The 53,911-nt window shown below is 71.0% G+C and carries 67 protein-coding genes and 1 tRNA gene (1 of these 68 cut by a window edge); 46 read left to right on the forward strand and 22 right to left on the reverse strand.

Translation table 11 applies throughout. From position 1 onward, the window contains the following. The 7 genes from L0P92_RS02120 to L0P92_RS02150 form a co-directional block, all read left to right on the forward strand. On the forward strand, positions 1–2,084 hold a 2,084-nt coding region (locus L0P92_RS02120; RefSeq protein ID WP_234760675.1), incomplete at its 5' end, for a hypothetical protein. Between the two features lie 18 nt (positions 2,085–2,102). Next, entirely contained in the window at positions 2,103–3,428 is a 1,326-nt protein-coding gene (locus L0P92_RS02125; RefSeq protein WP_234760677.1) for a glycoside hydrolase family 6 protein, read from the forward strand. A 221-nt stretch (positions 3,429–3,649) separates the two neighbouring features. Continuing rightward, positions 3,650–4,468: a hypothetical protein gene (locus L0P92_RS02130; RefSeq protein WP_234760679.1), complete on the forward strand. Its 819-nt coding sequence runs from the start codon at positions 3,650–3,652 to the stop codon at positions 4,466–4,468. A 9-nt stretch (positions 4,469–4,477) separates the two neighbouring features. After that, the gene (locus L0P92_RS02135; protein ID WP_234760681.1) at positions 4,478–5,680 is read left to right on the forward strand and encodes a peptidoglycan-binding domain-containing protein; all 1,203 of its coding nucleotides are present in this window, start codon (positions 4,478–4,480) and stop codon (positions 5,678–5,680) included. Between the two features lie 20 nt (positions 5,681–5,700). Beyond that, complete coding sequence (locus L0P92_RS02140) at positions 5,701–5,955, forward strand: holin (protein WP_176188149.1); 255 nt, start codon at positions 5,701–5,703, stop codon at positions 5,953–5,955. A gap of 14 nt (positions 5,956–5,969) precedes the next feature. Further along, on the forward strand, positions 5,970–6,206 hold the full coding sequence (locus L0P92_RS02145) for a hypothetical protein (RefSeq protein ID WP_176188147.1): 237 nt from the start codon (positions 5,970–5,972) through the stop codon (positions 6,204–6,206). Between the two features lie 28 nt (positions 6,207–6,234). Continuing rightward, positions 6,235–6,861: a poly-gamma-glutamate hydrolase family protein gene (locus L0P92_RS02150; RefSeq protein WP_234760683.1), complete on the forward strand. Its 627-nt coding sequence runs from the start codon at positions 6,235–6,237 to the stop codon at positions 6,859–6,861. A gap of 73 nt (positions 6,862–6,934) precedes the next feature. On the opposite strand, the gene L0P92_RS02155 is transcribed toward L0P92_RS02150, so the two are convergent. The 3 genes from L0P92_RS02155 to L0P92_RS02165 all read right to left on the reverse strand — a co-directional run bounded on the left by L0P92_RS02155 (position 6,935) and on the right by L0P92_RS02165 (position 9,634). Then, positions 6,935–7,111 carry a hypothetical protein gene (locus tag L0P92_RS02155; protein ID WP_234760684.1) on the reverse strand — a complete coding sequence of 59 codons (177 nt, stop codon included), beginning with the start codon at positions 7,109–7,111 and terminating at the stop codon, positions 6,935–6,937. Positions 7,112–7,330: 219 nt separating this feature from the next. Continuing rightward, entirely contained in the window at positions 7,331–8,011 is a 681-nt protein-coding gene (locus L0P92_RS02160) for a GntR family transcriptional regulator (protein WP_234760685.1), read from the reverse strand. A gap of 207 nt (positions 8,012–8,218) precedes the next feature. After that, entirely contained in the window at positions 8,219–9,634 is a 1,416-nt protein-coding gene (locus L0P92_RS02165; RefSeq protein WP_234760686.1) for an NsdA family TPR-like regulatory protein, read from the reverse strand. Between the two features lie 452 nt (positions 9,635–10,086). Here L0P92_RS02165 and L0P92_RS02170 point away from each other — a divergent pair, with 452 nt between their 5' ends. From L0P92_RS02170 to L0P92_RS02190, 5 genes are all read left to right on the forward strand, one after another. Further along, positions 10,087–11,310, forward strand: coding sequence for an aminotransferase class III-fold pyridoxal phosphate-dependent enzyme (locus tag L0P92_RS02170; RefSeq protein ID WP_234760687.1), 1,224 nt, complete (start codon positions 10,087–10,089; stop codon positions 11,308–11,310). 62 nt (positions 11,311–11,372) lie between these two features. Next, entirely contained in the window at positions 11,373–12,623 is a 1,251-nt protein-coding gene (locus L0P92_RS02175) for a hypothetical protein (RefSeq protein ID WP_234760688.1), read from the forward strand. A gap of 86 nt (positions 12,624–12,709) precedes the next feature. Beyond that, positions 12,710–14,032, forward strand: coding sequence for a UDP-glucose dehydrogenase family protein (locus L0P92_RS02180; RefSeq protein WP_234760689.1), 1,323 nt, complete (start codon positions 12,710–12,712; stop codon positions 14,030–14,032). Between the two features lie 63 nt (positions 14,033–14,095). Beyond that, the gene (locus tag L0P92_RS02185) at positions 14,096–14,557 is read left to right on the forward strand and encodes a GNAT family N-acetyltransferase (RefSeq protein WP_234760690.1); all 462 of its coding nucleotides are present in this window, start codon (positions 14,096–14,098) and stop codon (positions 14,555–14,557) included. A gap of 158 nt (positions 14,558–14,715) precedes the next feature. Then, positions 14,716–15,567: an SDR family oxidoreductase gene (locus tag L0P92_RS02190; RefSeq protein ID WP_234760691.1), complete on the forward strand. Its 852-nt coding sequence runs from the start codon at positions 14,716–14,718 to the stop codon at positions 15,565–15,567. 492 nt (positions 15,568–16,059) lie between these two features. On the opposite strand, the gene L0P92_RS02195 is transcribed toward L0P92_RS02190, so the two are convergent. Continuing rightward, on the reverse strand, positions 16,060–16,269 hold the full coding sequence (locus L0P92_RS02195; RefSeq protein WP_234760692.1) for a hypothetical protein: 210 nt from the start codon (positions 16,267–16,269) through the stop codon (positions 16,060–16,062). A gap of 374 nt (positions 16,270–16,643) precedes the next feature. Here L0P92_RS02195 and L0P92_RS02200 point away from each other — a divergent pair, with 374 nt between their 5' ends. Together L0P92_RS02200 and L0P92_RS02205 are read left to right on the forward strand one after the other, a co-directional pair. Further along, positions 16,644–17,378, forward strand: coding sequence for a hypothetical protein (locus L0P92_RS02200; protein ID WP_234760693.1), 735 nt, complete (start codon positions 16,644–16,646; stop codon positions 17,376–17,378). Continuing rightward, positions 17,375–18,556 (forward strand): site-specific integrase, encoded by a 1,182-nt coding sequence (locus L0P92_RS02205; RefSeq protein ID WP_234760695.1) that lies wholly within the window; start codon positions 17,375–17,377, stop codon positions 18,554–18,556. The genes L0P92_RS02200 and L0P92_RS02205 overlap by 4 nt, the downstream gene beginning before the upstream one ends. Before the next feature lie 18 nt (positions 18,557–18,574). On the opposite strand, the gene L0P92_RS02210 is transcribed toward L0P92_RS02205, so the two are convergent. Continuing rightward, complete coding sequence (locus L0P92_RS02210) at positions 18,575–19,042, reverse strand: hypothetical protein (RefSeq protein ID WP_234760696.1); 468 nt, start codon at positions 19,040–19,042, stop codon at positions 18,575–18,577. A 423-nt stretch (positions 19,043–19,465) separates the two neighbouring features. On the opposite strand from L0P92_RS02210, the gene L0P92_RS02215 reads away from it, so the two are divergent. Beyond that, positions 19,466–19,858, forward strand: coding sequence for an SPDY domain-containing protein (locus L0P92_RS02215; RefSeq protein WP_234760697.1), 393 nt, complete (start codon positions 19,466–19,468; stop codon positions 19,856–19,858). 77 nt (positions 19,859–19,935) lie between these two features. On the opposite strand, the gene L0P92_RS02220 is transcribed toward L0P92_RS02215, so the two are convergent. Next, a complete protein-coding gene (locus L0P92_RS02220) occupies positions 19,936–20,535 on the reverse strand; it encodes a hypothetical protein (protein WP_234760698.1) in 600 nt (199 codons plus the stop codon). A gap of 69 nt (positions 20,536–20,604) precedes the next feature. Between L0P92_RS02220 and L0P92_RS02225 the strand changes: the two genes are divergently transcribed. From L0P92_RS02225 to L0P92_RS02275, 11 genes are all read left to right on the forward strand, one after another. Next, a complete protein-coding gene (locus tag L0P92_RS02225; RefSeq protein WP_234760699.1) occupies positions 20,605–20,823 on the forward strand; it encodes a hypothetical protein in 219 nt (72 codons plus the stop codon). Positions 20,824–20,999: 176 nt separating this feature from the next. Then, a complete protein-coding gene (locus tag L0P92_RS02230) occupies positions 21,000–21,248 on the forward strand; it encodes a hypothetical protein (protein WP_234760700.1) in 249 nt (82 codons plus the stop codon). A 209-nt stretch (positions 21,249–21,457) separates the two neighbouring features. Next, positions 21,458–21,598, forward strand: coding sequence for a hypothetical protein (locus L0P92_RS02235; RefSeq protein WP_234760701.1), 141 nt, complete (start codon positions 21,458–21,460; stop codon positions 21,596–21,598). A 68-nt stretch (positions 21,599–21,666) separates the two neighbouring features. Continuing rightward, complete coding sequence (locus L0P92_RS02240) at positions 21,667–22,029, forward strand: hypothetical protein (protein ID WP_234760702.1); 363 nt, start codon at positions 21,667–21,669, stop codon at positions 22,027–22,029. Beyond that, positions 22,026–22,268 carry a hypothetical protein gene (locus L0P92_RS02245; protein ID WP_234760703.1) on the forward strand — a complete coding sequence of 81 codons (243 nt, stop codon included), beginning with the start codon at positions 22,026–22,028 and terminating at the stop codon, positions 22,266–22,268. The genes L0P92_RS02240 and L0P92_RS02245 overlap by 4 nt, the downstream gene beginning before the upstream one ends. Beyond that, positions 22,265–22,612 carry a hypothetical protein gene (locus L0P92_RS02250; RefSeq protein ID WP_234760704.1) on the forward strand — a complete coding sequence of 116 codons (348 nt, stop codon included), beginning with the start codon at positions 22,265–22,267 and terminating at the stop codon, positions 22,610–22,612. Before L0P92_RS02245 ends, L0P92_RS02250 begins: the two co-directional genes overlap by 4 nt. Continuing rightward, positions 22,609–23,097, forward strand: coding sequence for a hypothetical protein (locus L0P92_RS02255; RefSeq protein ID WP_234760705.1), 489 nt, complete (start codon positions 22,609–22,611; stop codon positions 23,095–23,097). Before L0P92_RS02250 ends, L0P92_RS02255 begins: the two co-directional genes overlap by 4 nt. 65 nt (positions 23,098–23,162) lie before the next feature. After that, positions 23,163–23,690, forward strand: coding sequence for a hypothetical protein (locus tag L0P92_RS02260; RefSeq protein WP_234760707.1), 528 nt, complete (start codon positions 23,163–23,165; stop codon positions 23,688–23,690). Between the two features lie 165 nt (positions 23,691–23,855). Further along, entirely contained in the window at positions 23,856–25,043 is a 1,188-nt protein-coding gene (locus L0P92_RS02265) for a site-specific integrase (protein WP_234760708.1), read from the forward strand. Then, a complete protein-coding gene (locus tag L0P92_RS02270; RefSeq protein ID WP_234760709.1) occupies positions 25,040–25,297 on the forward strand; it encodes a hypothetical protein in 258 nt (85 codons plus the stop codon). The genes L0P92_RS02265 and L0P92_RS02270 overlap by 4 nt, the downstream gene beginning before the upstream one ends. 202 nt (positions 25,298–25,499) lie before the next feature. Further along, positions 25,500–25,769 (forward strand): hypothetical protein, encoded by a 270-nt coding sequence (locus tag L0P92_RS02275; RefSeq protein WP_234760710.1) that lies wholly within the window; start codon positions 25,500–25,502, stop codon positions 25,767–25,769. Between the two features lie 59 nt (positions 25,770–25,828). Here the strand turns inward: L0P92_RS02275 and L0P92_RS02280 are convergent. The 5 genes from L0P92_RS02280 to L0P92_RS02300 all read right to left on the reverse strand — a co-directional run bounded on the left by L0P92_RS02280 (position 25,829) and on the right by L0P92_RS02300 (position 29,563). Next, positions 25,829–25,902, reverse strand: a tRNA-Met gene (locus L0P92_RS02280). Positions 25,903–26,165: 263 nt separating this feature from the next. After that, positions 26,166–26,531, reverse strand: a complete 366-nt coding sequence (locus L0P92_RS02285) for a hypothetical protein (RefSeq protein ID WP_234760711.1) — start codon at positions 26,529–26,531, stop codon at positions 26,166–26,168. Continuing rightward, positions 26,528–27,196 (reverse strand): hypothetical protein, encoded by a 669-nt coding sequence (locus L0P92_RS02290; RefSeq protein ID WP_234760712.1) that lies wholly within the window; start codon positions 27,194–27,196, stop codon positions 26,528–26,530. The genes L0P92_RS02285 and L0P92_RS02290 overlap by 4 nt, the downstream gene beginning before the upstream one ends. Beyond that, positions 27,193–28,542: a hypothetical protein gene (locus tag L0P92_RS02295; RefSeq protein WP_234760713.1), complete on the reverse strand. Its 1,350-nt coding sequence runs from the start codon at positions 28,540–28,542 to the stop codon at positions 27,193–27,195. Before L0P92_RS02295 ends, L0P92_RS02290 begins: the two co-directional genes overlap by 4 nt. Positions 28,543–28,552: 10 nt before the next feature. Further along, complete coding sequence (locus tag L0P92_RS02300; RefSeq protein ID WP_234760714.1) at positions 28,553–29,563, reverse strand: hypothetical protein; 1,011 nt, start codon at positions 29,561–29,563, stop codon at positions 28,553–28,555. A gap of 433 nt (positions 29,564–29,996) precedes the next feature. Here L0P92_RS02300 and L0P92_RS02305 point away from each other — a divergent pair, with 433 nt between their 5' ends. Continuing rightward, a complete protein-coding gene (locus tag L0P92_RS02305; RefSeq protein ID WP_234760715.1) occupies positions 29,997–31,340 on the forward strand; it encodes a hypothetical protein in 1,344 nt (447 codons plus the stop codon). A gap of 49 nt (positions 31,341–31,389) precedes the next feature. On the opposite strand, the gene L0P92_RS02310 is transcribed toward L0P92_RS02305, so the two are convergent. After that, the gene (locus L0P92_RS02310) at positions 31,390–32,160 is read right to left on the reverse strand and encodes a hypothetical protein (protein WP_234760716.1); all 771 of its coding nucleotides are present in this window, start codon (positions 32,158–32,160) and stop codon (positions 31,390–31,392) included. Positions 32,161–32,484: 324 nt separating this feature from the next. Here L0P92_RS02310 and L0P92_RS02315 point away from each other — a divergent pair, with 324 nt between their 5' ends. Beyond that, positions 32,485–33,861 (forward strand): hypothetical protein, encoded by a 1,377-nt coding sequence (locus L0P92_RS02315; RefSeq protein ID WP_234760717.1) that lies wholly within the window; start codon positions 32,485–32,487, stop codon positions 33,859–33,861. A 51-nt stretch (positions 33,862–33,912) separates the two neighbouring features. Here the strand turns inward: L0P92_RS02315 and L0P92_RS02320 are convergent, their stop codons facing one another. From L0P92_RS02320 to L0P92_RS02365, 10 genes are all read right to left on the reverse strand, one after another. Further along, positions 33,913–34,119 carry a DUF6011 domain-containing protein gene (locus tag L0P92_RS02320; RefSeq protein ID WP_234760719.1) on the reverse strand — a complete coding sequence of 69 codons (207 nt, stop codon included), beginning with the start codon at positions 34,117–34,119 and terminating at the stop codon, positions 33,913–33,915. After that, positions 34,116–34,637 (reverse strand): AAA family ATPase, encoded by a 522-nt coding sequence (locus tag L0P92_RS02325; protein WP_234760720.1) that lies wholly within the window; start codon positions 34,635–34,637, stop codon positions 34,116–34,118. Before L0P92_RS02325 ends, L0P92_RS02320 begins: the two co-directional genes overlap by 4 nt. Continuing rightward, positions 34,634–35,368 (reverse strand): hypothetical protein, encoded by a 735-nt coding sequence (locus L0P92_RS02330; protein WP_234760721.1) that lies wholly within the window; start codon positions 35,366–35,368, stop codon positions 34,634–34,636. The genes L0P92_RS02325 and L0P92_RS02330 overlap by 4 nt, the downstream gene beginning before the upstream one ends. Positions 35,369–35,370: 2 nt before the next feature. Continuing rightward, on the reverse strand, positions 35,371–36,186 hold the full coding sequence (locus L0P92_RS02335) for a hypothetical protein (RefSeq protein ID WP_234760722.1): 816 nt from the start codon (positions 36,184–36,186) through the stop codon (positions 35,371–35,373). Positions 36,187–36,188: 2 nt separating this feature from the next. After that, positions 36,189–36,809, reverse strand: a complete 621-nt coding sequence (locus L0P92_RS02340) for a hypothetical protein (protein ID WP_176188065.1) — start codon at positions 36,807–36,809, stop codon at positions 36,189–36,191. Between the two features lie 71 nt (positions 36,810–36,880). Further along, positions 36,881–37,672, reverse strand: coding sequence for a hypothetical protein (locus L0P92_RS02345; protein ID WP_176188063.1), 792 nt, complete (start codon positions 37,670–37,672; stop codon positions 36,881–36,883). After that, entirely contained in the window at positions 37,669–38,061 is a 393-nt protein-coding gene (locus L0P92_RS02350; RefSeq protein WP_234760723.1) for a hypothetical protein, read from the reverse strand. Before L0P92_RS02350 ends, L0P92_RS02345 begins: the two co-directional genes overlap by 4 nt. Beyond that, positions 38,058–38,525, reverse strand: coding sequence for a DUF4326 domain-containing protein (locus L0P92_RS02355; protein WP_176188058.1), 468 nt, complete (start codon positions 38,523–38,525; stop codon positions 38,058–38,060). The genes L0P92_RS02350 and L0P92_RS02355 overlap by 4 nt, the downstream gene beginning before the upstream one ends. Positions 38,526–38,647: 122 nt before the next feature. Further along, on the reverse strand, positions 38,648–38,896 hold the full coding sequence (locus L0P92_RS02360; protein WP_234760724.1) for a hypothetical protein: 249 nt from the start codon (positions 38,894–38,896) through the stop codon (positions 38,648–38,650). Further along, the gene (locus L0P92_RS02365; RefSeq protein WP_234760725.1) at positions 38,893–39,273 is read right to left on the reverse strand and encodes a DUF8336 domain-containing protein; all 381 of its coding nucleotides are present in this window, start codon (positions 39,271–39,273) and stop codon (positions 38,893–38,895) included. The genes L0P92_RS02360 and L0P92_RS02365 overlap by 4 nt, the downstream gene beginning before the upstream one ends. 243 nt (positions 39,274–39,516) lie before the next feature. On the opposite strand from L0P92_RS02365, the gene L0P92_RS02370 reads away from it, so the two are divergent. The 18 genes from L0P92_RS02370 to L0P92_RS02455 form a co-directional block, all read left to right on the forward strand. Next, positions 39,517–40,059 carry a hypothetical protein gene (locus L0P92_RS02370; protein WP_234760726.1) on the forward strand — a complete coding sequence of 181 codons (543 nt, stop codon included), beginning with the start codon at positions 39,517–39,519 and terminating at the stop codon, positions 40,057–40,059. 86 nt (positions 40,060–40,145) lie between these two features. After that, entirely contained in the window at positions 40,146–41,093 is a 948-nt protein-coding gene (locus L0P92_RS02375) for a DEAD/DEAH box helicase family protein (RefSeq protein ID WP_234760727.1), read from the forward strand. Further along, complete coding sequence (locus L0P92_RS02380; protein ID WP_234760728.1) at positions 41,093–41,926, forward strand: hypothetical protein; 834 nt, start codon at positions 41,093–41,095, stop codon at positions 41,924–41,926. The genes L0P92_RS02375 and L0P92_RS02380 overlap by 1 nt, the downstream gene beginning before the upstream one ends. Then, a complete protein-coding gene (locus L0P92_RS02385) occupies positions 41,926–43,191 on the forward strand; it encodes a DNA cytosine methyltransferase (protein WP_234760730.1) in 1,266 nt (421 codons plus the stop codon). Before L0P92_RS02380 ends, L0P92_RS02385 begins: the two co-directional genes overlap by 1 nt. A 57-nt stretch (positions 43,192–43,248) precedes the next feature. Further along, the gene (locus L0P92_RS02390; RefSeq protein ID WP_176188044.1) at positions 43,249–43,461 is read left to right on the forward strand and encodes a hypothetical protein; all 213 of its coding nucleotides are present in this window, start codon (positions 43,249–43,251) and stop codon (positions 43,459–43,461) included. An 8-nt stretch (positions 43,462–43,469) separates the two neighbouring features. After that, positions 43,470–44,060 (forward strand): WhiB family transcriptional regulator, encoded by a 591-nt coding sequence (locus tag L0P92_RS02395; RefSeq protein ID WP_234760731.1) that lies wholly within the window; start codon positions 43,470–43,472, stop codon positions 44,058–44,060. Then, a complete protein-coding gene (locus L0P92_RS02400; protein WP_176188040.1) occupies positions 44,057–44,506 on the forward strand; it encodes a hypothetical protein in 450 nt (149 codons plus the stop codon). Before L0P92_RS02395 ends, L0P92_RS02400 begins: the two co-directional genes overlap by 4 nt. An 824-nt stretch (positions 44,507–45,330) precedes the next feature. Then, positions 45,331–46,641: a hypothetical protein gene (locus L0P92_RS02405; protein ID WP_234760733.1), complete on the forward strand. Its 1,311-nt coding sequence runs from the start codon at positions 45,331–45,333 to the stop codon at positions 46,639–46,641. A gap of 23 nt (positions 46,642–46,664) precedes the next feature. Next, positions 46,665–46,991, forward strand: a complete 327-nt coding sequence (locus L0P92_RS02410; protein WP_234760734.1) for a hypothetical protein — start codon at positions 46,665–46,667, stop codon at positions 46,989–46,991. Continuing rightward, positions 46,988–47,776, forward strand: coding sequence for a DciA family protein (locus L0P92_RS02415; protein ID WP_234760735.1), 789 nt, complete (start codon positions 46,988–46,990; stop codon positions 47,774–47,776). Before L0P92_RS02410 ends, L0P92_RS02415 begins: the two co-directional genes overlap by 4 nt. A 431-nt stretch (positions 47,777–48,207) precedes the next feature. After that, positions 48,208–49,470: a ParB/RepB/Spo0J family partition protein gene (locus L0P92_RS02420; protein WP_234760736.1), complete on the forward strand. Its 1,263-nt coding sequence runs from the start codon at positions 48,208–48,210 to the stop codon at positions 49,468–49,470. Between the two features lie 338 nt (positions 49,471–49,808). Then, on the forward strand, positions 49,809–50,660 hold the full coding sequence (locus L0P92_RS02425) for a ParA family protein (RefSeq protein WP_176188032.1): 852 nt from the start codon (positions 49,809–49,811) through the stop codon (positions 50,658–50,660). Positions 50,661–51,281: 621 nt separating this feature from the next. Beyond that, positions 51,282–51,596, forward strand: coding sequence for a hypothetical protein (locus tag L0P92_RS02430; protein WP_176188030.1), 315 nt, complete (start codon positions 51,282–51,284; stop codon positions 51,594–51,596). A 188-nt stretch (positions 51,597–51,784) separates the two neighbouring features. Next, entirely contained in the window at positions 51,785–52,357 is a 573-nt protein-coding gene (locus L0P92_RS02435) for a hypothetical protein (protein ID WP_176188028.1), read from the forward strand. A gap of 69 nt (positions 52,358–52,426) precedes the next feature. Next, positions 52,427–52,660 carry a hypothetical protein gene (locus tag L0P92_RS02440; protein ID WP_234760737.1) on the forward strand — a complete coding sequence of 78 codons (234 nt, stop codon included), beginning with the start codon at positions 52,427–52,429 and terminating at the stop codon, positions 52,658–52,660. Between the two features lie 190 nt (positions 52,661–52,850). Further along, complete coding sequence (locus L0P92_RS02445; RefSeq protein WP_234760738.1) at positions 52,851–53,234, forward strand: hypothetical protein; 384 nt, start codon at positions 52,851–52,853, stop codon at positions 53,232–53,234. 169 nt (positions 53,235–53,403) lie between these two features. Then, positions 53,404–53,820: a DUF6197 family protein gene (locus tag L0P92_RS02450; protein WP_234760739.1), complete on the forward strand. Its 417-nt coding sequence runs from the start codon at positions 53,404–53,406 to the stop codon at positions 53,818–53,820. Positions 53,821–53,885: 65 nt separating this feature from the next. Beyond that, on the forward strand, positions 53,886–53,911 hold the 5' portion of the coding sequence (locus tag L0P92_RS02455) for a hypothetical protein (RefSeq protein ID WP_176188020.1). The gene runs 241 nt beyond the window's last position; the window shows 26 of its 267 coding nt (coding positions 1–26); its start codon is at positions 53,886–53,888; its stop codon lies off the right edge, out of view.

Genomic DNA, 53,911 nt, shown 5'->3' on the forward strand with positions numbered 1-53,911 from the left:
CGCCCGTCCCGTCCGCCCCGCAGACCGAACCCGCCCTCAACGGCGTCCGCATCACCTGGGACGGCGCGTTCGCCGACGCGGATGCCGCCCCGCTGGACCTCTCCCGCGTCCAGGTCCACCTGATGACCTCGGCGGACGCCGAGCCGGACGTGATGTGGCCGGCGGCCACGATCGAGGCCGCGTCCGGCGCGTCGGTGACCATCGCCACCAACTACTACGACCCGATCTGGGTGCGCCTGGTCGCGGTCAACACCTCCGGTACCCCCAGCCTGCCCTCCGCGGCCGTCCAGACCGCCGCGCGCCGCGCCGCCTCCACGGACGTCGGCACCGGCGTCATCCAGCAGGGCCACATCGCGGTCGGCGCCATCATCACCCCGCACCTGGCGGTCGGTTCGGTCACCCCCGACCAGATCGCCGTCGGACAGGGCACCAACCTGATGCCCGACCCCGGCTTCGAGGGCGCGGCCACCGCGGCCGCGATCGCCGCGGCCGGCGCCCCGTGGTCGCTGGCCCCCGGCAACCGCACCGGCATCGGCGTCCGCGCAGACTGCCTGGCCGACACCCCCACCTACTTCACCCTGCCGCTGGCCCGGGTGCCCATCCTCGCCGGCGTCCAGCTGTACATGGCCGTCGACATCCTCACCTCCGACGACCTCAACGCGAGCGGCGTGAAGATCCTCGCCCGGTGGGAGAACGCCGTCGGCACGGTCCTCGGCTACGGCGTGGTGGAGAAGACCACCCCCATCCCCGGCATGTGGCAGCGCATCACCGGCCAGGTCGCCGCCCCGCAGGGCACCACCCAGGCCGTGCTGTGCCTGGAGTCCTCCGCCGCCACGGCCGGCTGGGTCGTGTTCGACAACTCCGAAGTCCACACGATTTTCGGGCGGGTCACCGGCGGCGCCCGCGCGGAGATCGGCCCCCAGGGGGTGCGCCTGTTCGACGAGACCGGCGAGGAGGCGGTGTCCCTGGTCACCGGGGCCCCGCAGTACCTGACCCTGCGCAACAACGGCGAGCCGGTGGCGACGATCGACACCGACGGATCCGCGGGCTTCAACGACGTCAACGTCGCCGGGGAGCTGACCGTGGGTGGGGAGCCCGTCAGCGACCTGTTCGGGGCCGGGCCCAAGGGAATCATCGCGCGCGCCGCCCCGGGCACCACCGTCACCACAACGGGCAGCGAGATGGGCTATCTGGAGCTGCCCTTCACCGCCGAGGCAGGCCGCCTGTACCGGATCGTCTTCCGGGCCACCGCGGACCTCGACAACGCCACCGATGGCGAGATCCACCTCTACCTGCGTGACGGGGGCACCGCGAAGCCCACGCTCACCTCGACCCTGCGGGAAACCGAGATCCTCACGCCGTCGCACACCGGCCGCTTCCAGCGAGTCGACCTGGAACACGTCACGAGTGCCACCACCCTGGGTCCCGGCCTGCACCGCCTGCTGCTCTCGTTCCAGAACTCCGGCGGCACCAGTGGGCAGACCCTCGAACTCGGCCTGGGCACCACCGGCCGCACCAACGTCTTCTACGTCGAGGACATCGGTCCGGAGATCCCGCTGACCGGCGTGTACAACACCGGCGGCGGCACCGGCGCCGAACCGGTGCAGACGTACACCAAGACCTACGCGGCCTCCTGGTCCGGGTCGTACGCGAGCCGCTCGGGCTACAACGCCTACTACGGCAACTCCTGCCTGCAGGGCTACTACTCCGCCAACAACGGCGTGCAGGCCAGTTTGATCGGCTTCCCCGCGGCCCTGGCCACCGACCTGTCCGGCGCGAAGATCAACAAAGCCGAGATCTATTTGTACTTCGACCACTGGTACTACGCGGACGGCGGCAAGGCCGTCATCCGCGCCCACAAGCACGCCTCCCGGCCGGCGAAGTTCTCCTGCGACACCGAGGCGCAGACCATCGCCTGGAAACGCAACCAGGGCAAGTGGGTCGACATCACCGCAGTGTTCGACTCCACCACGTGGCGGGGCATCGCCCTGGACCCCAACACCACCGACAAGACCTTCTACGGGAGGGCCCGCGGGTACGGGCAGACGTACCCGCCGAAGCTGCGCGTCACCTACACCAAGTAGAAAAGGAGGGGCTTCCCTGTGCCCGCGTACGGAGACCTCGTCACCAACGGGTCGTTCACCAACGGCACGACCGGCTGGTGGTCGGGCAACGCCGCCATGGTCACCATCACCGCCGGAACGGCCGGCCTCGAGGCGACCGCGAGCACGGACGCCGTAAACCTGTGGGACGCCGTGTTCGGCCAGGACGGCATCACGCTGCGGGCGGGCTGCCGCTACACCCTCTCCTTCACGGCCCGGGCCTCGCAGGGCGGCACCGCCATGGCCGCCAAGGTCGGCATGGGAGTCGACCCCTGGACGCCGGTCGTGGAGAAGCAGCTCAGCCTGCCGACCGCGGACACCCACTTCGTGTTCAGCTTCACCTCCACGATGACGACCGCCGGCCAGCTCTCCTTCCAGCTCGGACAGTCCAGCGCCGTCACCGTCTACCTCACCGAGGTCCGGCTGACCTGCTCGACCGTGAAGGAGGGCTTCTACGTCGACCCCGACTCCAACGCCGCCAAGTGGCTGACGCTGAACCCGGACGACCCACGCGCCAAGAAGATCGAGCGGTCCATCGCCCGCCGCCCGGGCGCCCGCTGGTTCGGCGACTGGAACAAGGACATCCAGGCCGACCTCAACGCATACGTCGCCGCAGCCGCCGCCCACGGACAGATGCCCATCGTCGCCCTGTACAACATGTTCAACCGCGACAACGGCGGGCAGAGCTCCGGCGGTTCGCCCTCCCCGGACGCCTACCGGACGTGGATCGACGCCGCCGCGGCCGGCATCGGCGACCGCCCGGCCCTGGTGATCCTCGAGCCCGACTCCCTGGCCCAGCTCGGCAACCTCCCCTCGGACGCGGCCCGCGCCGAACGCACCGCCCTGGTCGCCTACGCCGCGCAGGCCCTCGCCGCGCGTCCCGCCACCATCGTCTACCTTGACGGCGGCAACGCCACCTGGATCCGCCCGCCGGAGATGGCCGCCCGCCTGAAGGACGCCGGCGTCGCCCTGGTCCGCGGCTTCGCGGTCAACGTCGCCAACTTCGACGCCGTCGACGTGTGCTGCACCTACGCCTCCCAGATCACCGCCGAACTCGCCCACCTCGGGGTGCCCAACAAGGGCTTCGTCGTGGACACCGCCCGCAACGGCAACGGCGCCATGAACGAGGTCGGGCAGCACGTCGACTGGTGCAACCCCGCCGGACGACGCCTGGGCGTGCCCAGTTCGATCGGCGTCGCGGGCGCCGACTACCTGCTGTGGGTGAAGTACCCCGGCGACTCGGACGGCTCCTGCGGAATCGGCCAGGGCATCACGGCGGGCACCTGGTCGCCGTACCTGGCCGAGCGCCTGATCGACGGAACCTGAACGGCGGCTCCCGCCCCGCGGGCAGCCCGGACGGCACGGGCACGCGGGCCGGGCCCGCGCGGGACCGCACCTATCATTGATCACGGCACCTGCGGGCGACCCTCCGCCCACACGCCACCGCATCGCGGTCCGCACCACACCCCGAGGGAGCCACCCGAATCCGCCGTGCGCGGGCCGGGGGCCAAGCCCATCTGGGGCGCGGGGGAGAAGCGGACCAGTCGGTGCCCACCACACACGGCGTTCTCGTACGCCACTACACCCCACACCCGGCGCTCGGCCGCCACCAAGTCCTCGACGCCCGCTCGCTGGCCCACGTCCGGCGCCACCGCGGCGAGGCCCTGCGGCCCGTCCACTGGCAGCCCGCCATCCCGGTGCTGAACCAGCAGGACCTCTACAGCCAGAGCATCCGCACCTCCACCGTCGTGACCGGCGCCCCGGACGTCGACGCGCTCGGCTCGTGCACCGCGAACGCCGCAGCCGCGGCCCTGTCCGTGCTGCTCGCCCACGACGCCCTCGCACACGCCGGGCTGCCCACCAACGACGCGGCGCAGGCCGAACGGTGGGCGATCGGCCTGTACGCCGAGGCGACCGCGCTCGACGAGTTCGTGCCCTACCAGTGGCCGCCCGCCGACAGCGGCAGCTCCGGCCTCGGTATCGCCCGCGCTCTCAAGGCCCGCAGGCTGATCGGCTCCTACACCCACGCCCTGGACGCCGACGCCCTCGCCGCCGCCCTGCAGGACGGACCGGTCCTGCTCGGCCTGCCCTGGTTCAGCGCCTGGTTCACCCCGGGCCGCGACGGCTTCGTCGACGCCGTCCCGTACTGGCGCACCTCCGGGCTCGCCGGCGGCCACGAGGTGTGCGCCATCGGCCTCGAGGACGTCGCCCAGTACCCGGACGGACGGGTCATCCCCGAACGCACCGTGCTGCGGCTGCGCAACTCCTGGAGCGGCAGCTGGGGCCACGACGGCGACTTCTTCCTGCGCCTGTCCACCTACGTCGCGCTGCGCGAGCAGATCGACGCGATCCAACTCCACGCCTGACGAGGAGCCATGACCATCTTCCACGCTGCCGTCGTCCACCCCGACCAATCCGTCACCTACTGCGGCGAGGTCGACCAGGCGCACGTCGACACCGCCCGCGCCCTCGCCGAAATCGAGACCGTTCCGCGCTTCACCCGCGAGCACCCCAGCCGCCCCGGCTCCGTGTTCGTACTGCGCGACGACGGCGACCTGGACTGGTACGCGCCGGTCGACGCCGAGCCGTTCCTCCTCCGGGACCCGGACACCGAGCCGCCCGCCGACGTGCTCGGCGACGCCCTGCCCGGCGCAGACGACCTGCCGCGCGGCGCCACCGGCACCGTGTGGATCTCCGGCGCGATCCGCCTCGGCGACGGCTCCATCGGCGGCGCCATGGACACCCCCGGCAACCCCCCGCGGGTCGTGCACCACTCCACCGAGTCCCCGGCCGGCAGCAAGTACCTCGAGTCGGTCGGCTCGTACCTGATCCGGGTCGCCTCCGAACCGCAGCTCATCTACTGCCCCGTGACCGACCGGGTCGGGCAGTTCGGCCCGCTCAACCAGAGCGGCCGGGCGCTGCGCAACGACGGCACCCGCCGCACCAATCGCGAGGGACGCGTCTGCATCCAGATCGAGGTCCTCGGCTACGCCAAGAGCCCGTGGACCAACGGCTGGGACCCGGCGAAGAAGCCGGGCTGGCAGAAGATCCTGTCCGCGGCCCGCTCCTGGGGCGTGCCGGACGTCTTCCCGGCCGGGCCCCCGGCGAAATACCCGGGGGCGGGCAAGGCGCGCTCGCGCAGCGTCTGGCAGTCCAAGGGCGGCCACTTCTCGCACGGCGACGTTCCGGGCAACGACCACCAGGACCCGGGCGCGATCAGCACGGTCAAGGTCCTGTACAAGGCGACCGCCCCGGCCGACCCGGCGCCCACCCCGGCCCAGCCGAAGGTCAGCGTGGCCCACCTGGTCGCCGCGGCGAAGAAGGACGTCCCGGCCGCCGAGGGACACACCACCTATCCGACCGAGGTCCGCATCGTCGAGGACGCCCTGGTCGCCGAGGGCCTCCTGAAGCGCGAGTTCGCCGACGGCTCCTTCGGCTCCAAGACCGTCACTGCGTACGCCGCCTGGCAGCGCAGCAAGGCCGGCGGCTCCTACACCGGCTCCGCCGCCGACGGCGTCCCCGGCCTCGCCTCGCTCAAGCGGCTGGCCGCCCGGCACGCCTTCACCGCAACCACCTGACATCCCAAGGGAGTTCACCCATGCCCCAGTCCGCCCGCAAGGCCCTCGCCGACGTCGCCGAGCGCACCGTCCTGACCTACGTCGAGGCGTTCCTCGGCCTCCTGCTCGCCGGAGCGGTCACCGACATCGTCGACCTGTCCGTGCTGCAGACCGCCTCTGTCGCGGCGCTCCCCGCCGCGCTGACCGTCGTCAAGGGCGCCATCGGCACCCGCCTCGGCCAGATCGGCACCGCCTCGTGGCTGCCGGCCAAGTCCGACCCCACCGCCCGCCTCTGACCTAGGAGTACGCCGTGCCCGACGGAGACGTCGCCCTGGAGCTGGCCGAACTCCGGCGCGCCCTCGAAGTCGGGCTCGCGCGCATCGACGGCCAGCTGGCCCTGCTCGTGCAGCGCTCGGACCAGACCGACAAGGCGGTCGAGGAACTCGAAGAGCGGGTCGCCGCGCTCGAGCGCACCCGCTGGCCGCTGCCCGCCCTCAGCGTGCTCATCGCCCTGGGCGCCCTCGTCTGGGCCGTCCTGGGCCACTGACCACCCACCCGAAGGAGCCCCGCGACTCATGCCGTACACCTCGTACACGGACCTGGCCCGCGAGCACCTCGAGGGGCTCGACTACCAGCGCAACTGGCGCAGGTCGCCCGTTTCCACGCTGCTCCATCTGGCCATCCACGGCGGCGGCATTGAGCAGGGAACGGGCGAACTCGCCGAGGCCGCGGCCGGCGGGATCCACGACCTGTACGTCTTCGACGGCATGAAGGCGTCGGGCAACGCCGAGCTGCACATCACCAGCACCGCTTTCGACGAGCCCAACGCGCTGGCGCTCGCCCGGGCGGCCACGCACACCGTGTCCTGGCACGGCTGCGCCGGGACCGCGCCGCTGACGAACCTCGGTGGCCTGGACTACCCGCTGCGCGACCGCGTGGGGCTGGCGCTGTCCCAGGCGGGGTTCGTGGTGCAGCTCGCCTCCCCGGAGCTCGACGGCGGCGCCCCGGAGAACATCTGCAACCAGAACACCCGCAACGCGGGCGTGCAATTGGAGATCAGCACCGCTCAGCGGGCGGCGTTCTTCGTCGGCGGCGACCTGTCCCGTGGGAACCGCGGCAACCGCACGGCCGCCTTCCAGGCGTACGTCGGTGCCGTCCAGACCGCCCTGGCCGAGGCGCTCGTCGCGGTCGGGCGCGGCTGACCCTCGGGGCGGGCCGGAAAGCAGAAACACACCGCCTCGGCGGTGTGTTGGGGGGCGCGTCGACCGGTAGGGCCTACCAGTCGTCGCAGACCGGGCACCAGGGCCCGTTGCAGGCGTAGCAGTGGCGCTCGTAGGGGACCTCGCAGTCCCAGCAGATTCCGTAGCCCTTGTCCTGGGTCTCGGCTATCGCCGCGACCCGGGCCGCCTTCTCGGCGTTCGCCTGCGCGGCCTTCGCGTCTATCGCAGCCATCGTGGTCCTCCTTCGGTCGGGTTCTCCCTACTCCCTAACCATATAACGATGCGTTGTAAGGTTGGAAGGGGTTCGGGATCTTTCACAACGAAAGAGTCCGCCCGCCCGTTCGACGGGAACCTGCTGGATGACGGCCCTCACCGGAGCTACGATCACGGCGTAGTCCGGCCCTCGGGCAGGTCTGCTTTCACGAACCCCGGCCCCGTGGCCGGGGTTTCGTCATGCCGGGCCGGACGCGGGCCGGTAGACCAGGGTGTACCGCTCGGCGAGGACGACCGTCTCCAGCACGCGCGCCCGGCCCGCCGCCGGGCGCTCGATCCGTGTCGCCACCGTGACCGGCTGGCCCACCACGCCCTCGAGGACGCGGGCCTCTGTGTCCAGTGCCGGCCGGGAGGTGACCTGTTCCTCCACGCCGGACGCGTCGGTCTTCCCGCTCGCCAGCGTGTACACGGTGAGTAGCTGCACCGGCATCTCGTCATGCCGGAACAGGCGCACCCGGCGCTTGACCTTCCTCGACGTCTTGACGTCCAGCCACCGCGCCACGGCGGCCGGCGCGGGAACGGTGGTCTCCGCCTCCACCTCGACGATGTCGGGGAACAGCCCCGACTCGGCCGCCTCCAGCCGGAACAGCGGCTCTTCCAGATCGTCCGGGGCGTGGTGCACCAGGCGCTGCGGCTCCGGCCGCTCGCGGACGTACGTGCCGTCGCCGGTGCGGGCGATCAGCAGGCCCTCGGCGACCAGGACCTTGCGGGCCTCCAGGATCACGGTGTCCGAGACCCCGAATGCCTCCTGCAGTTCCGTCAGCGACGGGATGCGGTCGTTCGGCTTGAGCGTGCCGTCGCCGATCTGGTCGCGCAGCTCCTGGGCGACGCGTCGGTAGGCCGTCGTGCGCCTGGCCACAATGTCCCCTCACTCGTTCAGTCCCAGGGAATCGCGCAGGCTCTGGGGGTGGGCGCAGTCCGCTGCGGAGTTGCGCCCACCCCCAGAGCCTGCGCGATCTACGCATCGTCATGGGCGGGGTGCCCGACTGACGGTGTGTCCGGCCGTCATGTCGTCTTAATCATGGCACGGCACCCGGCCCGTTCCGGGGGACATCATCCGTCCTGCTCAGGCTGTGGCCGCGCCTCCGTGGGCGTCGACCGGCGGCGGCAGCAGCCGCAGCCTTTCCTGCAGGTCGGCCACGGGGCCCGCGGTCCTCGCCGCCAGCTGGCCGTCGAGGCGCGAGAGCCGAGCGCGGGCGGTCGAGCGCAGCCGGGCAGGGGGAACGCGGTCGAGGACATCCAGGGCGCGGCTGGCCGCATCCTCGGGGCGTCCTGCGGCCTCGGCCTGGGCGAGGACCAAGGTGGCGGCTGCCCAGCCAGGCGTGGCGAGGATGCAGCCGCCGGCGGAGGCTTCGGCCCGGGCCGCGGCCTGCTCGGCGCGGCCCAGCGCAAGGTGGGCTTCGGCCTGGTGCAGCGCAAGTTCCGGTTCGTCAAAGCCGAACCGGCCGGGCGCGGATCCGGTGCCGTCGGTCTCCAGTTCGTGCATGGCGGTCGCGAGCGCGGCGTCCGCGTCCGGACTGCGCCCGAGTGCCGCCAGGGAGGGCAGCAGAGCCCAGGCGTGCAGTTGCGCGCGTACGAGCCCGGCGGGGGCCTGAGCAGCGCCACGTTGGGCGTGGGACAAGGCCAGCTCGTACCGCTTGGTGGACCGGGCCACCATGCTCAGCGCGCCCCACGCCCAGGCCACCAGGCGCGCATCACCCACTCGCTCACCGTAGGTGGCCGCGGTACCCAGATGGGTCCGCGCGCCGGTCGTGTCGTCCAGGTGGAAGGCAAGGTTGCCCAGCAGTGCGGAAAGCCGGGCCACCTGCCGCTGCAGTTCGACGGTGTGGGGGGTGCTGCCGGCGGCCTGCATAACGGGCATGAGCAGGGCCCTGGTGTCGCGGATCTCCTTGAACAAGGTCTGCGGCGGGTGCTTGGAGTAGTTGAGGTCGTAGTGCTCGACAGCGGCCTCCGCCAAGTGGGCCGCGAGCGGACTGCCCTGCGGATCGGCGAGGAGGGCGAGCTGCAGAGATTCTCGTACGGCCGGAAGGCCGGCGTCAGTGGTCATCGGCTCCCTCTCTTCCCGCGGGCCGGACACCCGCGCGACGGGCTCCGGGAGACGGTACCGAAGGCCAGCGCCTTCACCGGCCCAACGGCCCAGGCCCAGGTGTTCGAGCCGTGCTCCGTAGGCCCGGCACAGCATCACGGCGTATTCCGCTCCCGGCCGTTCCTGATCATGTTCCCAGCGGCACAGCATCGACTCCGAAAGGCCCGGGGGCTGTAACCCGTCGGCCCGGTAGAGCGCGGCGACTTGGGTGACGGTGTCCGCCCGTGACCAGCCCAGCGCCAGCCGCCACGCCTCGAGCGCAGAGACCTCGGGCAGACTCATGCGGATCGCCGCCACGGTGCGCTCGGTCGTATGCCCCGAGCGCTGGCACCGCATCCGGATCTGTACGGCCTCCCGCTGGATCGCCGCGCGGCGCGAGCGGGTCACTGTCGCCATGGCACACCCCCGTGGATGCGTGGCCCGGGCCGCTCACGGTAGCGGAGCACCCAACGCCCGGGTCAGTGGACTCGTAGCCATTGACGGCGTCCCGCAATGTTCCGCGCGCCAAGGAGCAATGACGTCGCGTCCGGCAGGGCGCCATGCTCGAGATGTACCCCCACCGTGCTTCGCAGGGCCGCACAACGGCATTCAAACCCTATACGTAAGAAAGGGTTTGAGGGTACGGTGAGGAACAGCTGACAGACAGCTCTCCGGGCGTGAGTGATCGCGCTCGTCATCACCGGAAGCGCTCGACGCACACCCGGACACCCACCGCACATGAACCGACCCGCCGCGATCCCGTGCGCCCCAATGCGCACACCCAAGAAGGGACTTCTTTCGTGGATCGGTACTTATCCAGTCGCGAACGGCTCCTGACCTCATCCCGGCCACTACCCGACCTCGACGTCGTGACGGCGAGCGGGCCCTGGCTCCACCTCGCTGACGGCCGCCGCATCTTCGACGGATCGAGCGGCCTCCTCTGCGTGAACGTGGGCCACGGCAGCCCCAAGGTCTTCTCCCGCATCGAGCAGCAGTTCCCCCGTTCCTCGTTCGGCGGCGCCGCCGTCGTACGGCCCCACACCCAACTGGAGCTGATGAACCGTCTGTGCCGCGCCGTGGGCCGTCCAGAGGATTCCATCGCACTGGCCACGTGCGGGACGCTCGGCGTGGAGGTCGCCGTCGCGCTGGCCCGCAACATCGCGCGCGTCCGCGGAGGCAAGCGGCGCGGCGACATCCTGACCTCCACCCTGAGCTATCACGGGATGAGCGCGCTCACCCTCGGGCTCGCCGGCAACCACGCCCGGCGCCCGCGCCCGGAGGACGCGCTCGGCCTCGGCCCGGCCTTCCCGGCGCCCTACCCGCCGACCCACCACCACGCAGAGGGCTCGTGCGACGCCTCGTGCGCCGACGAGGTGGCGAAGGCGATCGACAGCAGGGGAGTGGAGAACGTCGCCGCCGTCCTCCTGGAACCCGTCAACGGCACCACCGGCGGCGCCTACGTGCCGCCCGACGGATACCTCCGGCGCGTCAAGGAGATCTGCCGGGAACGGGACGTCCTCGTCATCCACGACGAAGTCCTGACCGGGCTGTGGCGCACCGGCACCGCCTTGGCCAGCAACCACTGGGACGGCGCCGATCCCGACCTGTGCATCCTGTCCAAGGGCCTCGGCGCTGGCTACACCAGTGTGGGTGCGGTGCTGGTGTCGCCCGAACTCGCACCGCTGCTCCGCCGCGAAGGCGCGGACCCGCTGCCCGCGATGGGCACCATGGCCACCCACCCCCTGCAGGCGGCAGCCTGCCTCGGCGTCCTGGACGAGCTGGAATCCATGGACTTCGACGACTTCCACGCGCGCGGAGAACGCCTCGGGGTGCGCCTGCGGACCCTGACCGGCCTGTCGGTCGTGCGGGACGTACGGGGCCTCGGCCACCTGTACGGGGTGGAGGTCACGCCTGGCCTGCTCTGGCCCCTGATGGAGGAGTGCGAGCGGCAAGGCGTCTTCTTCTACCCGTTCACCGGAGCCGGTGACCCGCGCAGCGAGGGCCTGGTCGTCGCGCCCCCGCTGAATTCCAGCAGCGAGGACATCGACTTCCTGACCGCCGCGCTCACCGCCGCGGTGGCCGCCCTCAGCTAGCCCCCTGCCGCTCCCACCTGACTGGGGGCGGACCGTTTCGGATCAGAGATCGAGGACACGACATGCAGTTGCAGTTTCCCGTCACGGTCATCGACCAGCTCGATGAGGAGCAGCTCAGCAAGTGGCACGACTTCTACGGGGTGAACGCGGACCGGCCCCGCTTCGTGGAGGAGGGCATCTGGCGCCGCACCCAGCAGAAGGAAACCGCCTCCAACTCCGGCTGGACGGGCGAGGGTGACGCGCGCCGCCGCATCGTCCACTACTGGCACCAGTACGGGCTGGTGGACACCACCGCGGCGCCGGCGCTGGCCATGCAGCAGATGTACGTGTACCACTCGGTGGCGGCGCCGCAGGCCGAGATCGACGAGGCGTGGGAGCAGAACCACGCCATGCTGACCGAGGGCGGCTGGAAGCAGACCGGGCCGGGCCGCTTCGAACTGGGGGACCTGCGCGTCCACATGATCCGCGTCGAGGAGCACCCGGAGGACCTGCGGGCGGGCCGCCGGCTTCCGCAGGACTACGAGGTCATCGACACCACATTCACCTCCGTCAACACGTACCCGCCGAGGGCGATCCGGCGCCGGCCGTGGGAGGTCCTGAGCCACGGTGTCCGGGTCAAGGACACTCCCGGACAGCCGGTCTACGCCGACAACCTGGCGCAGCTCACGGACTTCCTGCCGTTCCAGGTCGAGGTCGGCTGTGGCGTCTCCTACGAGGCCGGGATTCCGCCGCTGCACCGGCTCCACGAGATCTACCACGTCAACGAGATCGAGGACGAGCAGCTCCGCAAGGGCTTCACGTTCGTCCTGGCCCCTGGCCGGGACCCGCTGCTCGCGGAGATGTTCCTCGACACCGAGAACAAGGTCGGCGAGCTGTCGGACATGTACCGGGCCTGCTTCGAAGCCGAGGTCACCCCGGCCCTGCACGCGCTCAAGCGCATGGAGGAGGCCGGGCACATGGTCGGCCCGTTCATCACGAACAACTTCGACGCGCTCGGCGCCCGCGCCGGGTTCGAGGAGCAGTTCATGCGCCGCTACGACCAGCGGATCCCGCCGGTCACCTTCCACCCCGACGCCAAGGCCCTGGTCGTGATCGGGCTGCACGCCGACCGGCGGCAGGTGGCCAAGCGGGCCCGCGAGGCCGGACTCCAGGTGTTCATCGTCGACCCGGAGGGATTCCCCCGTCCGGACGGTTCCTGGTTCGAGTACCCGCTGGAGGCACCGCAGACCGGTGACGTGGTCGTACGGCAGACGGCCGCCGACGCCATCAGCGAGCTGGAGCAGCTGCTGAACCTCCGCGCCGACAAAGCCTGAACTGCGGGGCCGGGGAACGGCGCTAGCCTCTGAGGCTTGTTCCCCGGCCCCGCACGCGGGCCCCCACCCAGAGTGAGAGTCAAGGAATGAGAATTTCAGTAATCGGCTGTGGTCACCTTGGCATCCCGCACGCGGCGGCGATGGCCGAACTCGGCCACGAGGTCATCGGCGTGGACGTCGACCAAGCCAAGGTCGACCAGCTCAACGCCGGCCACTGTCCCATCTTCGAGATCGGCCTTCCCGAGCTGCTCGCCCAACACACCGCGAGCGGGCGCCTGCGGTTCACCACCAGCATCCGGGAGGCCGCCGACTTCGCCGAGCTGCACTTCATCGGGGTCGGCACCCCCATCGACGCGGACGGCCGCTCCTACAACACCGGGCAGGTGTTCGGCGCCATCCGTCAGCTCGCTCCCCACCTCGACCGGCCGTGCACCATCGTCGGGAAAAGCACGGTCACCGTCGGCACGACCCGCCAGGTCACCGAGCTCGCCCAGCGCCTGGCCCCCGCCGGCGAACGCGTCGACGTCGTATGGAACCCGGAGTTCCTGCGCGAGGGACTCGCCGTCGAGGACACCCTGCGTCCGGATCGCCTCATCGCCGGTGTCACCACCCCCGAGGGGGAGAAGGCAATCCGCGCCGTCTACGCCCCCATCCTGGACGCCGGCATCCCTCTGTTCGTCACCGACCCGCAGACCGCGGAACTCGCCAAGGGCGCGGCCAACACCTTCCTCGGCCTCAAGATCTCGTACATCAACGCCGTCGCCGACATGTGCCAGGCCGCCGGCGGCGACATCGCCGAGATCGTGGAGATCCTCGGCATCGACCCGCGCATCGGCAGCGGCGGCATGCGGCCGGGCATCGGGTACGGCGGTGGCTGCCTCCCCAAGGACATCCGCGCCTTCACCGCCTCGGCCCGCCAGCTCGGCGCCGACCGGGCAGCCACCCTCCTGCGCGCCGCCGAGGAGATCAACGAGAGCCGCACCGACGTCGCCCTGGCCCTCATCACCCGCGTCCTGGGCGACTATCCCCTCGAGGGCGCCCGGGTCACCGTGTGGGGCGCCGCCTTCAAGCCCGGCACCAATGACGTCCGCGAATCCCCGGCCCTCGGGCTCGCCCAGGCCCTTCAGCAGGCCGGCGCCACCGTCACCATCCACGACCCGCAGGCCGTGGCCACGGCGCTGATTCGCAACCCCGAGTTCGACTACACCGACGACCTGCCCGCTTCCCTCGACGGCGCCGATCTCGTCGTCCTGGCCACCGAGTGGCCCGAGTACGGGGAGGCCAACCCCCAGGCCCTCGTGGACCGCCCCGCCAACGCCCTGCTAGTCGACTGCCGCACCACCCTCGACCCCACGCGCTGGCGCGCGGTGGGCTGGACCGTCCACCAGCTCGGACGACCCGGCAAGTAGAACCGGGCAGGTGGGGACGTGGCGAACGCCAACAACCGCCGAACGTGAGGGAGTTCTCGCGCCGTGAACAGTGACAACGTCGTACTCCGTCGTGCGGGCAGCGCCGACGCACTCCCCGCGGCCGATGTGTGGCTGCGTTCCTACGCCGTCGCAGTGCCGTCCGTGCGCTGTGCGCACGACGATGCCGACGTACGGGACTGGTTCACCCGCGTGCTCGTGCCGCGGTATGAGACCTGGGTCGCGGTCGCCGGGGACAGCGTGGTGGGGCTCCTGGTGCTCAGCGGCGCGGAGCTGAAGCAGCTCTACCTCGATCCCGCATGGCGCGGGCGGGGACTGGGCGATCGGTTCATATCCCTGGCCAAGCAGCAGCAGCCGGACGGGCTGACGCTGTGGACGTTCCAGGTCAACATGCCGGCGCGACGGTTCTACGAGCGGCACGGCTTCGTGGAGGCCGAGCGAACGAACGGGCTGCGCAACGACGAGCGTGAGCCGGACGTCCGTTACGTCTGGCGGCCTGAGCAGTAGCACCGACTGAGCGAACGGCGAAGGCGGGCGCCCCTGGTCGGGTGTCCGCCTTCGCGGTCGAGCCATGACTCGCGGCGGGACCATCCATCTCCTGCAGGCACCGGGAAGCGTAGCGGGCCTCCACCGGTGCCCACCGGGTCCGGTCTACCGTGTCGCCCATGAAAGCTCTGATCATCGGCGGCAGCGGCTTCCTGGGAGCCGAGCTCATCCGGCAGACGCGAGCGGCCGGGCACACCACGGCCGCAACGTACGCGACCAAGGCCGGCGACGGCTCCCAAGCCGAGTGGTACCCCCTCGACCTGCGGGAAGGTGGACGTCTGGACGCCGTCATGGCGGAGGTGCGCCCGGACCTCGTCATCAACACAGCGAGCCGCAAAGCCGACTGGGCGGCGACGGCGGAGGGCCCCATCCGGGTCGCGCTGGCCGCGGCAACGTACGGCAGCCGCCTGGTGCACGTGTCCAGCGACGCGGTGTTCTCCGGCACCCGAGTCCACTACGACGAGACCTTCCTCCCCGACCCCGTCACCCCGTACGGCGCAGCGAAAGCGGCGGCGGAGACCGGGGTCCTCGCCGTGTACCCGAAGGCCGCTGTCGCCCGCACCTCGCTGATCATCGGCCACGGGCGCTCGGTCCATGAGCGCGTCGTCCACGAAATCGCCGCCGGCACCCGCGACGGCGCCTTGTTCACCGACGACATCCGCTGCCCCGTGCACGTCACCGACCTGGCTGCCGCCCTTGTCGAACTGGCGTCGTGCGAGGCGGCCGGCATCCACCATCTCGCAGGGTCCGACGCTGTGAGCCGTCACGAGCTCGGCATCCTCATCGCCCGGCGCGACGGTCTCGACGCCTCCCGGCTGCCCGAGGGCCTGCGCGCCCACAGCACCCTTCCCGGCGCCCTCGACGTACGCCTCGACAGCCGGGCGACCCAGCAGAATCTGCGCACCACCCTGCGCGGGGCTCGGCAGTTCCTGCAGCGCACCGGCGCCACGGCCCAGTTCGTAGGCGCGTGAGCGTAGGGGGCTTCTTGCCCGCCGCAGAGCGATCCTGGAGGCGTGGGCCGTATCCGCTTCTGCGATTCCTGCGGGGCCCGGCTGCCACGGAGCGCCTCCGCCCGCCGCAGGTACTGCGACGACGTTTGCCGGGCCCAGGCGTACCGGGAGCGTAAGCGCGCCGACCGCGCCTGGGGGCTCGGGCTGATGCTCGGCGAGGCGGAGTGGGTCGGCGACGAGGGCATGATCCGGCTGCTGACGTGCCCGGAGTGCGGCCACATCCTCTTCGCGGGGGCCACGCGGCGCAGCGACCTGATCTACTGTTCCGGGCGGTGCCGATCAAGGGTGTGGCGCCGTCGTGCAGCCCGTCGCGCTAGGGAGCGAGCGTGACGTCCAGCCGTCACGAAATGGGGCCGTACCCGCGAGTATGACGGCTCTACGTCACGCTTCTCGGCGGCCTAGGCTCCGGATGGGCGCGTTGGAAGGGCCGAAGCCCGGGTCGGAGATTGCCCGCTACGCCGAGCCTGCCCCTGCGGGATCCGGGCCGGCACCGGCCTCCAGGGCGCGGACGTCCTCCAGGGTCAGGAGCGGCGGGCGGGTCTGGGGCCGTTCCATGGTCGCGCGCAGGCGTCGGCGAAAGTGCGCGTCCTCCACGGCGTGGCTCTGCTTGGGCTCGATCGCGGTGGGGCGGTTGTCGACGTTTTCGACGGGTCGCTCGGTCACGGGCCCGAGCGTAGTGACCGGAGCCTGCCTGCGGGCGGTACTTCCTCGACGTGCCCGGATGCCGAGTACAGCGGGGCGCCCTGTGTCCGACTCTCGTGTATCTAAATAACAGCAAACAGCCAAACCCGCAGATGACCGGGTCGGCGTAGGTGGGGGAGCGCGTGCCGGGAGGCCGGAGGGCCGCATTGTCCGTACCGGACCGGCACGTACGACTCGGTTCGACACGAACCGAAACGATGGGCTAGCTGGAGGACCGGGCCCCGTGATCGCTAGCTACTTGCTGTTATTTAGTGACACGACAGTCGGACACACCTCATACTTCTAGGCGGAGAGGCCGCGGGCACCACGCGGAGAACAGCCCATAGGAGAAGACGTTGTCGAAGCTGACCCTCGTCGAGCTCAGCGACCTGCCCCGCAAGCCCCACGGCTGCCCCACGGAGGTCGAGCGCAGCGGGGCCCGCCTGGTGGCCACCCACAAATCCGTGGCCGGGCTGTTCACCACCCTCAACGAGCTGCGCGCCGCCCAGGAGGACATGCGCGGCGCCATCTCCGAGACCCACCGCGACCAGGCCCGCGCCGCCATCGTCTTCACCGCGGCCGGCATCGACGCCTGCCTGCGCACCCTGCTGCGGGACTCGCTGTACACCCTCCTGCAGGAGCCGGGCGACCCGCACGGCGCCTTCGTCAGTGCCCTGATGTCCAACCGGCTCAGCGGGGAACTGACCAAGGCCACCAAGCAGGCCGTCGTCGACATCGACCCGCGCTCCGCCCTGATCGACCTCTACGTCCAGGACCTGACCGGCTCCAGCATCCAGGGCGCCGCCGACCTCATCCGCTGCCGCAACGCCCTCGGCCTCAAGCAAGAGCCCGCCCTCGACGACGCGATACTCAAGGGCCACCAGCCGTTCTTCAACGCCCGCCACGAGGTCGTCCACGAACTGGACCTGATCGACCCCTCCGGGCGCGGCACCCGCGGACGCCGGCACCGCGACATCGCCGCCGTCGGCGCGCAGTGCGACGGCGCGCTGCAGCTGATGCACGCCTTCATCGCGCCCGCCGCCCGGGCCGTCAAGGCCGCCCGCCGCTCCATGGGCTGGAGCGCCACATGAAGACCGCTCCCCGCCGCGCCAGCGTCGCCGTCACCACGTTCGTGGACTCCCTGCGCGCCGAGGCCACCCGGCGCCAGCGCCGCGCGTTCCTCGACGAGTACGTGGCCTGGGTCGCCGACCAGGGCGACGGCGCCGTCAGCGAGGTGACCACCGAGGACCTCCTGGACGAGGAGAACGCGCTCGCCTGGCTCGCCGCCGCCCAGCGCGGCCTCACCCGGCGCCGGCCGGGCCTCGAGGGCCCCACCGCCCGGGCATCGGTCAACTCCATGGCCGCGCGTACCAGCTCGATCAACACCTTCTCCCGGTACTGGGGCCGCCCGCTCGAGCTGCAGCCGCCGGCGCCGGAGTTCGCCGCCCGGCTCACCCCCACCGAGGCCCACCGCACGCTGCGGCTGCTGTCCGGGCACCACCCGGCCGGGATGCTCGAGGCGACCTGGGAGCGCTCCGTCGCTCTGATCGCGCTCGCCGTGTGCACCGGACAGGGGATCAGCGCCCTGCACCCGATGCGGCTGGCCGACCTCGAGCTGGACCGCTCGCTGCCCCGTGCCCGGGTCGGCGAGGAGTGGTACCCCCTCGACGCCGTCTCCCGGGGCGCCATCGCCCGCTGGAAGGCAACGCACAAGGCACTGACCGCCGGGCACCTGAAGGTCCTCAAGGGCGGCAACGTCGAGGAGCTGTGGGTCACCACCGCGCCCGGACGCCCCCGCGGCGGGCAGCCAGCGCCTCCGGCCGGGCTGCCGGCGGCCATACGGACCCTGGAGGCCGCCCACCGCAAGCTCACCGCGACCGCGCTCGGCTCTCCGCTGCTGTTCGAGCAGTTCTGCGGCGTCGAGGACGAGCAGGAGAAGGCGCACGGCTCAACCCCGCCCGCCCCTAGGCTGACCGTCATGGATGCCCGCGTTATCTCCACCACTGTCTCCGACGACGTCGACTTCCTCGGCGGCCCCTACGGCGGAACGACCCAGACGCTCGCCGCGCGCCCCGGCGCGCCCGACGAACTGCCTGCCTTCCTGTTCTGGTGGGAGCGCGACGAGATCCCCGAGCGGGAGGCCGCCGGGCGTACGGCAGAGGAGGTCGCGGAGACCCGCTCGCACTATCAGCTCTCCGGGACCAGCCCCGAGACCGGGCGCCCTCGGTACGTATGGTGCGCGCCGCTCAGCCCGGCCTCCCACGACTGACCACGAACGCCGGGGGCGTTACGGGCTGGGCGGGGCGTGCAGCTGGGCGAGGATCGTGATGGAGGTGCGGACCATCCCCACGGCCAACGGGGGCGTCAGCGCGGCGTGGGTGAGGTCGCCGTGCGCGTACTTGTTCCGGATCGGCCGGCCACAGGTGTCGAGGAGGTCGTACTGCTCCTCGGTGATCAGGCCGTCGGCGTGGGCCTTCTTGAGGTGGTCGGCGAGGGTTCCCCTGCCGTAGCGGTCGGAGAGCGCGGTCTCGATCGCGATGATGGAGGTCGCGGCGCCGATCATCATGAACTCGTAGCGGTAGTAGCTCATGCGGATCAGCTCGCGCGCCGTGGTCAGCACGCTCTCGGCGGCCTGGGGCAGGCCGGGCGGGATGACGAGGTCGCGGACCAGGTCGTGCATGTCGGCGAACTGGCCGGCCCAGTGGCGAAAGCGTGCGTCGGGTACGGGCCACGGCAGTTCAGCGGGGTTACTCATGCCTCGGATTCTGGCAGCCACTTCACCGTGCGGCAGCCGCTTTTCTCCCTCGCGCTGGCTCCGCCTCTCTTCTCAGAAATGCGCCTGCTAAAGCCGAGGAGCAGACGCTGAGTACGGGGCCTGCGGGGCGGCCACGGGTGGAAAATTCCAGCGGCCCACGGGTGGAAACGGTTGCCGACGAACCTGGGACAGGATGAACCTGGGGAAGCTGTCGGGGGTGACGGCCGTAGGCCATCCACCTGTGGTGACGGGCGCAGCGCGAGCGGCGAAGCCGCGTCGGAAAAGGCACTCGCTATCCCCGCCGGATGCCGAATTCACTTCTTTTCAGAGGCCGTTGATGTCGTTCCCGGCGTCGAGCTACGTTCCTGGCCACCCGAAAACGCGGCGGGCAATTCCGCCGCCTCGAAGGAACGGATTTACGGCATGACGACGACGAACGTCCCGGCGCTCCTGGCGGACGAGGGCGACCCGGCGGTCGCCTTCAAGGTCCTGACTGCGGCCGGCTGGACCCCGCACACCGACCCGTCCTCCAACACCCAGGTGGTGGCGCCCGGCGGGCAGGCCCGGCTGGTGTTCCAGCCCGAGGCGGCGGAGTACGCCAGCACCGACGTCCTGTGGAAGGTCCAGGCGGTCGGCTTCCTGCCCGGCGAGCCGGGGCACGCGGTGGTAGCCAAGCCGCGCTTCTGGACGGCGACCTTCACCGGCGAGGTACCCGTCGAGCTGATCGGCGCCTTCCTCGAGCGCCTGGTAGCCCCCACCGGGATCGACCGCGGGCCGATCACAGCCCCGGGCGAGGGCGCGTCCGCGGCGGCCTGACGCCCGGCACAACGGCCCGGGTCCGGCCCCGCAGCTATCGGGGCCGGACCCGGGCCGCCATCGTAGGGGCCGGACCGCTACGAGGCGTCGACGGCGGGAAGCTGGGCCAGGGCGGCGGCGAGTTGGGACACGGACACCGAGCCGGTCTCGGGTAGGCCGGCGTCGAGCCAGGCCCGGCGCGCGGCGTCCTTGTCGCCCTCGGCGGCGGCCAGCACGTTGTCCTTCGCGCTGTGCTCGTGGATCGGGTCGGTGTCCGGGCCGTGGTCGGTGAGGTGCACGACCGTACGGACCTGCAGCTTGGCGTTGGACGCCATCTGCTCGTTGAGGCGGTACACCCGCAGCCGGTGCCCCACCAGAGCCCGGGCCCGCTCGATCATCGCCCGGCCGGCGTCGCTGTCGCCGCGGTCGGTGCGCAGGCTCTCGAGTTCACCGGAGGTGTTGCGTACGACGAGGACGCCGCGGGTGCTGGTGGCCTCGAGGCGCACGGTGAGCAGGGTGGCCGTGAACTGCTTTGCTTCGTCGAGGCGTTGGAGGTCTTGGCCGACGGTGTCGGCGAGGGTGTAGAGGTGGACGGCCCGGGCGCGGACCTGCTCGGTCCAGGCGGCCTCCTCGCCGGGCGGGCAGGGGCCGACCGCTCGGGCGGCGGCGAGGGTGAGTTCGAGGTCGCGGGGGTTCACTCGACCATCATCGCGGTCGCCGGCAGCGGCTGCGTACGATGCCGGGAGTGTGTGCGAGAAGGGATCTCCGTGACCAGTGACCCGCGTCCGTCGATCGTGTGTCCGGAGTGCGGCAGCGAGTCGTGGCACCCCAAGGACGTGGAGGAGGGGTACTGCGGGCGGTGCAGCTGGTGGACGGGTGATCCGCTGCTGTACGCCGCGTGGAAGGCGGAGCGGGAGCCCGCCGGGCTGCTCGAAGATCATTACGGGGAGGTCGGGCAAAAATCAGCCTCCACAACGGCACCGTAGGCGGCCGAACTCAGAGTCGCCGGTATGACGCGGCGTCGGAGAGTCTTCCAGGCCGCCAGAGAGGCGTACGCGGCTTTTCGATCTTCGTGAGCGCCGGAGCGGCACCCGATCGGGTGACTTCAACGGGCCCGTCCGGCAAGGTCCACAGCGAGCCGTCGCGCGGGTAGGTTCATCCCATGACGCCTTCCGCGCTGCTGATGCTCTGGCTCGCCAACTGGCTGGTGATGTCGGCCGTCACCGTGTTCTTCGTGAAGAACCGCCCGGCCGGGTCGGCGAGTTCGAGCCCGGACCTGTGGGGGCTCGAGGACAACGTGCCCGGCCTGGTGGCCCTGCTGCTGGTGGCGTGGCCGGTGGCGCTGTTCCGGATCGCGCCGGCCGTGTTCCCGCTGCCGCCGCGGCGCAGCGACGCGAGTTCCCGGCGGTGACCTTCGTGCCCGGTGGGTTCGACCCTGGGCGGGGCCTGGCGTTGCCAGGCTACTGAAGCCCGGTGGCCCCGGCAGCCCGCGACGCGCGACCCGATCGGGTGAATCCCGGTGTCGCGGCGCTGCGCGACAGGTGTGGCGCGCACATCGCTACAACTCGCTACAGCCGCACGTCTTCCAGCGCGACAGCACCGCGCCCTACGTTCGGCGGCATGGAGATCACACCTTTTGCCTCGGCCGTCATGCCCTTCACCGTCGCGCTGGTCCTGGTGGTGGCGGTGTCGCATCCGGACCCGGCGGTGCGCGAGCGGGCCTTACACGTGTTGGAGGTCCTGTTCGGCACGCAGCGGTAATCAGCCTCGTATAAATTCCCTTATACGAGGCTGCTTGTCTGAGCGGCCCTGAGAGAGGAAGCCGGCCCGTGCCCCTGAACGTCACCGTCGAGCACATCGCTCGCATCCGCACCTTTCTCGACGCCCGCATCAAGCCGCTCCTCGACACCTCCACGGGCAGCCGGCACGGCTACGCCGACGATGACGTCTCCCGCGGACTGCGCGCCCTGACCACGGTGGTCATGAACCAAGCCGCCGTCGCCACCCTGATCCCGGGGTACAGCGAGGAGAGGCCCACGACGCAGCGGTACATCGAGCAGGCGACGGACACGGCCTGGCGGTCGCTGTGCGACATCGCCCGCGAGTGGAGGGACCACGCCGACTACCTACCGGAATTCACCCTCGAGCCCCACGAGTTGGGCGAGGCCCGCGTGAAGGAGCCCCAGCCGTGAGCCCGAGCCCACGCGTCGACGGGCCCGGTGCCGAGCGCGCGGGCAGTGTCGGCGTGGTCTCGTGCGCCGAAGACCTCGACCGGCTCATCCTGCACGGCGAGCAGCTGCGCGACGAACTCGGCGCGCGCGAGCAGGACCCGGCCGGGCACCGGCTGGCGTACGACGAGGGCCTGCACGCCGCCGCCCACCGCCTACTGACCACCATCGACCTCCTCACCCGCAATCGAGAGACCCCATGAGCACTCCTGCCAAGCTCCCCACCAAGGACTACGAGGCGCTCCACCAGTTCCTCGCCGACCGGATCGCCGAGCTGGGACCGCGCGCCATGAACGACCCGTTCGTCGCCGGCGTCAACGCCCAGCTCGTCATCCACGGCGACCTGTTGAAGTACCGCGACCACGGAGCCATCGACGTACGCGACGCCGGGTTCATCGACGCGCTGGGCCTGGCCCTGCGCCACGTCGCCAACCGCTGGGACAACCACCCCGACTTCCAGGCCCATTGGGCACCGCCCCTCGTCGAGGTCGAGCAGCTGCTCGAGTACGGGGACCGCTACCGCGCCACGGCGTACCGGGAATCGTGAGCACCGCGAGCGCCGAGCGGCGCGCCGCCGAACACGCCGGCCTGTGGAAGGCCGACCGCGGGAAGCCCCCGCACTACAGCCGGGCCCTGTTCGGCGCCGGTTGGACGTGTTTCGCCTGCCCGCTGGACGACTGCGACTGGCACCACGACGAGCCCGTCTCGCAGCCGAGCGACCCGGCCGAGCTGGAGACCAGGGTGCGCGAGCACCTCGAGAGCCACGACCTGGTCGACTTCCTGCGCTCGCTGCAGACCGCGCGCGAGACGACCGAGGCCGTACGGGAGTCCAGCGACCGCGCTTGGGACGTCGTCAGCCTCCACCGGCTGCGCGCCGTCCACCGGGGCGAGCACCCGACCACGGACCCGGTCGCGCAGATGCTGTCCGCCGCACTGGTGGGGACCGCCGAGCACGAGGACGTGCGCCGCGAACTCACCGCACTGAGCGAGGGCGTGGCCGGCGCCCAGAACATCGCCTCGGGCTCCCGATGACGACCGCCGTACGCGGTACTCACCGGTGCGGCGCTGCCTGCCGCTGCCCCGTCCACCGCACCCCGTTGCACTACTGGCCCGCGGGCAACCTGCACGCCTGCCAGGACCCCAACTGCCGCCACGCCCACGGCATTTCCGCCGCAGCGCTGGCGGCGGCCGACCAAGGACTGCCCATGCCCCACGACCCCGACGTCTTCAGCCGCTTCCTCGCCGCGCGCCGCGCCGACCCGGACCGCATCCCGCCCCGGGCGGTCCCCCTCGCCGAGACGCTGCGCGGTGCCCTGCTCGACAACCGGCCGGCAACCACCGTCCCGGACGCCGAGCTGCAGCGGCTTCTCGACGGGCTCCCCGACGATCCCACCCCGGCCGCGTACGACGAGGACCAGGCCCTGGGCCGCCTCGCGATGACGTCCGAGGCCCTGCGCATGGCCCTCGACAGCCGGGAGACCGGGTCGGCGCATGGCGCCGCCGGCCACGATGGCGAACTGCACCACCTCGCCCGGCGGGTGCTCGAGTCCGTCGCGGTCGTCCTCACCCAGCGCGAACCGTCCATCGCCCGCCCGGCCGACACGGCGCCGCCGGAGGGGAGTTGAGCACCGGCGCAACACACTGACAGCGCGGTGTGCCGCCCAACACACCGCTTACCAGTACAAACAGTGATCGACTAGTAAGGAAGCGCCTGCTCCCGGCGCGCCCGCTCCCGAAAGGCTGCCCGCCCATGCCCGTCGCTCCTGCCCTGGCCACGGCTCGGTGACGCCATGACCACGGCTCACGACACCGAAGACGCCGACCTCGAGGTCGTTGAGGTCGTCGACGCGGAGCTCGTCGACGACGACCGGCTGCCCGCCGTCGTCGCGCCGGCGACACCCGCCAAGCCGCTGGTGGACCAGCACACGATCCTCTACCCGGGCCAGGCCCTGCCGACCGAGGACTCCGGTCCGCGCTACACCCGGCGCGACTACGAGGTGTCCGAGGAGACGGCGCGCCGTCTGGAGGAGGAGTCCGCCCCCGACAACACCGACCGGAACTACCGGAACCAGCGACGGCTGTTCGCCGAGTGGTGCGCGTCGATGGGCCGGGTCGCCCGGCCGTGCACCACGGCGACGTACGTGGAGTACTGCGCGCACCTGATCGCGCGGGAGATGGCCCCGAACACGATCAGCACCTACCTGTCGGCGGTGCGGACGTGGATGCCCGACGACAAGAAGCCGGGCACCAGCCAGGCCCGCGGCCTGCTGCGCGAGTACCGCAAGAACTGGAGCAAGCGCAACCGGGTCAAGAAGGCGCCGCCCATCACGGCCGCCATGGCCCGCAAGATGGTCGACACCTGCGACCTGCGCCACCCGATCGGGCTGCGGGACCGATTCGTCATCCTCGTGGGCCGCAAGGCCCTCAACCGGCGCAGCGAGCTGGCCCACCTGACCTTCGACGACCTGACCGTGGAAGATGGCGGCGTGGCCGAGTGGGTCGCCTTCTCCAAGACCGACCAGGACGCCGAGGGTGAGGACACCTGGGTACCCGCCGACGCCGAGGATCCCCGCTACGACCCGGTGGAGGCCACCCGGGACTGGCTCAACTGCCTGCACCGGCTCGGCGTGGACTCCGGCCCGGTGCTGCGCGCGCTCACCGTCGCCGGCACGCTGCAGAACCGGGACACGGCGACCGTGCGGGGCGACTTCGTCACCGGCGACGCCGTCAACGACTGGATCCGCGGCCGCGCGTACAAGGCGCGCTTGAAGGACTGGCACAAGATCACCGCGCACGGGCTGCGGCGCGGCGGTGCGCAGGAGATCGCGGACGCAGGCGGGGACCCGACCAAGCAGGGCCGCTGGAAGGAGGGGTCCGCGACGGTGAAGAAGGAGTACCTGGACCGCGCCCAGACGAGGGCGGAGAACCCGTGGCACAAGGTGGCGGAGAAGCGGCGCACCGAGGCGGCCCAGCAGTGAACGGTCCGGCCCCCGGACAGTCGGTCGCGGCCGAGGAGTTCCATGTCACGGTGACCTTCCGGAAGGACGGCCCGGCCGTGACAGGCACGTGGGCGGACAGCGCCGTGGCGCTGGAGAAGTTCCTCGGCTTCGTGGGCTCGCACGGCAGCGTGCCCGGGGTGACGATCACCTTGTGGGCGGAGGCCGGCGGGGTGCGGGAGCCGCTGCGGACCTGGACGAAGGACGGCGGCCTGGTCATCCACCGGGAAGCGTGAACCGGTCGCGCACTACAGCCGCCGGACACGGCATTTCTAAGACGCCGCCCGAAGGGACGCTAACGAATGGGTCATAGAGGGCCGGTCTCCTCCTGTTGTTCGTAGGCGGCCCGGGGTGCAGCGGCGGAACCGGCGTCGGTTGAACTGGCGGTGCGCGGTGGCAGGATCGCCTGTGGATCCGCTCACGGACAGGGGAGCGGCAGTGGCGTGTACGTACGAGTGGCCCCGGGGGGCAAGCCGCGAGGACTCCGCGGCCCTGGAGGCATGGCTCGCTCAGCACGGCTGGGAGGTCGACCCAACGGTGTTCATGGCCGGCGCGCGGGGGCCGGCGGTCCAGGTGCGCCGGGTTGGTTCGGCCTGGGAGGACGGCGAGCCGGGGCTGTTGATCCTGCCGGGTGAGGTCGTGGAGTACGACGGCAGCGGGATGCGGATCGCGACCCCGGCATCGGAGACGGCCACGGTCGGCGCGTAGTGCCCGGCGCCTCACACAGCTCCGGCCCCCCAACGTGATGTTGGGGGGCCGGGCCTTTGTAGCGCGGGCCGGATTTGAACCAGCGACCTCTGGGTTATGAGCCCAGCGAGCTACCGAGCTGCTCCACCGCGCGTCGGTGTGTGGCCTAGCGTACGCCACGCGGGTGGGCTGGGCAGGGATTTACCCGGCGGGTGCCGGAAAGAGGTGCGCGCGAGGCCCCAGCAGGGGATTCGAACCCCTCGGTGACACCGGAGACCGCTGCAGTGGCGGCTGCCTCGGCAGACCCGCCCGGTCTCGCTCCAGTGGTGCGCAGAGCCTCGCGCACGACCACGTTCCCGTGCATCGCCCGGCCGCTGCAACGGAGTTGTGGTGTCGATTCGGGAACACCCGACAGACCTACTCCCAGCAGTGGCAGCCGACGCACAGGGTGCAGCAGCCGCACCCGTAGTCGCACATCGACGACTGGAGGTGCCCGCAGGCCGCGTTGATCGGGCTCTCGCCGGGGATCGGGCAGTAGCACTCGCCCTCGGGGCAGTTGCGGCGGCACCCGTCGTCCTCGCTGTCCGGTGGGAGCCCGCACGGCCCGGAGTGCGCGATCCCCTGGGGGCAGGCCCGGCCGACACCGTCGACCCACCGCCCGCAGACCGTCACGAAGAGCGCGCCCTCGGGGATCCGCCACTTCTCGTCCTCGGCCCGCTGCCGCGCGGCCCAGCCCGCCGCGACTTCGGCGTACCAGTCGGTGCCCGCCTCAGCCGCCGTCACCGGCCGACCGCCTGCCGGGTGGGAAGGGCAGCGAGCGGGGACCGGTGGCCCCTAGGGGTTGCGCGGACGGCCGGCCAGTCGATCCGACGGCTTCGCAAGACCCGGTCCAGGTCGGCCTGGCGGTAGAGGCGGACCTGGGTGTGGTGCCATCCCTCCACGACCTCCGAGTGGCTGAGCATCCCGGCCCGTACGAGGTGGTCGAAGTCGCTCTCCCTCACGCCGAGGACCTTGGCCGCCGCGTCGCGCATGTAGAGGCGGCCCGCGGCCGAGGCGCGTTCGACCTTGCGTCGGTCAGCGGCACGGAAGGTCTCAAGGGTCAGTCCGCAGTAGAGCGGGCGGTCGTGGTACTCCCCGCGGATGGGCAGGTGGCCCCGGCGAGCCAGCTCGGCTGCGGTCCCGGAGTGCACGGTCATGCTGTAACGCCCGGCGAGGTACTCCTCGGCACGGGCGGCTCCGACGTCCGGGAGCGTGCCGGTGGCCTGCTTGATGGCGTCGATGTTGGCGACGGTGTCGTCGAAGACGGCGGCCGACCAGCGTCCGCCGTCGACGTCCGGGCCGGGGATCAGGCCCAGACGCTGCCCGCGTTCGAACTGCCACAGGTGCAGGCCGGAGCGGGTGGGGAACTGCACGGGGCCGTACGACTTGAGCGGCGCGGTGGTGGTCACGTCGGGTCTCCGTTCGGGTCGGTGCAGCTGGTGTCCGAGGTTTGGGGGGCGAGGGCTTCGGCGTGGAGGGTGCGCTGCAGGTCGCCGTCCTTCACGTGGGAGACCAGGAAGCCGGCGTACGTCACCAGCTCGCTGCAGGGGGCCGGCGGCGGCGTGATCTCTTCCTTCTGCTGGTAGTACCGGCTCCGGGGGCGGCGTCGTGGACGCGGGGGAGGCCCCTTGCGGGGCAGCGGCTTGCCGATCGCCGCGGCGTGGTGCTTCACCGCTGCCGTGTCAATGCCACGCAATCCCGTGGGCTTCGGGTTCGGCAGGACTTCTGCGGTGTCGTCGACGGAGGCGTCAACGGCCGCCTGGGGGTCGGTCCCGTCGACGGCCGCGGTGAACGCGGCCACGGCCATGCGCACGTACGTCCAGGCGGCCGTGTGGACGGCCCCCTCCAGGCGTTCCTTGTGCTGCTCGGCGAGTTCGGCCTCCCGGGTGGCCGCCGCGATGGCCAGGTCGTATCGCTCGGCACGCAGGTCGGCGATCTCGGGTTCCTCGCCTTCGCGGGCCTCCGGCGACTCGGCCGCGGCGCGTCGCCCGGCCTCCTCCCCGGTCTTCCACGCGTCCCGCCAGGCGCCTGCAAGCGCGTCGCACCGGCGGCCGGCGCGGACCAGGGCGGCGTCGACCTCCTTGGGCCAGACGACGATGCCGTCGGGGTGCGGGGCGTTGATCTCGGGGTAGACCTGGGCGTACTCCGTCCAGTGCTGCCGGTAGTAGCGGCGCCCCTCTTCAGTGATCTGGTAGCCGACCCCGCGGGTGGCCTCCTCGGCCAGGCCGTATTTGTCGATCAGGACCTTCTCGATGGTGGTGCTGTACGTCCAGCTGAGGGGCTTTCCGCGCTGGTGGGCGCTCCAGAGGTAGCCGAGGACCTGCCAGGACCGGTCGGACAGTTCAACGGTCGAGCGGCTGCCGCGCCCCATGTCGTGGGCGGCCCGGTACACGGCCCGGCCCTCGCGGGTCAGGAGCACGGTGTGCATGATGCCGAACCGTGTGGCGCGGATGTGCTGCTCGATGAGGTCCTTCTCGATGAGCACGGTCATCGTCGCCCCGTTGCCCTGGTTGTGGTAGCCCTCCCATTCGAGTCGGCTCTGCAGCGTGGTGATGCCGAACAGGTCCCGGTTGTAGGGCTCGTGGGTGAAGTCGATCTGACGCCACTCGGAGGCCGGCCTCTTGTCGTACTTTCCCTGGGCGGCTGCGTACGCGCGGTTGGCCTCGTTCTCCTGGTCGAGGTCATAGATGATGCGCACGAACGCCTGCTGCCGCTCGTTCAGCGCCTCCCAGACAGCCAGTCGACGCTCCCGCACGGTGGGCTTCTTAGCGGGCACGGACGGCCCCCGTGGGGCGCACATGCCCATCCTTGGGCGCGTCGATCGGGCACCAGCCACCGCGGACGAGTCCGTCCTCGAGGAGTTCGAGGACGTCGTCCTGGTCCTCGTCGTCGAGGCGGAGTTGGGTGTGCGGTCCGACCGGGCCGGCGAGGATCAGCACCTTGCCGCGCTGGCGAGCGGTGGTCACCCATTCGTCGGTGAGGTCGACGGCGGCGAGGAAGAAGTGCCCGTGCCCTGTTTCCTCGTCCGGGGCGGAGGTGGCCGCGCGTACGGCGATCCAACTTGGCGGGACAGTGCCCGTGTTGTGCTCCACGCGCAGCGACCAGCCGCGCTCGCCCATGTCGCTGGTGCCCTCGTAGGCGAAGCCGTCCTCGAGCAGGTGGAAGTCCAGGAGGTGGAAGAGCGACGGGTGTGGCTCGTAGTCCTCCGCCTCCGCGGTGATGAGCAGCACCGGCAGCGGCGGACCGTCGGGCTCGTCGGCGGGCGCCAGGTGCGCGGCGGCGGTGAGCCCGAAGTGGATGATGCGTTCCTCGGGGTCGTCCGGGACTTCGACGCTGACCCTGTGCGGCTGTTGCGGGATCTCGACGGGGACGGCCCAGCGGATCACGGAGGGCTTGCAGGCGGCGTGGGCGAAGTTCGTCATCATCACGTGCGTGGCCGGGTTGAGGTCCGGGTCGTAGACGCTCACGGTGAAGATGACCGAGGTCGGGTCGGTGGCGGTGCTGCCGGGCTCGTAGCACTCGTAACACTCGTACTTCTTGGCCGACCGCTCCTGCAGGAACTCCCGCAGGTCGTATTCAACTCCGATGTGGCCCTCCCCGTCGACGAAGCGTTCGACTTCGGGGGTGAGGACGAAGCCGCCCTGCGCCTCGTCCGTGCGCTCTGCCCGCGGCCTGCGCAGGGCCTCCAGGGCGGCGGTGTACGACATGCCGGTCTTCTCGGCCAGGTCGTGTGCGCGGCCGGAGAGGCTGTTGCTGGTCTTCTTGTTCTTCGTCACGACAGCGAACTCCACGGCAGGACACCCACGCTGCCCGCCACCAGTTCGTCGGTCGGTCGAAGAAGGGCAGGGTTGAACCTCACGGGCCCTTGCCCGGCGGGATGCCGGGTGCCGATCTCCTGGCCGGCGAGCCTTCGACCGTTCGTGCCGTCGCTGCGTGGGAGCGGACGGCGGGTCTGCGCGGTGCGTGTCCAGCGCTGCCACCAAGCGTAGTGGCTGCCACTGACAATGGGGCCACACACAACCGACCGCCAGAGCGGCTATCCTCGGCAGCGGCGGGCACGACCGCCACTCGCTGAAGGGGACCGCAGCCCACGCTCGGGTTCCCGGTTGTAGGCCAAGACCGTCTTTCGACTCATCGTGCGCGCTGGCCTCGTCCGCTCTCTGCGTGGCGTGCGCGTGGGGCATGCCGTGCGCCAGGAGAGTGCGACCGATGTCGAAGAAGCCCCGCCGTGACCGGCAGGTACGCGATCGCGAGATCAAGCGGCTGAAGCGTGAGCGCGGGATCAGCCACACCGAGGCGATGAGGATCGTGGACGCCGGGCGGGTCCCCGCCGACGCCGCCGGTCTGTCCCCGTACGTGCCCCCGAAGGGCCTGCACCTGCCGGACGGGTGGAGCAAGGACGGCACGCCGTTCACGCCGCCGCCCGGGGTGCCGCCGAAGTCCGATCCCTACGGCCACGCCCACGATGTGGGTGCCGGCGCCTATCTGCTGACCTTCACCGTGCCGGACCGGGAGGACTGGTACGGGACCGAGGTCGACAAGGCCGTGAAGGCGATCGTCTACGCCCACCGCTTCCTGGTCCGACCCGGCGTCGGCTGGTACCGGGCCCATGCGTCGGTGTACGGGCCCATTCCGATCACGGTGCCGTACAGCTCCGACGCCGAGACCCCCGACGGTTTCGTCACGGTGACGGTGATGGTCACCCCGTACGCGCGGATCGGTGCGGGTCTGCAGGAGCTGATCGCGTTCATGGAGGACTCGGTGCGCGTGTCCTCGGAGACGGTCCTGGGCCTGTATCCGGTGGCGGCCGGCCTGGAGCCGGAGCGGTTGCCGGTCGAACTGGACATGGCAGACGGGATCCGGGAGCGGCTGGAGCCGCGCGACTTGTCGTGGATGCATCGGCATCCGACGCTGGCGGACCACGGCCCGGCGTACGAGACGTATCCGGACCGGGTGGTCGACATCCGGGCCCGCGGCTGGCGGTACACCGGCGAGGGCCGCTACACCGTCGACTACGAGGCGCTGCGGGACCTGCCGGAGCGCACGTACGACGAACTCGCGGCGATCGACGGGCCCTTGAGCGTCGTGGAGGAGCCCAACCCGTACAACGCCGAAGACTTCGTGAAAGCCCTGGAGTCCGCCGGCACCGCCGCAGCCGCCTCACTCCTGGTGGCGCTCTACCAGCTGGACGCCCAATACAAGGAGTGGTCGCAGGAGTCTGGCGAGCCCAGCTGCTCGCTGACCGCGGGCCGGGAGGGCTCCTGGGAGAGCGAGACCATGATGGCGATGGTCCAGGACCTCGGTCCGGCGCTGGCCGGGCAGCCGGACCGGTTCCATGCCGAGACCACGGAGGCCCTGAAGGAGGAGCTGGAGGGCTGGACGGGCATGTCGCAGCACTACACCGAAGTCGCCGAGAACGTTGCGGTGCTGTTCTCCCGCGCCGCGGACAACCAGGGCGGCTGGAGGGCGCTCGCCGATCAGGAGCTCCAGGCCGTGGAACCGCTGCGTACCTGGCTGATGTCGAAGTCGCCGACCCGGCTCGCGCAGGCGTAGGGCGCGCAGGGCCGGCCGGAGGTGAGGCTCTGGCCCAGGGGCCGCTGTGTCATGCCGCCGAGGAAGAAGCGATCTTCTCCGTGAAGTCGTGACAGTCCTGGTCGGTCAGGGTGAACCCCACACTCGGCCCCCGCTCGGAGAGTTGCGGCATGGCCGGGACTCCCAGTTCCATCAGCCGCCGCCCGTCGGCCGGACTGCACCACAAGGTGACCATTCCCTGGGGATGCCCGGCCCACGTGGCGGTCACCCCGCCCCGAAGACCCGCACGGCGCCGCAGCGCCAGCATGAGCCGGTCGCCCGCCGCGCACTGGTCGTCGGCGCGTACGGTACGCCCGTCGATGATGGCGTTCTCGCGGGCGGCGATGGCTTCCCAGTCCGGTGCGACCTGCCCGGGCTTCGGCGGGACCCAGTGGCAGCGGATGCCGCGCGTCCAGCGAAGGCGGCTGTCGCAGTCGGCGATGGCGAGCGAGAGGCGGGCCTCCGCGCTCAGGGCCTCGGCGAAGCGCGCGCCCGTGGAGGCATGGAGCAGATCGTGAATGCCCCGGCTGGCGACGTACAGGGAGAGGACGCTCCCGGTCGGGTGCGCGTCCAGGCCGTCCAGGTGAAGGTTCAGCAGGAGCCGGTGCATCGCAGGATCGGACTTCCTGCGGGCGGCGGCCCGCTCCTTGAGCGTGGCCCACGCGGAGGAAACCGTCGCCGCGATCACCTGGCAGGTGACCTCAACGGCATCCGGATCGCCGTACTCGTCGTCGGGAAGGTGCCACCGCACGGCGTCGCTGGTAAACGGCACGAGCCGTTCGAGTGTGTCGGTGTCGAGCATGTTCGGGCCCTCCCTGGCCGTCGGCAGACCGCGCTCATCGTACGGAGGAAGCCGGGTTGTTGGGGGCGAGGGGCCCGGTCGTCGCGCAGCGCGACACCGAAGTCGCCGACCAGTTCGCGCCGGCGTAGGGCCACACGTCGGGCTGGGCCGGTAGAGTCAGGCGGTGGCGGTTGCGCGACCGCCTGATTCCGTGAGGGACGACCGGCCCACGCCCGGTGCTCCCGCAGCCGGACAAGACGTCTTCGACTCCTCGTGCAGCAGCATCGCCCACCACTCTTGATGTGCGGCGTGCGCGTGGGGCATGCCGTGTGACAGGAGTGTTCGATGCCGCAGGACTCCCGCGCCCGCACCCGCGCCATCCGCGAGGTCATGGCCGCGACCGGGCTGAGCTACAACAAGGCCGCCCTTCAACTCGACGCCGAGAACGCCCCCGCGACTGCTGACGCGGCCGGGGACGTGCAGCTGCACGTCCTGCCGTTCGTGTTCTCCGCCACCGTGCCGGCCGATGTCGACCGCCGGGAACTCGCCCAGGCCCTCGCCGACGAACTGCACACCCTGCGCCGCGTCGGGGAGGAGTACCCGGGCCGCGCCGACGTCGTCGTACCCGCCCCTGTCTGGGAGCCCGAGCCCCACCTGGCCGGGTACGTCCACGCGACGCTGATCGTGCACGCGTGGGCGGTACGCCCCTGGCAGCGTGAGGGCGAGGCGGAGGCGGTGATGCGGGACTTCAACGCCGTGGCGAAGGCGTGGCTCCTCGCCCGCTACCCGGTCCCGGTCGAAGGGCACCCCGTCGCCATGATGCTCGGCTCGGCCCGGGCGCAGGCCCTCGCCGCCGAGTTCACCGCGCACACCGGCGGGGACCACGAGGACCTGCCCGACGGGTGGGCCGAGCTCATCGCTGCCCGGCGGGCCAAGGTGGCCGCCACCACGGTCGAGCCGCCGGAGCCGATGGTGCTGCCCGAGATGGTCCCGAACGCGCCGGGCGGCGCGGACAAGACCAGCGCGGTGGTCTCGCTCCCGCTACCGGCGCACCGCCCCGTCGACGTCGACTCGGCACCGCCGCGGCCGTACCGGGTGGTCGACCGGGAGTGCCAGGGCTGGTACCGGCGCAGCGGTGACGGCCGGTACGACGCCGACCGGGGCTACAACCGTGACCTGGAGACCACGGCGTACGAGGACCTCGAGGCGGCCAGGGGGCCGCTGCGCCCAGTGGAGCCGCCGACCGACGAGGAGTGCGCGGCGGTGAAGACGGCCTTGGTCAACGCGGGCCGGAAGGCGGCGGCGTCGCTCCTCGTGGCGCTGTACCGGCTGGTGTACGTGGACTCGCAGCTCGAACGGACCGGTGGCCCGCGGTACCGGGTGATGGCCGGCCGGGAGGGCTCGTGGGAGACCGACCTCATGGTGCGCCTGGCATGGGACATCGGCGCGGACCTGGCCGAGAGGCCGAAGCGGTACGACGAGGCCGCCGTCGCCGAGCTGGTGCGCGTCGTGGACATCTGGATCGCCGGGCCCGGCCGGTACACCGAGGTGGCCGCCAACCTGGCGTGGCTGTTCAGTTCGGTCGCGGACGAGGCAGGGGGTTGGGCGGCGGTCGCCGACCGGTACCTGCAGCCCGGCGACCGGTTCGGGCACCCCGAGCACGTCGTCGAATCGGTGCAGCGCCTCCTCATGTCGCAGTCTGCGCACCACGAGTTCATGTGATCGGCCCGGGCGGCGGGGTGGTGGATGTGCCGCCCCTTAGTACGTGCCGCATCACGCCTCTGGGAGTTCGTCCTGCTCGACGTTGAAGCGGCCCGGGCTGGGGGCCGAGGTCAGGTCGTGCCGGCACTTCTCGCCCCGGCCCCAGAGGCGGGACTTGCGGTTGGTCAGCGGGGTCTTGCAGTCGAGGCACGTCACGACGGGCCGGTAACGCGTGACGGGGATGGGCAGGCTCGTCTGGTCCTCGGGCCGGGTGGTCATCGCGCCAGCCGCCGCGGGGCGTGGAGGGCGGCCCGGCACGCGTCCGTGAGCTCAGCATCCTCCAGCCGGATCACGGCCGCGTGGCCCTCGGCGTCGAGGGCGGGCAGGGCGGCGGTGATGGCCGTGTGCTGGCGGGTCACGTCGGCGGCCGGGACCTTCCGGGCTCGCGACTGCTGCCGGGCCAGACACTCCGTCAGCGGCACCATCAGCACGAGGAGGATCGTGGCGCGGCCGTGCACGGTCGCGATCGCGTGGACGCGGGCGCGGCGCTCCGGCTGCGAGTGGGTTCCGTCCACGACCACCGGCGTCCCGGCTGCGCAGTGGGTCGCCAGTTCCGCCCACGCCGCCGTCAGCGCGTCCTCGGTCACCGCTTCGACGCCGGTGTCCCCGGGCATCCGCCGCTGATGGGCGTCGTAGCTGACGACGGCCGCGCCCAGCTCGCGCGCCAACTGCTCGGCGAGCGTGGACTTCCCCGCGCCGCTGGGAGCCATGAGCAGCACGCACGGGCCGGGCGTCACGGGCTGTCCTCGGGGAGTTGGGGCTGCAGCTCGTCGTGGCCCTTCTCCTCCCACTGGCGCCGGTAGGCGGACACGTACTCGTCGCAGGTGCTGCGGGCATGGAAGACGGCGGAGTCGGAGCCGAGGTCGGGGCGCCAGAGGTTGGGCCCGGGGAACCGTACGGCCTTCATCCGGGCCGTGATGGCGTCCCCGCAGCCGAGGCAGTGGCCGGCCGGGATCGCCATGAGCCGTTCGGTGTTGGCCATCTCGAGGCCGACCATGGCCTCGGTGGTGACGTGGGTGCACGGCGGGATCTCGTTGCACAGGCGGCAGACGCTGTAGTGCTCATCCAGGACGAAGAACGGGCGGCTGGCGCGTACGGCGTAGTGCTTCGGCTTCGCGGTGGGCTGTTCGGCGGGGCGTATGACGAGGACCAGGGGGCGGTGCTCCCAGGTGGCGCGCTCGGGCTGATCGCCCATCTCCCGGCCGGACACGACCTGCTCCGCCCACCACTGGGTGAACCGTGCCCACTCCTGCTGGAAGTGCTCCGGCCACAGATCCACCGGCCGCTCGTTCACCTCGACGACTTCGTACGCCTTCCGCTCCCTGAACACGATGATGGTGCCCGGCCGGATGCGGGTGGAGTGGTTGGTCTCCTTCAGGTACGGCATGACCCCGTCGCCGGGCAGGTATCCCCGCCTGTGCGGCTGTTGGGGGCGCCACTGGTGCAGGAAGCTCACGGGTATGCGCATGGTCAGGCGTCCTCCGGTTCGTCGCTGCTGATGACCAGCCGCAGTCGCGCCCGCGGGGGCACGGGTTCCTTCCCGGGGACGGGCCAGTCGTCGGCGCGGACGCCGTACACGGGCGGCTCCCAGCCCTCCCAGGTGTAGTGCCGGTACAGACGGACCCAGTCGGCCTCGTAGTAACAGGGCAGCAGGCCGCCGGCGTTCGGGATCGGCTCGGGCGCTCGCTCGTTCTGCTCCTGGACCTGGGCGCGGACGCGGGCGGCGTGGTCGCGGTGCCGCTGGCAGAACCAGTGCCACCGGTACCAGCCGGTCCCGGGCAGCTTCTCCAGGACGCGGTCCTTACCGGGTGCGCCGCAGACGTTCTCGGTGTTGCGGAAGTCCTCGGCGTCCCGCTTCTCCTGCTCGATCCTGGCGGGCAGGCTCATCTGCTCCGCCCTGAAGGGGCGTTCCTTGTACGGGCGGACGCGGGGGCCGACGCAGGTCCGCTTGGACGCCTCGTAGCCGCCGGGGCGCTCGTCCGGGGGAACGTAGCGCGGTCGGTCGTGTTCGATGAGCGCGCGCAGCGGGTCGGTGTAGCGGTGCCGTTCGTCGCGGCCGAGGGCCTCGCGGATGTTCGCGAACTGCTCCTTCCCGTTGGCCGGCTTGGGCAGCATGGTGATGACGTACGCGAACGCGAGGAGGAGCCGGCGCGAGTCTGCGTCGGCCCGTTCGTCCTGGTAGATCTGGTGGGCGAGTTCAGCGAAGCCGCCGCCGTCCCGGCCGCCGGTCTTCGTCGACGGGTCCTTCTTCGGCGGCTCGTAGGGGATCAGGTTCAGCGCTCCCACGCTCAGCCCTCCTTGGATTCGAGCACCTGCACCATGGTCTCCCCGGTACCGGTGGTGAGGCGGTCAGCAAGGAGGGCTTCGCCGGCCTCGGTGAGGCGTACGAAGGTGGCGCCGGTGGCGTCGGACTCGCGGGTGGTGGTGGCCAGGTGGGAGAGGAACAGCGTCTGGAAGAGGTCCGGGTCGGCGAGGCCGGTGACGCTGGAGGCGCCCGGGCGGTGGGTGACCTGGCGGTCGGCGATGAGGCGCAGGGCCTGCCACTCCTCCTCGGTGGGCTCGTCCAGGCGCCGGACGTGGACGCCGACGGCGCCGGGGTTCGGGTTGTCGAGGATCTCGGCGGTGTAGCCCGCGTCCAGCAGGAGGGCCTGGATCTCGCGGTCCCGGTCGGCCTCGATGCGCTCGCTGGTCTCGGTGCCGTCGCCCTCGTCGTGGACGTAGTGCACCTGGACCAGGGCGCCGTGCTGCTGGGAGGCGAGGAAGCCGGAGCAGCGCGGGGATCGGGTGCCGGTGCGGCCGATCCCCACCTTCTTCCGGCGCTGGAGTCGGCCGCCGCTGGACTTGATCAGGAGGTTCCCGATCGTCTGGGCGCGAATGGACCGGTGGATCCGGGCCAGGGGTCGGGGCATGGTGCTCCTTGGTGCAGGCGGGGCCGCCGCCCTCGAGGGCGGCGGCCTTGGTGGGAGGTCCGACGGGTTGATCAGGCAGCGACGGGGGTGGGGGTGTCGAGTTGGGTGCCGAGCAGCAGCGCGCGGATCGACTTCTCGTACTCGCCCGAGCAGATCCGGTCGTGGAGGAGCTGACCGGCGACCAGGCACCGGGCGCGCAGGCTGATCGCGGCGACGACGTCCGTGTCGGCGCCGGCGTCGGTCGCGGCCTTCTCCGCGGCGGCCGAGGCGAGCGTGTAGGCCGTCTTGAGGCCGGCCGCGCGTCGGGAGTACCGCGCCTTCCAGTGCGCCCAGTCGGTCACGGCCCGGGTGTCGTCCAGGCGCTCGTCCCAGGCGGCGTACTGGCGGCGGGCGCCGTCGGGGTCGGCGGCCCACGCTTCGGCCCACTGCCGGGCGAGGTCGGGCACCTGCGCGATGGTGTTGAGGACCTTTTCGCCGCGGTGCCCGAAGGCACGCCAGGCGTCGGTCTCCGCTACGACGTGGACCTGGTGGGACATCAGCCAGTACGGGTAGTGGCCCTCGCCCCAGTTGCCGGTCTCTCCGCGCGGCTGTACGACGAACAGCCGGATCGGCCAGCCCTCCTCGATGCGCTCCAGGATCTCGCCGGGCTTGGTGTACATGTGGAAGTACGAGAACGGGGCGTCGGTGTACCACTTCTTGCCGGGGCTGGGGTGGTCGATGGTCTGGCCGACGTGGTCGGCGAGGTTGACGGTCGTGACGGGCTCGCCGTGCTCGCGGGCGTACCGGGCGAGGTACTCGCAGCTGGGGTGGACCGTCCCGTCGGGGCGGGTGGCCATGTAGTGGGTGACCGGTCGTTTGCTCATAACTCCTCCGTGAACAGATTGAGTTGCTCGGTGTGGGTGGGAGCGGAGCTGGGCTCGGGCGGGGGCTGGTGGCAGCGGCAGTTGCACCGGACGCGGCAGCGCCGGTCGGCGAGGTAGACGGTGGCGGTACTGCCGAGAGGGAAGCTCCCGCGGCAGGGGAAGGGGCCGAAGCCCTGGCCGATGACGGTCTCGTGCTCGTAGCCGCCCCAGGCGATCCACTGTTCGTGGCCGCACTCGCCGTGCCGGTCGTACCGGCAGGCGTTGGAGGTGATCTGGCAGGGGCATTCGGTTTCCGCGGGCGGGATCTCCAGCGGGGCAAGGACGTGGTCGCGGATCCAGGCCGCGTCGGCCTCGGGCATGTTCGGCACGACCGCCGCGACGGCGGTCACGCAGCGTCCCGCAGGTGCTGCAGCGGGGTCTCGCCGCGCCGGGCCCTCGAGCGGTCGACGCGGCGCCGGGCGAGGGTGACGTACCGCGCGGTCTCGGCCGGGTCGGCGTTGGCCCACTGCATGAGCACGTCGGCGTGGCAGGCCAGGCCCAGTTCGCAGGGGCAGATGAGGTCCTTGCCGCGCAGCTCTTCCAGGCGGTCGAGGACGCGGTCGCGCTGCAGGTCGTACTCGGCGTCGTTGAAGTAGGTGCGGTCGCCGGCCAGCCACTTGCGGTACAGGTCGACGACGGCCTCGTGCGCTTTGGCGCGGTCGCCGCGCTCGGCCAGTTTCAGCGTGTAGGCCCAGTCGAGCGTGAAGGGGTTGCCGAAGTCCCGGGTCGTGCGGTCGACGATGACACCGTCGCCCTTGCGCCAGCCCTCGGTGCGCTCGCGTTTCCTCCTCACGGGCAGGGCGGGGGTGCTCAACTGGGTCTCCGTTTCTGCTGGGGCGGGTGGGGTGATTGCGCGGCAATCACGCCCGTGGGGATTTTGGGGCTGTGCTGTGAAATGAAGATCGGTTACGCTGGCCGCGCCGTACGCGGTGTGAACTACTGGGCCGCCGCCTCGTCTTGGGGCTGGCGGTCTTCGTCTTTGGACTGGCAGGGCGGGGTCTTGTCGCCCTGGAGTGTGTTCCAGGACTTCTCGCCCAGCGTCCACTCGGTCCACCACTGGCGGCGGTAGGGGTGCGGGCGGCGGTCGGCGAGCATGCCGCAGTCCCCGCACCGCTTGCGGTAGTCGTTGATCTTGTCCCACCGGTGCCGCTTCGGTTTGGCCGTCTCCTGCTCGGTCTGGCTCATGCGGCCTGCCGGACGGTGATGCCGTAGCGCTCGGCTCGCTCGATACAGGTCGGGCAGGAGGGGGCGCGGCGGTCGGCCGGCCGGGTGGGCTCCAGCCCCCAGAACTTCGCCTGCGGCTTGCACAGGGCGTCGCCCCTCTTGCGTACCAGGCGCCCGGCGTTGAGATCCTGGTCCAGGCGCAGGTGGTAGTTGGCCTGGGAGCGGGCGCCCTCGTGCGGGTTGAAGGCGTAGGCGACGTGGGCGCTGGGCACGTCAGGATCAACGGGGACCAGTTCGACCGTCACGGCCGGCGGCGGCACTGGCTCCGGAGCGGGCGGATCGGTGGCGTGTTCCGCGATGAGGTTCGCGAAGAACTCGCTGAATGGCATGGTGGGCATTGGCGGATTCGGGCGGAGCGGCCCTGTCCTCCTTTCGTAGTCGACGTGCCGGACGACCACACCATACCCAAAACCCATTGCTTACGTATAGGGTTTTAGTTATCGTGGGGCCGCCGGGACGGTTGGTGCAGCACGCACCACCGGGACCTCCGGCACGGTTCTGCGAAAGTGAGGTCGTACATGTCGTACGCCGACGCGCCGGTCAGGGTCCGGCGCGGCCCGCCGTCGAGAGGATCAACCGCCGTGGCTGACGAGCAGCCCTCCGTCCCCGTGTTCCGCCTGACCGACAAGACGTCCTACGAGGTGATCGCCGAGGGCGGCGTCGCCAAGTTGAAGACCGACTTCGGGGTGCTCGAGGGCAGCGCCGATGCGTTCGGCGCGCTCGCCCGGGCCGCCGGCCGCGCGGTGTGGGCGGTGCGCGACGACTCGGGAGACCTGCCGTCCCGGCCGCTGTACATCCCGCAGGACGTGAAGGACGCGGCGGAGAAGAAGGCCAAGCGCGAACACCGCAGCCTCGCCGACGTGCTGCGCGGCGGGTTCACGAAGTACCTCGAGGGCGGCATCACGCCGGTCAAACCGGTGCGGGCACCGCGCCGGGCGGCGGGCGAGAAGCCGGTCAAGTCGCTGCCGAGCGCCAGCCTGCGCATGAGCGACGACGACTGGGCGCCGATCGAGGCCCGCTGCAAGGCCGACAAGGAGCGCCTGAAGTTCCTCGTCAATCCGTCCCGGGTGATCACCCAGTACCTGCGTGAGGACTACCTGGCCGGCGAGCTGGACCAGGAGTAAGACGCCGCGCGGGGGCGCCCTGCGGGCTGGAAGCCGACACCGGCCCGGCCCTCCGCGACAGAACAACCGCATAGGAGACCCACCTCATGGCGACCGCCGCCGAGGCCCCCGTATCCGCGGGCGGCCTGGTTCCGCACACCCAATTTCAGTTCGCGCAGGCCGCGAAGGAAGCCCGTCCCGTACGTGCGCTCCTCGACGGCCCGCCTGGTTCCAACCGGTTGATCTCCGCTCTGCGGATGGCCTCCGCCCTGGGCGACACCATCGCGGTCATCGACACCGAGCGTGGCAGGTCCCGGCAGTACGCCGACGAGGTCACGTTCGACGTCACGGAGATGACCTCGTTCGACCCGAAGGACCTCTGCCTGGCGCTGTACGCCGCAGCCTCATACGACGTGGTCGTGCTCGCCAGCTGGTCCGCGTTCTGGAGCGGCCCCGAGGGCGTCCGCGACCAGGTCGCCCAGCGCGGCGGCAAGGGCGGCAGGGATGCGGCCTGGGACGAAGTCCGGCCCGTGGAACGGCAGATGATCGAGGCGGTGCAGTGCTTCCCCGGCCACGTCATCGGCGTCCTGCGTAACCGCCTGGAAGCCGTTCTGGCCACCGACGCCGCCGGGCGCACGGTGCCCACCCGGGTGAGTATGCGCGCCGAGGCCCGCGACGGCCTCGAGTACGACGTCGACTTCGCGGCGTCCCTGCTGCCGACCCACGAGATGGTGGTCACCAAGTCCGCCGCGCCCGCCCTCGCCGACGAGGTCCTCACGGACGCCGTCGCCGTCGGGGCCGCGCTGAGGAAGTGGGCCGACGAAGGAGTCGACCGGGCTCCGCGCACCGACATGCTGCACCGCGCGTACGACGGCGAGGCCACGTACGAGTCGCTGTCCGAGCTGGCCCGCGAGATCCAGGAGTGCCGGGCGGCGGGCATGGCCGCCATCGACCACCAGGGGAAGCTGACGACCCTCGGCGACCTCGTCTCCTTCCGGCTCTCCCGGGCGTACGCCCGCAGCCAGCAGGCCAACGCCCAGCAGGGGGCGGCGTAGTGGCCGACCGCGAGCACGGTTACGCGAAGTACAAGCGCGAGGGGTGCCGGTGCCCGATCTGCCGCGCTGCCAACGCCGCGTACGTCGCCAACCGGCAGAAGCAGATCATCCTTCGGCGGTGGCAGCCGTATGTCGACGCCGAGCCTGTGCGTACCCACGTGCGGGGGCTCATGGAGGCCGGGATGCAGCGCCGTCACCTCGCCACGGCCGCCTGCATGTCGCACGGCGTCCTCGAGCGACTGCTGTACGGCCGGCCCTCACTGGGGAGGGCGCCCTCCCAGCGGATCCGCGCCCACCACGCCCGGGCGCTCCTGGTCCTGCGTGCCGACCCGGCGGCGCCGCCCTCCCGGATACCGATCGACGCCACCGGCTCATTACGGCGCGTGCGGGCGCTGGGGGCGATGGGCTTCCCCGACGCGGTGCTGGCCGGTGAGCTGGATATGCACCCGATGAACTTCCACACCATGCTCAGCCAGGCCACCGTCACCGTGGGCATGGCTCAGCGGGTGGCCGCCCTGTACGACCGGGCGTGGAACGCGGACCCGCGCGCCTTCGGCGCCACCGCCCGCGGCATCACCCGTACCCTGGCGCGCGCCGCGGCAGCCGGATGGTCCTCCCCCCTCGCCTGGGACGACGAGTCGATCGACGACCCGGTGGCAGTCCCCGACCTCGGAGCCCGCGCGACCCGGACGGCCGCGCTCGTCGAGGACATCTCCTGGCTGATGGAGACGTGCGGGTACACCCGGCAGCAGGCCGCCGAGCGGATCGGGGTCACGAAGGCCGCGGTCGACCAGGCGTTCGCGCGGGCCAACCGGCGAGCGGAGGCGGCCTGATGGCAGCGTTCGCCGTGACGTGGAGCGACCAGTTCGGCGGGGGCGGGGGTGTGCCCGGGGGCCTCGAGCAGGTGCCCGGCACGGTCGTCGTCCAGGCCGGCAACCACGCCGCACACTGCACGGCCACCTACAAGGCCAACCACCAGCATGTCCGGGTGCACCTGGCAGACCTCTCGCAGGTGGTGCCGTCGGCGTGGCCGCGGACCCACGCGCTGTGGTCGAGCCCGGAATGCACTCACCACACCGTCGCGCAGGGCCAGCCGCGGCTGCAGGGCGAGTTCGTCGACGGCCTGTTCTCCACGACCGGCGCCGACGAAACCGCCATCCGCTCGCGGGCCACCATGCACTGTGTCCCGAGGTTCGCTGAGTTCCACCAGTACCTGTTCATCGTCGTGGAGAACGTGGTCGAGGCTCGCTTGTGGGGGCCGAAGCACAACAAGGGCGCCGCCTTCAACGCGTGGCTCGCCCAGTTGCGTGCGTGGGGCTACCGCCACCGCATCGTCTACGCGAACTCTGCGCACGCCGCCGCCTACGGGCCGGCCGCGCACACCAGCCGGGACCGCATGTACGTCGTGCTGTGGCACGAGTCCGTCGGCCGCACGCCGAACTTCGACAAGTGGATGCGCCCGCTCGTGGTGTGCGCCCGGCACGGGAAGGTGCAGGCGCTGCAGAGCTGGAAGCTGACGGACTCCTGCTCGCCGCAGCGGCCGTGGGGCAAGTACATCTCCCAGTACACCTGGCGCTGCCCTCACAAGGCGTGCGCCACCGTGGACCTGGAGCCGTACGCGCTGCGCCCGATCGCCGAGGTCCTGGACCTCTCCAACCCCGGCCCGCTGATCGGCGACCGCTACCTCCGCCCGCACAACGCGAACACCTGGCGAAAGATCCAGGACGGGCACCTCAAGTACGGCGGCGCCCCGTTCATCGCCGAGCTGCGGGGTGGCGGCTCCACGCACCGGCCCACCAGCCGGCCCCTGTCAACGCTGACCGCAGGCGGCAACCACCACCTGTGGGTCAGCGGAACCGCTGCCGACGTCCGCGATCGGCACGCCCGGCTCGTGACGATCGACGAACGGAAGGTCGCCATGACCTTCCCCGCCGACTACGAGCTGATCGCCACCGCCGAGAAGAAGCAGGACCGCGACAAGCAGCTGATCTCGATGGTCGGCAATGCCGTCACCGGCAACATCGCCCGCGACCTGGGGGCGATGGCCTTCGAATTCATCACCGGCCAGGAACTCGAACCCCTCGGGCTGGCGGCATGACCGCCGCCCGCCGGGTCGCCCTGGCCCCGACCGCGCCGTGGACGGAGGTGAACTCCCATGCGCATCCGCTGCCTTGCCGCCGCGGCGCTCACCGGTGCTGCCGTCTTGTGGTGGCACCGCCGCCGGGTCGACCAGGCCCTGGCCGGCGAACGGCTGGAGCGGGTCCTCGAGCGTGCTGTGCACCGCCGGACCCGGTCCGAGCTGGCCGCGACGCTCGTCGTCGCCGAGGCCACCGACGTGATTATCCGGGCGCAGGCCCGCGAGGAGTGAGGATCGACATGCTCAGCCCCGACCAGAACGCCGCCCTCTCCGAACTCGAAGCCCACCCGAACTGGCCGCTGCGGTCGTGCGCGGTCACCGACGAACTCGGCGAGTTCGTCATCGACCCGGACCTCTTCTACACGCCCGGTGCCGCCAACGAGCGGGACGCCAAGAAGGTCTGCCTGAGCGGCTGCCCGGTCCTGGCGGCCTGCCGCGCCTACGCCCTCGGCGGCAGCGGATGGTGGGAGTCCGACGGCGTGTGGGGCGGGATGACCGCCGACGAACGCCGTGCGGAGCGCCGGGCACAGAAGAAGCGGCGCGCCCGGCTCGCCCGCCAGGGCGACAAGCGGCCCCAGCCGACGGAGAACTGGGAGCCCTCCCCGGCGCAGGCGTCACTGCTGCAGGCCCTGGCCGAGCAGCCGGACCTGCGGGCCGCGGCCGAGACGATGAAGCGGCCCTACCCCAACGTCCGCTGGGTGTACGCCCAGATGTGCGAGCAGCTCGGCTTCCACTCCGACGAGCTGACGGTGCCCGCGCTCCTCGAGGAGGCCGCCAAGCGAATCTCCGGCGAGCGGCCGTCCGGCCCCGAGCTGGAGGCCGCCGCGTGACGACGGCCCTCCTCCCCCTGCGCCCGGCGCCCGCGGACGACGAGCCGCGCACCGCCGCACCCGCTGTACCGGTGCGGCGCGGCCGGGGCCGGCCGCCGGCCCTGACCAACCCGGAGCAGATCGAGCAGCTGCTCACCGACATCAGCCGGGGCGCCACGGTGGCCGAGGCCGCAGCATCGGCCGGGCTGTCGAGGACCCCGGTGTACAACCTGCGCCAGCACGACTCGGTGTTCGCGGCAGCCCTGACGCTCGCTCAGAAAGCAGGCAAGCAGGCGCGGCGCGCGGCCGGGCCGGAGCTCCAGGTCGACCAGCACGGCACGGAGTCGAGCTACACCAAGCGCCGTTGCCCCTGCGAGCCCTGCCGGGCCGCCGGCACCCAGGCCCGCAACCGCCGTCGCGCCGCGACCGGCGACACCACCAACGCCCCTGCCGCTGCGGCAGCCTGACAGGAAGGAAAACGCCGTGAACACCTGCGAAAAGTCGATGCGACACGTCGGAGTGAAGGTGGTCGCAATCCACGCGGTCGCAGAGGTAGGCTCAGCCCTGGCCATATTTGGGGATCACGGATCCGGTGGCCGCACTAGTCCGAAAACGCTTATGGCCCCCGCCACCCCCGGAGTGGACGCCGGGGTAACGAGGGCCGAAAAAGCGCCGAGACCGTGTTGGGACGGCCGAGGCATGAGCCATCGTACCCGTGCATCCAGTGCACGGCACATGAGGACCCACCCGGGCAGCGCATACGCGCCATGCCCGAGGGCGGGTCTTGGCATGTCTCGGACTGTTCTTCTTCCTCGATTCCGCACCGGCGGCGCCGTCTTCGGCGTGATCTCGCAGCGGAAGAGGGATGGCCAGGTCCTCCCCCGAAGGGGGGCTGGCATGACGTAGGTCTGCCGCGGAGGTGATTGCCCCGCAATCACGGAACCCTCCGCCGGCCGCTGTTCGCCGACCAGTTGATTGCCCGTCAACCAGTCGAGCCACGCGCGGCCACTTCCAACGGTGGTCAGTTCAGGTGCCCGCCTGCACTTCCCACTAGGGCCCGATCGCCCGGTCGCTACTCGGCCGTTCGGGACTTCACCGCCCATCACAGGGGCGGGTTACTGCTCAAACACCCACCTTCAGAAGCACTTCCGAGAGGCCGTTTTCACGCCCCCTTCGTGCTTCGAAAGGCAAATGAGCCCCCAGGAGGGGTCTCGTTTTGCCGCCCTCCGGAGAGGACGACGAGCCCATAATGCAGCACAGCGCTGCCGTTTGTCAGCTCGACCCTGCCCAAATGGGGAGTGTCGAGCCCTTCACCACCCCTGCGGGCGACACATCTGCGCCCAAACCTGACCCCTCCACGCCGTCGGCCGAGGCAGCACGAGACCGCTTCGAGTTGGTCCGCGGCAGCGCCCAGGACGTCATGCACACCGCCTCGCGCCGCTGCGAGCCGCGCGACTGGCTGGTCGCGCTGGACTGGCTGATCTTCGAAGCGAAGCTCCACCCGAAGGCCACCCTCACCACAATGCGCGTGGCGATGGACCTGGCCGCCCGCATGGACTACCGGCGGGGCATCGTCCTGTACGACCTCCTGGGCACCGCGGCCAAGCTGAAGGTGGACAAGTCCACGGTGAAGCGGCACGTGGCGTACCTCCGCGAACTCGGCGCCCTGGTCTGGCTCGAGCACGGTTCCAAGCGCAACCTGCGTCTGCCGGGCCGGAAGTACACCGCCACCGCCACGATCTACGGCGCGACCATCCCGCTCGCGTACGACGCCGCCAAGGGCCACCGGCTACGAGGCACCGGCTACGAGGCGACGGTCATCGGCTTCACGGAGGCCGGCCGGGAGCAGGCTGTGGCGAAGGCGAAGGAGTCGGCTGCGGGGCGCCTTGCGCCCCCTTCTCGTGGTGGTTCCGCCCACGTACCTGCTGATGTTGATGGTGGGAAAGAGAAAGCTACGCGCAGCGCGCGGGCCTCGAGGATCAAGCCGCCGAAGACGAGCACCCTGGGCCACAAGGTGACCGCTGCCCTGTTCCAGGCCGCCGACCGTCTCGCTCGCCGACTGCGCCCGCTGCACAACTGGACCCAGCGAGCCAAGATCAGCGAGTTGTCGTGGGTGCTGGTCGACAAGCTCGCCGAGGGATGCACCGAGCAGCAGGTCGACGTCTGGCTGCGGGACATCTCGCCCTCGGTCGTCGCCGGCCTGGACTGGCGGCCGACCCGGCCCCACACGTACATCGCCAGCTGGCTGCTGCGGGAGCGGGCCGTCCGCGAAGGCGATGCCCAGCTGCAGCAGGACTGGGCCAACGCGGTCGCGCCGAATGCCGACTTCGCCGCGGCGGTGCAGGAGACCCGCGAGCGGCAGGCCGAGGACGACGACTACCCGCAGTGTGCGGGCCTCGAGGACCTCGACGAAGAGACCCGTAAGCGAATGCGGGCCGAGGCGTGGGCCGCCTACAAGTACGACGGCGACCCCGGGCTGGTGCTGACCACGTACGAGTTGGCCGGCCCGCAGGTTGCCGTCGCGCTGTACGGGCCGGAGCTGGTCGACCTGTGCCAGAAGCTCCACTCCAACGCCAACAACCCCCGCATCCGCCTGCACTGACAGCGCGTCAGGAGAGACTCCACATGTCCCGCCACCTCACGGCCAGCTCGATAACGGACCCTGATCTGGACGACCTTCTCGCCGAACTGGGCCGCCTGCGTGCCGCGCTCGCCCTGCACGTCCCCGTCGAAACCGAGGGGCGGACCGTGTGCTCGGCCTGCCGGAGCGAGTGGCGCTGCCCCACCGTGCTGGCCGCAGCCCCGCCGCCGGTGATTGCCCCGCAATCACCTCGAGCCCTGGACGGCGACCCGGAGGCCCGGCCCGGAGTGATTGCGGGGCAATCACCCTCCCCCGCGTCGGCCGCGTCGGCCGAGGTGATTGCGGGGCAATCACTCCCGGAGGCGCGATGACGACGGATGTGCCTCCCGCAAGCGGTGCCGACCTGGCCCGCATTGCCCTGCGCCAGGCGAAGGAGGCGGCCCGCCGGCAGGGGAATCAGCAGGCGCCCAAGCCGAAGCGGACCATACGCCGGCGCCGCTACGACGGACGCGACCCGCTGTCCCTGGGCAGCATCTGGAAGCAGTGGCTCGTCGACAACGGCTGGGAAGAAGCCGCCGACGGCGGCAGCCTCCTCAACCAGTGGCCGTCGATCATCGGCGAGGACCGCGCAGCCCACTGGCACGCCGTGAAGTACGACGAGACGACGAAGACCCTGACCGTCGTGTGCGAGTCGGACTCCTGGGCACGGATGCTGTCACTGGTCTCCCGGCAGCTGTGCGACGACGTGAACCGTGCGCTGAAGCCGGGCACGCTCACCACCATCAAGGTCCGCAAGGGAGTCCACCGGCCAGCGTCCGCACCGGAACCGTCCGCTGCCGAGCCCGCGCCTTCCCCGCCGACCCGCTCCCAGCCGCCCGGGACTCAACCGACGTCCGACTACGCCCAGGTCCGGGAGCGGCTGCGGGAAGAGAAGGCCCAGCGCGACGCGGCCCGCGGCACCCCGTACGTGCCGCTGACCCGGATGCGGATCCAGGCGGACCCGGACGACCACGTCGAGGCGCAGTACCTGCAGCAGAGCCTCGAGGAGGACAGGGCGCGCAAGGCCGACACCCACGCCCGGGCCCTGCGAGAGGCCCGGCGGCAGAAGGCCGCCGCAGCCCGTGCTTCCACACCCAGCGACCCCGCGCCTTCATGACGCGGGCCGAGAGAGAAGGACCCCCGAGTGCAGAACGCGCCGTCGCATGACCCCCGCCGTCCCGGTGCAGTGATTGCCCCGCAATCACCCCGGCCGCGCGACACCTACCCCCGGCCGGCCATCCCGGAGCAGATATTCCAGGAGCCGGTCTACCTCGTCGCGGTGTCTGCGCCCCAACGCACCGCTGCAGAGGGCATACTGAGCGCGGACGAGCCAGCCGAGGCCGCCGATCTCGCTCCGCAGTGATTGCCCCGCAATCACCTTGCGCCGTCCACGACTTCCCGCCGGACCCACCGCCGCAGGGTGCATTTCTGCTCATCTCGGACACAGTGCGCGCCCGTATCGGACGCCACCCCTCCGGCCGCCCCGTGCCGACGGATAAGCTCGCGGCTGAGACCCACTACATCAGCACCACCTCCCCCGGAGACCCGATGGCCGGAATGCCAAACAACGTCAGTCTCGGTACCCACCGAGCGGCAGCAGAACAACAGCGCCTGTTCAACAAGGGGACGTCTGAACTTCCCGTTGAGGACCTGCTGCCCAGCCCAGAGAACGGCCGCAAGCGGCTCCGTAACGTCGAGGGGCTTGCCGACTCCTACGACGAAGACGGAGTCGTCCAGGCGCTGACCGTCGTCACTGCCGAGGCGTACGTCAAGCACTATCCGAAGCACCGCGAGTACGTCGCGAAGTCCGGCAAGCCCTTCGTCGTTCTGCACGGCCACCGCCGACTGGCCGCCGCGAAACTGCGGGGGCTGGAGAAGGTGCCGGTCTTCATCCGCAAGACCGTGTCGGAGAACGGCTCGCTGCGGATCGCCGCGATGAAGGAGAACGAGCAGCGGCTGGGACTGGACCCCATTGAGCAGGGTGCCGACTACCAGGCTGCGCTCGACGAGCTGGGCATCTCTCAGCGGGAGCTCGCGAAGCGCCTCGGGAAGGGGACGTCGCAGACGGCCATCTCCCACAAGATCAAGCTCCTGAGCCTCATCGAGCCGCTGCAGCAGGCGGTCATCGACCACTGGTGCAGGCAGCGGGGCCTCGAGTTCGAGTTCGGCGGGGAGCGGCTGCTGCCCATCAAGGAGGCCGCCACCGTTCTCGCCGGCCTGCGCGAGGACCTCCAGCAAGCGTACGTCGACGGCACGCTGTCCTTCGCCGACGCCGAGGTCATCGTCAAGAGCAAGGTGCCGCTGGAGCAGCAGCACCTTCCGTCCGAGCAGACCAAGGAGCCGGAGTCCGGCACCAACCAGCAGGAGACCGGGGCCGGCGAGAACGGCTCCGCGCAGCAGTCCCAGCCGGAGACCACTGGGGACGGCGGCACCGGCCAGCAGCAGGAGTCCGGCAACGGCGCTGAAGGCGGCGGGGAGAACAAGCCCGCGGGCACCGAGCAGAACACGTTCCCCTCCCAGCGGAACACCGAGACAGGGGAGGGCGAGCAGACCGGGGATGCCTCCGAGAAGCCCGAGACGGGAACCGGGGAGCCGCCGCAGAACCTGCCGGAGGCCACCACCACCGGCTCCAACGGGGGTGCGCAGTCGCCCGTCGGCACGGAGACTCAGCAGCCTGCGGGGACGGTTGCCACGGTCTCGGACCGGGGCGTCATCGCCGTGACCACGGTGAAGGACATCTACACCGGTCTCAAGGAGCGCCTCTCCCCTGCCGAGTTCGAGGAGCTGCAGGAGCTCATCCTGAGCGACTGAAGCGCCGCCGCTTTCCACGAGTCGCCTCGTCGAGTGATTTCTCGGCGGGGCGACTGGCGTTTTTCCTGCCTGGCGCGATAACGTGCGCCCCAGCATTCCCCTTCCTACCGTGCCTGCCACGCTCTCACCGCGTCGGCCCCGCGCACGCGGGTGATTGCGGGGCAATCACTTCACTCCCCCGATGTTCCGTCAGCGGACCTGACGGCTCAGGCGGACGACACGGCAGGAACTCGTACTCACTCAGCCCTTCACACGCCGGCACGATGCCTCCTGGTGCTCCGCCACTCCCCCGCCAGGATCCCGTGCGTGATTGCGGGGCAATCACTGTGGAGATCTCCATGACCGTCCAGGCAGAACGCGTTCCCCGGATCATCTCGATGACCAACCAGGTCGGGGGGTCCGGCAAGAGCACCTCAGGCGTGAACCTCGGCGCGCAGCTGGCCGAGTTCGGCTGGAAGGTTCTGGTCGTCGACGGCGATGACCAGTGCGACGCGTCGTACCAGCTCGGCTACGCCTTCCCCGACCAGCTCGAGGACCAGAAGACCATCTACGACTGCCTCACCGACAAGAGCGTGAAGCTCTCGGAGGCGATCGTGCCGGCCCTCGCCGGCCCGCTCGGCGGGCCCGACACGAAGGTCATCGACAACCTGTATCTGGTGCTCGGATCGCACGAGATGGAGAACGCCGAGCAGCACCTGACGACGGCCATGGCCCGCGAGCTGTGGCTGAAGAACCTGCTCGCCCCCATCAAGGGCGACTACGACGTCATCATCATCGACTGCCCCGGGAACCTCGGCCTGGTCGTGATCGGCGCCATCCTGGCCAGTGACGAGATCGTCGCGTGCATCAAGCCCGGCCTGAAGGAACTCCGCGGCCTCACCCGCATCGAGCAGAAGATCGAGCTGGTGAAGGAGACCTGGGGCGAGTACGGAGCCCACGCCGAGTTGGTCGGCGTGCTCCTGGTGGACGTTCCCACCACCCGCTCCCAGGGAGCCGTCTGGGACGACGGCAAGAAGATGGTGGAGGAGGCATACGGGGACCTGGTCCTGCCGGGCATCCGCCGCTCGACGAAGATCCCGGAGTCGTACGCCCACCAGAAGCCGCTGCTCTACTTCGACCGCGCCGGCGAGGCCACCGCCGACTACCTCTCGGTGGCCAAGGGCCTGGGATTCAAGCGGATCTCGAAGTAGGCGGGTGATTGCGGGGCAATCACCCGCGGGGGAGAGGGGTGAACGCCGCCTGCAGGACGAGGAAGTGATTGCCCCGCAATCACGCACGCGCCACGGCCCGGCCGTTTCGGCGGCCGGGCCGTGGCGCAGTCCGCGGCAAGGGCGGGGAGTTCGGTGATTGCGGGGCAATCACTCCGGCGGCCGGGGGAGAGGCCGGGCGGCGTGTTCGCCGTGTTTCCCCACTCTCAACCATCACAAAACCAAAGATCAGTGTTGGTTGGAACCAACGCGCGATACACTCCCCGTGTCACCGGGGGGTGTGCGCACCTCCCTGGTGGGTCTCTGGCGCCCCTTCGTACGGCGGTGCGTGTTCTTTGTCGGCAACATCGGACGCGGCAGCTCACGTACGTGGGGGCGCCCCCACATATCTGCCGGAGAGCGTCACGAGGTCCTTGCCCCGAACATCACTTTGTTGACAAGTTGACCCTGCCCCCTGGTGCATCCAGGTGGATCTTGACACTCTGGCTCGGCACGGAGGCCACCGGCGGCCGAACCGTGTGAACCCGAAGAAGCCTGCCGGAAGAAGGTGGAGTAATGGGCCCCAGCCTGGCCGCGCGAGACGAACCTGGCAAGGAGCACGGCGTGATCCGCCAGCCTTCCCCGGAGGCAGCCGTGATCCCGCTCCGGCCGGTGGCGAGCGCCGGTGGCGACGGTCGTCCCACCGACCTCCAGGTCGCTGCCTGGTGGGAGAAGATCTTCGGGGACATGGGTCGCACCCTGACCGACCCGGCCACGGCCGAGGCGCACCGCATCACGGCGGCTGGATTCGGCCTGCTGATAGACGGGGCCCGCGCCGCCGGGGTGTTGAGCGATTCGCAGGCGACCTATCTGTCGGGGCTTGCGGTTGAGGCGGTCCGTGCACCGGACTTCGTGGGGGACTCCCCGTCAGGTCGATGAGGCCACGTCTTGTCCCCGTTCTGTAACAGTGCAGGCCAGTGCTGAATACGCGCAGGTAATTTCTTACCGAACGCATGTGCCCGTGACATGATGGCTGCTTAGAGAACGCTTACAGATCATTGCGTAGCTCCGCCCTGCCGCGTCCCTCTGCACGCCCCGGGGCCGGGCGCTCCATGGGGGTGGGGAACATGATCGGGCCAGCGGCTGCGCGGCCGGAAACCGGGGTTCAGGAGCCAGCGGACCTTCTCGACGAACTGGACAGCGCCGACTGGAAGCGCGCGGGTTCGACCGCCGCCGGACCGAGTCTCGGCCGCTCAGCCACCCGGGTCCACAGCAACGCCCCAGCCAACACCCTGGTGTTGGACCACTTGGCCGCCTGTGACGGCGAGGTCGCCGACTTCATCGCAGCGGCCCGCCAAGCCCCCGCGCAGCCCGTCGATCCCGGACAGCCCAGCCGCGCCGCCGCGTACGAGCGGGCCCGGGTCCAGGCCGAAGACCTCGGCATCGACTGGCAGGAGTACCTGGTCGCGATGGAGTGGCGGCACGCCGTTTCCTCGGCGCTGCTGATGGGGGACACCGAGGTCATCCGGCGCGAGCCCTGCCCGGCCTGCCGCACCTGGGGGCTGATCTGGGTGGTCACGCACAAGGCCGCCATGTGCGTCAACCGTTACTGCGCCGATCGGGGGCAGCCGCGGATGTGGACGCTGGCCCAGCTCGCTGCCGAGCGCGCGAGCCGGCGCGTCCAGCGGATCGCCAGCTAGCACCCAGCCGATGCCCCTTACGCGGCCCGCCAGCCCGGGCGGGCCGCGGACTTGATGACGGGTTATGTAATGCAGTCCTCCCAGCCCCCCACCCCTCCGCCGGACGACCTCGTCGACTTCTTCACCGCCGCCGCGTTCTTCCAGCCGACCGGTCATCCCGTCTCGCACTCCACGCTCAGGCGCGACGCGGAGGCCGCCGGCGTGAGGATCTGGAAGCGAGGCCGCCGGCACCTCGTGTCCCTGTCCGACATGCTCATCCTGCACGGCGAGCGCCAGGACGAGAACGCGGAGGCGGACAGCTAGCCGGTCCAACCCGCCCTCCTGGCCCGCTTCCTGACGTCTCGCAGGCTTGCCGCCGCCCGACCGCCCCCTCCGGAGTCCCGGAGGGGGTTTCTTCATGCACACCCAATCCAAACCCCTTGCTTACGTATTGGGTTTCCCGTAGTGTCTGGAGCGCCGACAGAGAACACCCCCGCTACGGATCGAGGATTCGATGGCTGTCATAGCCCCCGAACGCACGATCGGGCTGCCCGCCGAGCGCAACCTGGCCGAGCTCAGCAAGGACGACCAGGACCTGCACTGGGCCCTGATGGCACTCCTCGGCTACGAGGGCGGCGCCGCCACCGTCGACGGCGGCCTCAGCGACAAGGTCGAGCGGCTGGCGATCGCGCAGCAGGCGGCACAGAACGCCCGGATCAGCCTCCCCGCGACGGCCGAGATCGCCGAGTGCAACGAATGCGGCCTGATCTTCAACGCGGACCACGCGAAGGAGGTCGAGGGCCTCACGCTCTGCGGCGAGCACGCCCACGCCTGGTCCCTGGCCAACGACGAGAACTACGGCCGCGACGACACCACCTTCGAGTCCCGCTGGGACTAGCGGCCCACCCAAACTCCGGCTCGGCCCCGCCCGGTTGAGCCTCCACCCCCCGGGGGGATCCCGGGGGCCGAGCCGGACCCTCCAGGCCGGACGCGCGGCGGCACCCACCCGCGCGTCCGGCCGCACCAACCGCGAACGTCCGCCCCACCACGGCTGGAGAGGCCCCGCCATGAAGACCGCCGACCACCTGCGCCGCGCCGTCGAACTGATCGAGAAATACGGCCTGTACACCGGCGACGACAGCTACGTAGGCCCGGACGGCTCCCTCGACCTCTGCGCCGCGCTGTACCAGGGCGCCACCTGCGTACTGCCGGAGGTCTTCCGCACCGACACCGTCGCCGCCACCGAGGCCATCAAGAGCAGCGCCTGGGCGATGGCCGCGATCCGCGCCGTGTACGACGCCCTCGGCCCCGAGGTGACCATGCCGGAGACGGACGGCCCCGACGAGGTCATCGACCGCGTCTCCCACTGGGCCGCGACCGCCCCGTTCCGGCAGGCGCAGCCGCCCACCCGCACCCAGGTGATGGGCCGCCTGCTGCGTACCGCCGAGGCCCTCGACCCGCAGGCCGCCACGGCCGCCGCCTGACCGGACGCCCGGGTCGGCGGCCGAGCGGCGGCCGACCCGAGCACCGGCGGACAGGAGACCCCGCCATGCTCACCGCCCGACGCACCACCCC

This window comes from Streptomyces muensis (assembly GCF_021474425.1).
In the GTDB taxonomy this organism is placed as follows: Bacteria; Actinomycetota; Actinomycetes; order Streptomycetales; family Streptomycetaceae; genus Streptomyces; species Streptomyces muensis.

Excerpts from the sequence above, each read along its gene's own strand:
- L0P92_RS02135 (WP_234760681.1), top strand. The coding sequence starts at position 4,478 with ATGACCATCTTCCACGCTGCCGTCGTCCACCCCGACCAATCCGTCACC.
- L0P92_RS02140 (WP_176188149.1), top strand. The coding sequence starts at position 5,701 with ATGCCCCAGTCCGCCCGCAAGGCCCTCGCCGACGTCGCCGAGCGCACC.
- L0P92_RS02150 (WP_234760683.1), top strand. The coding sequence starts at position 6,235 with ATGCCGTACACCTCGTACACGGACCTGGCCCGCGAGCACCTCGAGGGG.
- L0P92_RS02155 (WP_234760684.1), bottom strand. The coding sequence starts at position 7,111 with ATGGCTGCGATAGACGCGAAGGCCGCGCAGGCGAACGCCGAGAAGGCG.
- L0P92_RS02165 (WP_234760686.1), bottom strand. The coding sequence starts at position 9,634 with ATGGCGACAGTGACCCGCTCGCGCCGCGCGGCGATCCAGCGGGAGGCC.
- L0P92_RS02175 (WP_234760688.1), top strand. The coding sequence starts at position 11,373 with ATGCAGTTGCAGTTTCCCGTCACGGTCATCGACCAGCTCGATGAGGAG.
- L0P92_RS02180 (WP_234760689.1), top strand. The coding sequence starts at position 12,710 with ATGAGAATTTCAGTAATCGGCTGTGGTCACCTTGGCATCCCGCACGCG.
- L0P92_RS02190 (WP_234760691.1), top strand. The coding sequence starts at position 14,716 with ATGAAAGCTCTGATCATCGGCGGCAGCGGCTTCCTGGGAGCCGAGCTC.
- L0P92_RS02205 (WP_234760695.1), top strand. The coding sequence starts at position 17,375 with ATGAAGACCGCTCCCCGCCGCGCCAGCGTCGCCGTCACCACGTTCGTG.
- L0P92_RS02210 (WP_234760696.1), bottom strand. The coding sequence starts at position 19,042 with ATGAGTAACCCCGCTGAACTGCCGTGGCCCGTACCCGACGCACGCTTT.
- L0P92_RS02215 (WP_234760697.1), top strand. The coding sequence starts at position 19,466 with ATGACGACGACGAACGTCCCGGCGCTCCTGGCGGACGAGGGCGACCCG.
- L0P92_RS02230 (WP_234760700.1), top strand. The coding sequence starts at position 21,000 with ATGACGCCTTCCGCGCTGCTGATGCTCTGGCTCGCCAACTGGCTGGTG.
- L0P92_RS02235 (WP_234760701.1), top strand. The coding sequence starts at position 21,458 with ATGGAGATCACACCTTTTGCCTCGGCCGTCATGCCCTTCACCGTCGCG.
- L0P92_RS02250 (WP_234760704.1), top strand. The coding sequence starts at position 22,265 with ATGAGCACTCCTGCCAAGCTCCCCACCAAGGACTACGAGGCGCTCCAC.
- L0P92_RS02265 (WP_234760708.1), top strand. The coding sequence starts at position 23,856 with ATGACCACGGCTCACGACACCGAAGACGCCGACCTCGAGGTCGTTGAG.
- L0P92_RS02305 (WP_234760715.1), top strand. The coding sequence starts at position 29,997 with ATGTCGAAGAAGCCCCGCCGTGACCGGCAGGTACGCGATCGCGAGATC.
- L0P92_RS02310 (WP_234760716.1), bottom strand. The coding sequence starts at position 32,160 with ATGCTCGACACCGACACACTCGAACGGCTCGTGCCGTTTACCAGCGAC.
- L0P92_RS02315 (WP_234760717.1), top strand. The coding sequence starts at position 32,485 with ATGCCGCAGGACTCCCGCGCCCGCACCCGCGCCATCCGCGAGGTCATG.
- L0P92_RS02320 (WP_234760719.1), bottom strand. The coding sequence starts at position 34,119 with ATGACCACCCGGCCCGAGGACCAGACGAGCCTGCCCATCCCCGTCACG.
- L0P92_RS02330 (WP_234760721.1), bottom strand. The coding sequence starts at position 35,368 with ATGCGCATACCCGTGAGCTTCCTGCACCAGTGGCGCCCCCAACAGCCG.
- L0P92_RS02340 (WP_176188065.1), bottom strand. The coding sequence starts at position 36,809 with ATGCCCCGACCCCTGGCCCGGATCCACCGGTCCATTCGCGCCCAGACG.
- L0P92_RS02345 (WP_176188063.1), bottom strand. The coding sequence starts at position 37,672 with ATGAGCAAACGACCGGTCACCCACTACATGGCCACCCGCCCCGACGGG.
- L0P92_RS02360 (WP_234760724.1), bottom strand. The coding sequence starts at position 38,896 with ATGAGCCAGACCGAGCAGGAGACGGCCAAACCGAAGCGGCACCGGTGG.
- L0P92_RS02365 (WP_234760725.1), bottom strand. The coding sequence starts at position 39,273 with ATGCCCACCATGCCATTCAGCGAGTTCTTCGCGAACCTCATCGCGGAA.
- L0P92_RS02375 (WP_234760727.1), top strand. The coding sequence starts at position 40,146 with ATGGCGACCGCCGCCGAGGCCCCCGTATCCGCGGGCGGCCTGGTTCCG.
- L0P92_RS02385 (WP_234760730.1), top strand. The coding sequence starts at position 41,926 with ATGGCAGCGTTCGCCGTGACGTGGAGCGACCAGTTCGGCGGGGGCGGG.
- L0P92_RS02390 (WP_176188044.1), top strand. The coding sequence starts at position 43,249 with ATGCGCATCCGCTGCCTTGCCGCCGCGGCGCTCACCGGTGCTGCCGTC.
- L0P92_RS02395 (WP_234760731.1), top strand. The coding sequence starts at position 43,470 with ATGCTCAGCCCCGACCAGAACGCCGCCCTCTCCGAACTCGAAGCCCAC.
- L0P92_RS02405 (WP_234760733.1), top strand. The coding sequence starts at position 45,331 with ATGGGGAGTGTCGAGCCCTTCACCACCCCTGCGGGCGACACATCTGCG.
- L0P92_RS02410 (WP_234760734.1), top strand. The coding sequence starts at position 46,665 with ATGTCCCGCCACCTCACGGCCAGCTCGATAACGGACCCTGATCTGGAC.
- L0P92_RS02415 (WP_234760735.1), top strand. The coding sequence starts at position 46,988 with ATGACGACGGATGTGCCTCCCGCAAGCGGTGCCGACCTGGCCCGCATT.
- L0P92_RS02420 (WP_234760736.1), top strand. The coding sequence starts at position 48,208 with ATGGCCGGAATGCCAAACAACGTCAGTCTCGGTACCCACCGAGCGGCA.
- L0P92_RS02425 (WP_176188032.1), top strand. The coding sequence starts at position 49,809 with ATGACCGTCCAGGCAGAACGCGTTCCCCGGATCATCTCGATGACCAAC.
- L0P92_RS02435 (WP_176188028.1), top strand. The coding sequence starts at position 51,785 with ATGATCGGGCCAGCGGCTGCGCGGCCGGAAACCGGGGTTCAGGAGCCA.
- L0P92_RS02440 (WP_234760737.1), top strand. The coding sequence starts at position 52,427 with ATGCAGTCCTCCCAGCCCCCCACCCCTCCGCCGGACGACCTCGTCGAC.
- L0P92_RS02445 (WP_234760738.1), top strand. The coding sequence starts at position 52,851 with ATGGCTGTCATAGCCCCCGAACGCACGATCGGGCTGCCCGCCGAGCGC.
- L0P92_RS02450 (WP_234760739.1), top strand. The coding sequence starts at position 53,404 with ATGAAGACCGCCGACCACCTGCGCCGCGCCGTCGAACTGATCGAGAAA.